The 57,671-nt window shown below is 35.9% G+C and carries 61 protein-coding genes and 1 pseudogene; 13 read left to right on the forward strand and 49 right to left on the reverse strand.

What is annotated here, in order from left to right:
* The first annotated feature begins 60 nt into the window (after window positions 1-60).
* Window positions 61-699: a DUF6037 family protein gene (locus tag RBB45_RS18225; RefSeq protein WP_306010072.1), complete on the forward strand. Its 639-nt coding sequence runs from the start codon at window positions 61-63 to the stop codon at window positions 697-699.
* A gap of 78 nt (window positions 700-777) precedes the next feature.
* On the opposite strand, the gene xerS is transcribed toward RBB45_RS18225, so the two are convergent.
* The 5 genes from xerS to RBB45_RS18250 all read right to left on the reverse strand — a co-directional run bounded on the left by xerS (window position 778) and on the right by RBB45_RS18250 (window position 4,750).
* Window positions 778-1,890: a tyrosine recombinase XerS gene (gene xerS, locus RBB45_RS18230; protein ID WP_306010073.1), complete on the reverse strand. Its 1,113-nt coding sequence runs from the start codon at window positions 1,888-1,890 to the stop codon at window positions 778-780.
* Window positions 1,891-2,001: 111 nt separating this feature from the next.
* A complete protein-coding gene (locus tag RBB45_RS18235; RefSeq protein WP_306010074.1) occupies window positions 2,002-2,760 on the reverse strand; it encodes a class I SAM-dependent methyltransferase in 759 nt (252 codons plus the stop codon).
* On the reverse strand, window positions 2,720-3,367 hold the full coding sequence (locus RBB45_RS18240; protein WP_306010075.1) for a hypothetical protein: 648 nt from the start codon (window positions 3,365-3,367) through the stop codon (window positions 2,720-2,722). Before RBB45_RS18240 ends, RBB45_RS18235 begins: the two co-directional genes overlap by 41 nt.
* Before the next feature lie 413 nt (window positions 3,368-3,780).
* The gene (locus tag RBB45_RS18245) at window positions 3,781-4,461 is read right to left on the reverse strand and encodes a JAB domain-containing protein (protein WP_306010076.1); all 681 of its coding nucleotides are present in this window, start codon (window positions 4,459-4,461) and stop codon (window positions 3,781-3,783) included.
* 139 nt (window positions 4,462-4,600) lie between these two features.
* Entirely contained in the window at window positions 4,601-4,750 is a 150-nt protein-coding gene (locus RBB45_RS18250; RefSeq protein WP_306010077.1) for a hypothetical protein, read from the reverse strand.
* A gap of 371 nt (window positions 4,751-5,121) precedes the next feature.
* Between RBB45_RS18250 and RBB45_RS18255 the strand changes: the two genes are divergently transcribed.
* On the forward strand, window positions 5,122-5,430 hold the full coding sequence (locus tag RBB45_RS18255) for a YolD-like family protein (protein WP_306010078.1): 309 nt from the start codon (window positions 5,122-5,124) through the stop codon (window positions 5,428-5,430).
* Between the two features lie 43 nt (window positions 5,431-5,473).
* Here the strand turns inward: RBB45_RS18255 and RBB45_RS18260 are convergent, their stop codons facing one another.
* Window positions 5,474-5,929, reverse strand: a complete 456-nt coding sequence (locus RBB45_RS18260) for an RsfA family transcriptional regulator (RefSeq protein WP_306010079.1) — start codon at window positions 5,927-5,929, stop codon at window positions 5,474-5,476.
* Between the two features lie 253 nt (window positions 5,930-6,182).
* Entirely contained in the window at window positions 6,183-6,887 is a 705-nt protein-coding gene (locus RBB45_RS18265; protein ID WP_306010080.1) for an exonuclease/endonuclease/phosphatase family protein, read from the reverse strand.
* A 484-nt stretch (window positions 6,888-7,371) separates the two neighbouring features.
* On the opposite strand from RBB45_RS18265, the gene RBB45_RS18270 reads away from it, so the two are divergent.
* Window positions 7,372-7,551, forward strand: a complete 180-nt coding sequence (locus RBB45_RS18270) for a hypothetical protein (RefSeq protein WP_306010081.1) — start codon at window positions 7,372-7,374, stop codon at window positions 7,549-7,551.
* A gap of 41 nt (window positions 7,552-7,592) precedes the next feature.
* On the opposite strand, the gene RBB45_RS18275 is transcribed toward RBB45_RS18270, so the two are convergent.
* From RBB45_RS18275 to RBB45_RS18285, 3 genes are all read right to left on the reverse strand, one after another.
* Window positions 7,593-8,153, reverse strand: a complete 561-nt coding sequence (locus tag RBB45_RS18275) for a recombinase family protein (protein WP_098796766.1) — start codon at window positions 8,151-8,153, stop codon at window positions 7,593-7,595.
* A 391-nt stretch (window positions 8,154-8,544) separates the two neighbouring features.
* Window positions 8,545-9,924 (reverse strand): phenylacetate--CoA ligase family protein, encoded by a 1,380-nt coding sequence (locus RBB45_RS18280; protein WP_053215731.1) that lies wholly within the window; start codon window positions 9,922-9,924, stop codon window positions 8,545-8,547.
* Between the two features lie 111 nt (window positions 9,925-10,035).
* On the reverse strand, window positions 10,036-10,698 hold the full coding sequence (locus RBB45_RS18285) for a class I SAM-dependent methyltransferase (RefSeq protein ID WP_047943222.1): 663 nt from the start codon (window positions 10,696-10,698) through the stop codon (window positions 10,036-10,038).
* Window positions 10,699-10,909: 211 nt separating this feature from the next.
* Here RBB45_RS18285 and RBB45_RS18290 point away from each other — a divergent pair, with 211 nt between their 5' ends.
* Window positions 10,910-11,290 carry an ArsR/SmtB family transcription factor gene (locus tag RBB45_RS18290; protein WP_082138369.1) on the forward strand — a complete coding sequence of 127 codons (381 nt, stop codon included), beginning with the start codon at window positions 10,910-10,912 and terminating at the stop codon, window positions 11,288-11,290.
* A gap of 164 nt (window positions 11,291-11,454) precedes the next feature.
* Here RBB45_RS18290 and ccsB read toward each other — a convergent pair whose 3' ends face one another.
* The 4 genes from ccsB to resA form a co-directional block, all read right to left on the reverse strand.
* On the reverse strand, window positions 11,455-12,630 hold the full coding sequence (ccsB, locus tag RBB45_RS18295) for a c-type cytochrome biogenesis protein CcsB (RefSeq protein ID WP_047943221.1): 1,176 nt from the start codon (window positions 12,628-12,630) through the stop codon (window positions 11,455-11,457).
* 22 nt (window positions 12,631-12,652) lie between these two features.
* On the reverse strand, window positions 12,653-14,287 hold the full coding sequence (resB, locus tag RBB45_RS18300) for a cytochrome c biogenesis protein ResB (RefSeq protein WP_306010082.1): 1,635 nt from the start codon (window positions 14,285-14,287) through the stop codon (window positions 12,653-12,655).
* A gap of 104 nt (window positions 14,288-14,391) precedes the next feature.
* Window positions 14,392-15,099 (reverse strand): cytochrome c biogenesis CcdA family protein, encoded by a 708-nt coding sequence (locus RBB45_RS18305; protein ID WP_047943219.1) that lies wholly within the window; start codon window positions 15,097-15,099, stop codon window positions 14,392-14,394.
* A 28-nt stretch (window positions 15,100-15,127) separates the two neighbouring features.
* A complete protein-coding gene (gene resA, locus RBB45_RS18310; protein ID WP_306010083.1) occupies window positions 15,128-15,643 on the reverse strand; it encodes a thiol-disulfide oxidoreductase ResA in 516 nt (171 codons plus the stop codon).
* Between the two features lie 263 nt (window positions 15,644-15,906).
* On the opposite strand from resA, the gene RBB45_RS18315 reads away from it, so the two are divergent.
* The 3 genes from RBB45_RS18315 to cysK all read left to right on the forward strand — a co-directional run bounded on the left by RBB45_RS18315 (window position 15,907) and on the right by cysK (window position 18,605).
* A complete protein-coding gene (locus RBB45_RS18315; RefSeq protein WP_047943217.1) occupies window positions 15,907-16,584 on the forward strand; it encodes a CadD family cadmium resistance transporter in 678 nt (225 codons plus the stop codon).
* A 100-nt stretch (window positions 16,585-16,684) separates the two neighbouring features.
* Entirely contained in the window at window positions 16,685-17,140 is a 456-nt protein-coding gene (gene lspA, locus RBB45_RS18320; protein ID WP_371931619.1) for a signal peptidase II, read from the forward strand.
* Window positions 17,141-17,669: 529 nt separating this feature from the next.
* Window positions 17,670-18,605 carry a cysteine synthase A gene (gene cysK / locus RBB45_RS18325; protein WP_173427269.1) on the forward strand — a complete coding sequence of 312 codons (936 nt, stop codon included), beginning with the start codon at window positions 17,670-17,672 and terminating at the stop codon, window positions 18,603-18,605.
* Window positions 18,606-18,684: 79 nt separating this feature from the next.
* Here the strand turns inward: cysK and RBB45_RS18330 are convergent, their stop codons facing one another.
* Window positions 18,685-18,909 carry a hypothetical protein gene (locus tag RBB45_RS18330; protein WP_047943215.1) on the reverse strand — a complete coding sequence of 75 codons (225 nt, stop codon included), beginning with the start codon at window positions 18,907-18,909 and terminating at the stop codon, window positions 18,685-18,687.
* A gap of 181 nt (window positions 18,910-19,090) precedes the next feature.
* On the opposite strand from RBB45_RS18330, the gene RBB45_RS18335 reads away from it, so the two are divergent.
* Window positions 19,091-19,393, forward strand: a complete 303-nt coding sequence (locus RBB45_RS18335) for a hypothetical protein (RefSeq protein WP_226752556.1) — start codon at window positions 19,091-19,093, stop codon at window positions 19,391-19,393.
* A 223-nt stretch (window positions 19,394-19,616) separates the two neighbouring features.
* On the opposite strand, the pseudogene RBB45_RS18340 reads toward RBB45_RS18335, so the two are convergent.
* From RBB45_RS18340 to RBB45_RS18405, 14 genes and pseudogenes are all read right to left on the reverse strand, one after another.
* A pseudogene (locus RBB45_RS18340) lies at window positions 19,617-19,832 on the reverse strand (putative iron-sulfur cluster-binding metallochaperone); the annotation flags it as partial.
* A gap of 232 nt (window positions 19,833-20,064) precedes the next feature.
* Complete coding sequence (merA, locus tag RBB45_RS18345; protein ID WP_047943213.1) at window positions 20,065-21,705, reverse strand: mercury(II) reductase; 1,641 nt, start codon at window positions 21,703-21,705, stop codon at window positions 20,065-20,067.
* 15 nt (window positions 21,706-21,720) lie between these two features.
* Entirely contained in the window at window positions 21,721-22,017 is a 297-nt protein-coding gene (gene merP, locus RBB45_RS18350; RefSeq protein ID WP_220040973.1) for a mercury resistance system substrate-binding protein MerP, read from the reverse strand.
* A gap of 50 nt (window positions 22,018-22,067) precedes the next feature.
* On the reverse strand, window positions 22,068-22,370 hold the full coding sequence (gene merT, locus RBB45_RS18355) for a mercuric transport protein MerT (protein WP_047943212.1): 303 nt from the start codon (window positions 22,368-22,370) through the stop codon (window positions 22,068-22,070).
* Window positions 22,367-22,627 carry a hypothetical protein gene (locus RBB45_RS18360; protein ID WP_047943211.1) on the reverse strand — a complete coding sequence of 87 codons (261 nt, stop codon included), beginning with the start codon at window positions 22,625-22,627 and terminating at the stop codon, window positions 22,367-22,369. Before RBB45_RS18360 ends, merT begins: the two co-directional genes overlap by 4 nt.
* 13 nt (window positions 22,628-22,640) lie before the next feature.
* Entirely contained in the window at window positions 22,641-23,039 is a 399-nt protein-coding gene (gene merR1, locus RBB45_RS18365; RefSeq protein ID WP_047943210.1) for a mercury resistance transcriptional regulator MerR1, read from the reverse strand.
* 508 nt (window positions 23,040-23,547) lie between these two features.
* Window positions 23,548-24,537, reverse strand: a complete 990-nt coding sequence (locus RBB45_RS18370; RefSeq protein ID WP_082138368.1) for an arsenic resistance protein — start codon at window positions 24,535-24,537, stop codon at window positions 23,548-23,550.
* A 289-nt stretch (window positions 24,538-24,826) separates the two neighbouring features.
* Window positions 24,827-26,245, reverse strand: coding sequence for a dihydrolipoyl dehydrogenase (gene lpdA / locus RBB45_RS18375; protein ID WP_306010085.1), 1,419 nt, complete (start codon window positions 26,243-26,245; stop codon window positions 24,827-24,829).
* A gap of 235 nt (window positions 26,246-26,480) precedes the next feature.
* The gene (locus tag RBB45_RS18380) at window positions 26,481-28,880 is read right to left on the reverse strand and encodes a heavy metal translocating P-type ATPase (RefSeq protein WP_047943207.1); all 2,400 of its coding nucleotides are present in this window, start codon (window positions 28,878-28,880) and stop codon (window positions 26,481-26,483) included.
* Entirely contained in the window at window positions 28,873-29,238 is a 366-nt protein-coding gene (locus RBB45_RS18385; protein ID WP_047943206.1) for an ArsR/SmtB family transcription factor, read from the reverse strand. Before RBB45_RS18385 ends, RBB45_RS18380 begins: the two co-directional genes overlap by 8 nt.
* Before the next feature lie 402 nt (window positions 29,239-29,640).
* Window positions 29,641-30,900 carry a CYP152 family fatty-acid peroxygenase CypC gene (gene cypC / locus RBB45_RS18390; protein WP_047943205.1) on the reverse strand — a complete coding sequence of 420 codons (1,260 nt, stop codon included), beginning with the start codon at window positions 30,898-30,900 and terminating at the stop codon, window positions 29,641-29,643.
* 257 nt (window positions 30,901-31,157) lie between these two features.
* Window positions 31,158-31,388, reverse strand: coding sequence for a hypothetical protein (locus RBB45_RS18395; RefSeq protein ID WP_047943204.1), 231 nt, complete (start codon window positions 31,386-31,388; stop codon window positions 31,158-31,160).
* 138 nt (window positions 31,389-31,526) lie between these two features.
* Complete coding sequence (locus RBB45_RS18400) at window positions 31,527-31,730, reverse strand: hypothetical protein (RefSeq protein WP_047943203.1); 204 nt, start codon at window positions 31,728-31,730, stop codon at window positions 31,527-31,529.
* A gap of 273 nt (window positions 31,731-32,003) precedes the next feature.
* Complete coding sequence (locus tag RBB45_RS18405; RefSeq protein ID WP_285844056.1) at window positions 32,004-34,970, reverse strand: Tn3 family transposase; 2,967 nt, start codon at window positions 34,968-34,970, stop codon at window positions 32,004-32,006.
* An 81-nt stretch (window positions 34,971-35,051) separates the two neighbouring features.
* Here RBB45_RS18405 and RBB45_RS18410 point away from each other — a divergent pair, with 81 nt between their 5' ends.
* Window positions 35,052-35,927: a Tle-like phospholipase domain-containing protein gene (locus tag RBB45_RS18410; protein ID WP_306010086.1), complete on the forward strand. Its 876-nt coding sequence runs from the start codon at window positions 35,052-35,054 to the stop codon at window positions 35,925-35,927.
* A gap of 144 nt (window positions 35,928-36,071) precedes the next feature.
* Here the strand turns inward: RBB45_RS18410 and RBB45_RS18415 are convergent, their stop codons facing one another.
* The 8 genes from RBB45_RS18415 to RBB45_RS18450 all read right to left on the reverse strand — a co-directional run bounded on the left by RBB45_RS18415 (window position 36,072) and on the right by RBB45_RS18450 (window position 41,053).
* Complete coding sequence (locus tag RBB45_RS18415) at window positions 36,072-36,443, reverse strand: hypothetical protein (protein WP_306010087.1); 372 nt, start codon at window positions 36,441-36,443, stop codon at window positions 36,072-36,074.
* A gap of 10 nt (window positions 36,444-36,453) precedes the next feature.
* Window positions 36,454-36,627 carry an aspartyl-phosphate phosphatase Spo0E family protein gene (locus tag RBB45_RS18420; protein ID WP_306010088.1) on the reverse strand — a complete coding sequence of 58 codons (174 nt, stop codon included), beginning with the start codon at window positions 36,625-36,627 and terminating at the stop codon, window positions 36,454-36,456.
* A 66-nt stretch (window positions 36,628-36,693) separates the two neighbouring features.
* The gene (locus RBB45_RS18425; RefSeq protein WP_306010089.1) at window positions 36,694-36,975 is read right to left on the reverse strand and encodes a hypothetical protein; all 282 of its coding nucleotides are present in this window, start codon (window positions 36,973-36,975) and stop codon (window positions 36,694-36,696) included.
* A complete protein-coding gene (locus RBB45_RS18430; RefSeq protein WP_306010090.1) occupies window positions 36,968-39,022 on the reverse strand; it encodes an ATP-dependent helicase in 2,055 nt (684 codons plus the stop codon). The genes RBB45_RS18425 and RBB45_RS18430 overlap by 8 nt, the downstream gene beginning before the upstream one ends.
* 2 nt (window positions 39,023-39,024) lie before the next feature.
* Window positions 39,025-39,192: a hypothetical protein gene (locus RBB45_RS18435; protein WP_306010091.1), complete on the reverse strand. Its 168-nt coding sequence runs from the start codon at window positions 39,190-39,192 to the stop codon at window positions 39,025-39,027.
* Between the two features lie 19 nt (window positions 39,193-39,211).
* A complete protein-coding gene (locus RBB45_RS18440) occupies window positions 39,212-39,952 on the reverse strand; it encodes a hypothetical protein (RefSeq protein WP_306010092.1) in 741 nt (246 codons plus the stop codon).
* Window positions 39,953-40,045: 93 nt separating this feature from the next.
* A complete protein-coding gene (locus RBB45_RS18445; protein ID WP_306010093.1) occupies window positions 40,046-40,483 on the reverse strand; it encodes a hypothetical protein in 438 nt (145 codons plus the stop codon).
* Window positions 40,484-40,708: 225 nt separating this feature from the next.
* Window positions 40,709-41,053, reverse strand: a complete 345-nt coding sequence (locus tag RBB45_RS18450; RefSeq protein WP_306010094.1) for a hypothetical protein — start codon at window positions 41,051-41,053, stop codon at window positions 40,709-40,711.
* A gap of 345 nt (window positions 41,054-41,398) precedes the next feature.
* Between RBB45_RS18450 and RBB45_RS18455 the strand changes: the two genes are divergently transcribed.
* On the forward strand, window positions 41,399-42,061 hold the full coding sequence (locus tag RBB45_RS18455; protein WP_306010095.1) for a hypothetical protein: 663 nt from the start codon (window positions 41,399-41,401) through the stop codon (window positions 42,059-42,061).
* Window positions 42,058-42,759, forward strand: coding sequence for a hypothetical protein (locus RBB45_RS18460; protein ID WP_306010096.1), 702 nt, complete (start codon window positions 42,058-42,060; stop codon window positions 42,757-42,759). The genes RBB45_RS18455 and RBB45_RS18460 overlap by 4 nt, the downstream gene beginning before the upstream one ends.
* Window positions 42,760-43,148: 389 nt before the next feature.
* Here RBB45_RS18460 and RBB45_RS18465 read toward each other — a convergent pair whose 3' ends face one another.
* Together RBB45_RS18465 and RBB45_RS18470 are read right to left on the reverse strand one after the other, a co-directional pair.
* Window positions 43,149-44,291 (reverse strand): hypothetical protein, encoded by a 1,143-nt coding sequence (locus RBB45_RS18465; protein ID WP_306010097.1) that lies wholly within the window; start codon window positions 44,289-44,291, stop codon window positions 43,149-43,151.
* 210 nt (window positions 44,292-44,501) lie between these two features.
* A complete protein-coding gene (locus tag RBB45_RS18470; RefSeq protein ID WP_306010098.1) occupies window positions 44,502-44,792 on the reverse strand; it encodes a hypothetical protein in 291 nt (96 codons plus the stop codon).
* 340 nt (window positions 44,793-45,132) lie between these two features.
* Here RBB45_RS18470 and RBB45_RS18475 point away from each other — a divergent pair, with 340 nt between their 5' ends.
* A complete protein-coding gene (locus RBB45_RS18475) occupies window positions 45,133-45,282 on the forward strand; it encodes a hypothetical protein (RefSeq protein ID WP_009790745.1) in 150 nt (49 codons plus the stop codon).
* A 26-nt stretch (window positions 45,283-45,308) separates the two neighbouring features.
* Here RBB45_RS18475 and RBB45_RS18480 read toward each other — a convergent pair whose 3' ends face one another.
* The 5 genes from RBB45_RS18480 to RBB45_RS18500 form a co-directional block, all read right to left on the reverse strand.
* Window positions 45,309-45,470, reverse strand: a complete 162-nt coding sequence (locus RBB45_RS18480; protein ID WP_306010099.1) for a hypothetical protein — start codon at window positions 45,468-45,470, stop codon at window positions 45,309-45,311.
* Window positions 45,467-46,624 carry a hypothetical protein gene (locus RBB45_RS18485; protein WP_306010100.1) on the reverse strand — a complete coding sequence of 386 codons (1,158 nt, stop codon included), beginning with the start codon at window positions 46,622-46,624 and terminating at the stop codon, window positions 45,467-45,469. Before RBB45_RS18485 ends, RBB45_RS18480 begins: the two co-directional genes overlap by 4 nt.
* Before the next feature lie 18 nt (window positions 46,625-46,642).
* Window positions 46,643-47,017 (reverse strand): DUF6573 family protein, encoded by a 375-nt coding sequence (locus tag RBB45_RS18490; protein ID WP_035400794.1) that lies wholly within the window; start codon window positions 47,015-47,017, stop codon window positions 46,643-46,645.
* A 539-nt stretch (window positions 47,018-47,556) separates the two neighbouring features.
* Window positions 47,557-48,615 carry a DnaA N-terminal domain-containing protein gene (locus RBB45_RS18495; RefSeq protein ID WP_306010101.1) on the reverse strand — a complete coding sequence of 353 codons (1,059 nt, stop codon included), beginning with the start codon at window positions 48,613-48,615 and terminating at the stop codon, window positions 47,557-47,559.
* Between the two features lie 582 nt (window positions 48,616-49,197).
* Entirely contained in the window at window positions 49,198-50,175 is a 978-nt protein-coding gene (locus tag RBB45_RS18500; protein WP_306010102.1) for a helix-turn-helix domain-containing protein, read from the reverse strand.
* A gap of 375 nt (window positions 50,176-50,550) precedes the next feature.
* Between RBB45_RS18500 and RBB45_RS18505 the strand changes: the two genes are divergently transcribed.
* Window positions 50,551-51,699, forward strand: coding sequence for a tyrosine-type recombinase/integrase (locus tag RBB45_RS18505; RefSeq protein WP_306010103.1), 1,149 nt, complete (start codon window positions 50,551-50,553; stop codon window positions 51,697-51,699).
* Window positions 51,700-52,256: 557 nt separating this feature from the next.
* On the opposite strand, the gene RBB45_RS18510 is transcribed toward RBB45_RS18505, so the two are convergent.
* From RBB45_RS18510 to RBB45_RS18530, 5 genes are all read right to left on the reverse strand, one after another.
* Window positions 52,257-53,009, reverse strand: a complete 753-nt coding sequence (locus tag RBB45_RS18510; protein ID WP_306010104.1) for a geobacillin-26 family protein — start codon at window positions 53,007-53,009, stop codon at window positions 52,257-52,259.
* A gap of 348 nt (window positions 53,010-53,357) precedes the next feature.
* On the reverse strand, window positions 53,358-54,212 hold the full coding sequence (locus tag RBB45_RS18515) for a hypothetical protein (protein ID WP_306010105.1): 855 nt from the start codon (window positions 54,210-54,212) through the stop codon (window positions 53,358-53,360).
* Window positions 54,213-54,308: 96 nt separating this feature from the next.
* A complete protein-coding gene (locus RBB45_RS18520; RefSeq protein ID WP_306010106.1) occupies window positions 54,309-55,730 on the reverse strand; it encodes an S-layer homology domain-containing protein in 1,422 nt (473 codons plus the stop codon).
* A gap of 223 nt (window positions 55,731-55,953) precedes the next feature.
* Window positions 55,954-56,781 carry a hypothetical protein gene (locus tag RBB45_RS18525; protein WP_306010107.1) on the reverse strand — a complete coding sequence of 276 codons (828 nt, stop codon included), beginning with the start codon at window positions 56,779-56,781 and terminating at the stop codon, window positions 55,954-55,956.
* A gap of 462 nt (window positions 56,782-57,243) precedes the next feature.
* Window positions 57,244-57,618 (reverse strand): DUF2325 domain-containing protein, encoded by a 375-nt coding sequence (locus RBB45_RS18530; protein WP_306010108.1) that lies wholly within the window; start codon window positions 57,616-57,618, stop codon window positions 57,244-57,246.
* Window positions 57,619-57,671 lie beyond the last annotated feature (53 nt).

Below are 57,671 nucleotides of genomic sequence, written 5' to 3' on the forward strand. Positions count from 1 at the left end.
ATAAATCAATTGAATAGTAGAAACTCTTAGTTAAAATGTTTTCCTTAGAAGGAGTGAATTATGTATAAAACAAAAGAAGCTTTATTAGGAAATCTAAAAGTCATTAGGGATGAATTGAAGAACAGAAATTGGGCTGTAGATGCATTCCATTTTCATTTTAAAAAGAAGGTTTATGTTGTTTTAGTTAAATTATATATGCCAGGAGAAGAAAAAGATAATAACTTCGCAATAGTTAAGCTTGAATTTATTAAAATCGGACAAAATTTAAGTTTTTCTACATACGCAGATTTGTATAAAATAAATATCCCAAACATAAAAAAGTTTAGAGAGTTTTTCGAAATCGAATACGCTGAAAATTTAGGGGATATTATTAAACAGTTTACAATTCATTTTTCTACATTCATACCTAATCGTGTTAAGGGAGTTAAAGATACATCTTTAACAAATTCTATTAAGGAATACTTGAAGAAGTCTGATGCAGGAACTTACTGTTATGCTGTAAAAAGAAACGGACTCAAAAAGGATGGTAAGCTTGCACAAAGATCGCCTGAAAACAATCAGAAAGCAGCATTACTGAGACCAACCTTATATGAACATTTCAAAACCGAAACTAATATAAGCTTTTATTTTTCTGAGGATCCCGCAAAAGTGAGAACAGATGATGAGATACTATTAAGTTACAGTAATAAGGATAATTAGTTCTTTAAAAATCCATATTTAGAAACCTATTTTGAAGAGAGCTTGTAGAAGCTCTCTTTTTTTACACATATAAAATTACTACTTTGTTCTTCGTTTGCCTAGCTGTTTGGCAGCTTGCTTCGCTTTTTCTTGGTCCGGGTTAGAATAAAGTGCTGCAGTGGAGGTAGAAGAATGGCCTAGCTGCCTCATCAGGAGGTGAATGTCTCCCGTTTCTTCCCAAAGATTTGTCCCATAAGTGTGTCTTAATTTATGCGGAGACATTGACTTATTAGATTTAAAAGCTTTTGTGTACTTTTTGACCAGATCACCAATAGCTCTATTGGAAAGGGGAACAGCAACATTTTTCTTTTTGTTTACAAAGACATAATCATAGTCCTCATTAGAAGCGTTGTAGCGCTCTGCACGGATCTTCAAAAGGTTCTTAACATCTTCCATTGACTCTGGCACAACGGGGATGGTATCCTGCTTTCCGCCTTTCCTAATGATATTAATTGTATTCTCCTGGAAGTCTAAGTCCCTTAACCTAAGGTTTGATAACTCATTAACACGAATTCCACTTCCGAGAAAGAGGGAGAGGATAGCGATATCCCTTTCTTTGTCTCGCTTAAAGTACGCTTTCTTTCGCGAATCTTCCGGCAGCTCTGTCTCATAAATATTTTGAACAAAATTTAAGAAACTTACATCTTCATCATTCTGGAATATTTTTGATGAAATTTTAGATGCTCGGGCACCCAATGTTTCTTTTACCTTGTTAACCTCTATCTTCAACATGACATTTCTATAGAAATAAGGCTCTCCTTCTTCATTTTCAGTTTGAGTAGTAAGATACTTAAACAGGGAACGAAGAGCTGAGATTTTACGGTTTATAGAGACTTTTTCAGGCTTTTTGGTTTCGGTTTTGTTGATGGGAATCTCCCGACGCTGCAAATACTTGAAGAAATTTTTAGCATCATCTAACTTTAAGTTTTCAAGGACTGATAAGGGAATATCCTTGATATGAACACAATCTGTGATTCCTTCCCTAATAAGCCACTCGAAAAAAAGTTTATAATCGTGCAAATAATTTAAAAGGGTAGAGGAAGATCGATTATCCAATTTATCATCTACATATTCACCAACATAATGAGGCATCAATTTGACCATTTCTTCGAGTTTTTTCTCGTGAATCATATGTTGTCTGGATATAGCCATGTAAATCACCTCAGTTAATATAAAAAAGGGAAGGGACCCATTTTTAAGATCCCACTAACGATTGTCGAAGTTTGTCGAAAACTACGCGTAAAATTCAATTTTTCCGATTATTTATTTTTTCTTTGCCGTAATTGCAAGGAAGCGAGGATATGTAATTTTACTAGGAAACTTATTCATAAATTCCTTTTCCGGTAATAGTTCATCAAAGTCCTCAATGTTAAAGCCGAATTTAATTAAGGCCTTCATGTAGCTTTCCAGAGGTCTATGAATATGAGTAGTTAGGTTTTGATTCTTTTCCAGTGCGATATTAAAATTACCTTCAATAAATATTTCCTCTTTATAATTGTACCAAGCTTCATTTTCATAACCTTTGTATTTTGGCCAAAAGCAGGGATGAATAATTGTGAAAAATAATTTACCACCACTATCTAATAAATTTGATATAGATGCCAGCACCTCTTCAAGATGGCTAACATCCATTAAAGTCATGTTAGATATTGCAAGAGTAAAAGGGGCTCCCTTATACTTTTTATGGAAATCCTCAATATTACTATGATAAAACTGTATATTAGTAATTCCTTGGGATAGTTTCTTAGCTAATTCGACGCTCTTTTTGCTAAAGTCAATACCAATAAGATCATCTACGGAATCTTTTAACAGATAGGATAGGTTACCGGTTCCACATCCAATGTCAATAACCTTGGATGTATCAAATTTTTTTAATTCGCGCAATATAAAAGGTTTTATTATATATTCAAAACTAAGGTCTTTATGATTTGATAATTGTTCAAACCTTGTACTAGATATAGTGTCCCACTCTTTAGATAGACTATTTTCTTTCTTGTAATGTGTTCGTTGAAGTTTGTCCATTTTTCAAACTCCTCATAAGGTTATTGTATTGGATTAAAATCTCTGCCAGATCATTTGCTATGGGTAACTGATAGCCATCATTGCCACTAAACTCTTCAATATAGTGCTTACCATCTTTTTCTGTTCCAATTGCAACTTTACTATCTATTCTTCCTTTCCTTACAATCGTAAATCGTGAAGTAGGAGTATAATTAAGGTCACCATAAGTATAAATTTCTGCTCCATTATCCTCCAATTCTTGGATAAATTCATTTTTTTCTGCTAATATAATATTTAATTCTTTATTTTTAGACTTCCTTAATAACATATCTTTTACTTCAACATCATGTTGAGCCCAACTCATATCACGTGTAAAAACAATTACTCTGCCACCCTTTTGGATCCAATTTATCATGTAATCATTAATCTCTTTTTCATTATCACAATATAATCCTTTCTTTTTTGTAGTTTTAAATTCGTATACTACAGAGAGTGTAAATAAAACTATAGAAAGGCAAATCAAGAAGCCCATTAAAATAAAAGGGGGTTCTTTCATTGAATTTAAAACAAATATTATTCCAATTAATGATGCGAGCGTTCCCAAATGTCCAAACCATTTAATAATCATTTGTATCTCCTTTTTTAGTGATATTACTAATTTAATATGAAACTTATCCAACCAACTAATAAATCAATAAAGTGACCAGGTGAATTGTTTTATCTAATCAAGTCTTTATGTTGGTAATATCTTACCACAAACCATAATAATCGTAAAATTGATATTTTACGCGTAATTAATTAAACCGAATAGATTTTCCCCTTTCTTCCTTTAAAAGTGAGTTGTTAAATTTAAAAGTGAGTTGCTAAATTTAACAAGTTACTTTTTAAAAACTTATTTCAAGATAAACAATCCATGGGCTCTCAATGTTTTGTCAAATAGAGAAACATATTTTATGTGAAGAAAGTTCGCGATGGCAGATTACCCACTGGACCAAGTTAAACAAAAAAGCATGATCCTGAATAGGATTCATGCTTTTTCTATTACAAATGCCCTTGTTTTTTCATACTAAAATATTTATTTTTCCCCACAATAATATGATCTATTAAGGGAATACCAATTTCCTCTCCAACTTTACTTAGCCGTTTGGTAACATCGAAGTCGTCTCTTGAGGGAGAACAATTTCCGCTCGGGTGCTGATGGGCCACAATAATGTGTGCTGCCGACTTATTGAGGGCAAATCTAAAGACCTCCCGGGGATGGACGATGGCAGCATCTATAGTCCCTTTATAAATTTCCTTGCGCGAAATTAATTGATGTTTTGTATCAAGAGCAAGAACCACAAACGTTTCCTGGTCTTCATTAGTTAAATACTTAACCGCATGATACGCATCTTCAGGAGACCTTAGACAATCTACCTCTGGCATAAACATTGAATTTATCTTCTTAGCAAAAAGGATTGTAGCCAAGAATCGTTCAGCAACTTGTTTAGTTAGTCCAAGTCCCATTAGTTCATCTAAAGATAAATTGTACAATTCTTTGATAGACATAGAAGATAAAAGGTTACATATTTCTGGTTCCGCCTTGTTTCCGATAATCAGACAGATCAGATCCGATAGATCTGCATACTGTTCTCCATAATAATTAACTCTCTCGCGTGCGACTTGATAAAATGACTTTGGCTCATGGTACAATGAAAGCTGCATAATATTATCCTTTCCCACACTCAACCATCCGAGATGGCGGTTGAAATGCGCCACCTCGTTTATAGCCGAAGGGGAAGGCTTATTTTTTTTACTCAGGAGTTTTGCTTTTTTTCCTTTTCGCTTTCTTTGCTTATCCTGCCTTTTACAATAGGATTATTTAGCCAACCCTTTTATAGACAGCTTGTAAGATTTCCTCCTCATATTCTCCCGTTTGAATACATCTTGCTTCTATAACCCCCTGTAAATCACTAGTGGTTAATTCATCAAAATTCTCTAATAAATAGTCAATAAATTGTTCTTTGCTCATTAGTCATTCCTCCAAAATACTTTAGTTTAGCAGTTCCATTAAAGGTTCGCTGCAAATATTAATACCCTTTCTCAAAGTTCAAAGAATCTTTTCTAGACGCAAAAAAGCCTTTGAGTTGTTTGTTCTCACAGCAAAACTTGCTATGATTCTCAAACAGCCCAAAGGCTTTAATTAGTCTATAACCGCAAATTCCAAATTGGAATGGCCAAATAAAAAAGAAAAGAATCTATGTGATTATTATATCATAATTAATAAGGATGTAAGTATCTTCCTGGGGTAATTGCAGCCAAATTAAGCGAATTTATGTTGATTTTTATAATTAAACCATCTAACATATAAAGAACATATGTTCTTTATAGGAGTGGATCAGTATGGTGCTGGATAAAAGTACTTGGGATAGAAATAAAGCAGAAAAGCTTAATCAACTTAGGCTTAGTGATAAGGGGACTGAACGGGCTAACCAGGAAAAATCCATAAGAATGATTTGTCATAGCATGGAGTTTAACACGCCCGTCAACATAGTATATGCTGACAAAGAAACCGCACTGTTAATAATCGGCCATATACATTACTTTAATGAGATGGATAATTACATAAAAGTAGTTGATAAATTTGAACAAACAGAAGCAATACTATTAGAAAGCATCATAGACATTTATCCACGAGATAATCCTATTTAATGAAGATTTCAATGTTTATCTAAAAAATGAACCCAATATAGATTCATGTAAGAGTTTTCTTTTTTGGGACTGACTCCAATAAGGAAAATAGTTCAAAGTATTTTTGTTCAAGGATACTTTTTCGAGCCGACAGCAATTTGTTTTCTTCTGTTAATTGTTCAATTTTAACTTTAAGATTACTCTCTATCTCACTTGTTTTATTGATCCGTTCATATAGGGCCCTTACAATATCGAAAATTTCTAAATTTCCAATAAATTCTTCATTATTTCCTTTGCCACTTCTCTTTATCTGCTTAGCTACCTCAACCTCCTCTTTATACTGCTTCCTTACTGTTGCATTCCACCTGAATCCACAGGCTGCAGCAGTTCGTCTTAACTGGACACCTACTTTCTCGAACGCTTGCAGCTGTGTCCCCCCTGTCTCTATGTGGTTTAACACTTGGCAAGCTAAAATTTTATCCTCCTCTTCAGACCAACTATCTTTTCTGAAATTATTCATTTATACTCCCTCCGTTCTACATTAATAAAAAGATATGCGGAGGCGGCACATTATAAAACTAAGGGAACTTCTTTGATTGTTTGATTATCTAAAAGAAAAAGCACCATTTGAAGCATATAATATGCTCAAAATGGTGCTTCGTCCTAACGGTTATGTACATAGATGTTCGTAGATACAGTATTCAGTATAAAGCAATTCCATAAGTCCAACAACCTGGGGTCGGCAATCTTCTTTTAAATATTATTTCGCTAATCTAATCAATTTCAATAATTAGAGGGAGATGATCACTATAGGTTATCCATTCTTCCCTGGTCCCAACTTCGATTTTTGTCAGTCGGTCGAGATATTCCTTACTCATGAATACATAATCAATATGAAATGGCCGCTCTAACTCTTTTCTAAAGTAATGAGTTGGGTGAGTCTCTTTTCCCTGTTCTTCAGCAAAGTAGTGGTGATACGCGCTATATATATTGAACGTATCTAACAGGGCTACAGTTTCAGAATGGGTTCCAATTTTTTTAAAGTGATCGAAATTCTTACTACTGTTCCAGTCCCCTGCAATTATGCTAGGGGCATTCAAAACTTTAGCATAATGCTGCATAGCCATAAACACCTGTCCAATATAACTAAAATACATCTTTTTGTGGTTTTGGGCCCATATTGCATATAAGATGAAATTTTCTTCTCCAGAGACAATAAGAGGAATTACATAACGGTATTGCTGATCATAGTCAGGGTGCAGTTCAATGTGCAGCTTATTATTTAGTGTGATAATACCTAAACCTTTGTTGAGATTATCACCAAACCATAAGAATTGATTAATAGGTTTAACTTGATTTTCCTTCCATTTCTCGGAAGATTCGCATTCAGGGATAATTAAAATGTCGGCTTTGAGTGGCAAAATTTCATCTATTTTCTCTCTAAAGCGCATTGCTGCATTCCAAGTAATTATTTTCATCTGACATTCCCATCCTCTCTCTAGAAGTTCAGTCTGAATGAATTAATAGTATGTTATTACTGTTCTGTAGACAATATGGGCCCATCCTGTGAATATTTACAAAGAGAGTTCACTGGCAGTTCCATCCCCCGGGGAGCTATAAACAATAACGTGGCCAGTCACGCTGCTCTTAGGATCTTGAATCTGCCTACATCTCCTTACGTAATTTGCATCCTGTAGCCGAGGTGTTTCCCCCTGGCTATGCTGATAAATTACAGAACCCAGGAGCAAAAGATAACCCTAGAAGCATTGGCAGTGCCAGCCCTGTTATTGATTGGTGAGCCGGCTGGAAGCATCCTTTAGCCCCCGCGGCCCTACCGTACTTTCACTCCTATACAGATTAGTACGGTAAAAATTAACAATCAAAACTTTTAGTTAACCAATTGAATTACTTAGCAAACTAGTAGATAATCTCTCTTGTGTTAAAAAAAGGGGGAAAAGACAAATGTTTAAAAAAGGTATCGCAGCTTTGTTTTCCATGATTTTGTTATTATCAGTCACTTTAGTGGATACAAACAATGTACAAGCGGGTTATACTGATAATCCTAGTAGATTATACTTTGATTTATCTCAAGAAGCCTATAGAGGGGCAGTACCAGCGTTCGTGCAACCAGGGGCAAAGTAAATCTGAGAAATGATCGACAGAATTCCTTTGTCCGATGGTTGCTACTCGATTTTATTGTTATTTTGCATCTTACGATACAAAGTCATGCGAGAAATACCAGCCTTCTCGGCAGCATCAGTACGACTCAACCCTTGGTCCATAAGATACAAGGCATACTTAACCTTTTCCTCATCGGTTTTCGGTCTTCCAGGATATTTTCCTCGTTTCCTTGCAGCCAGAATCCCTTCTTTTGTCCGTTCAGAAGTTAAATCTCTCTCAAATTGAGCAATACCCGCAAAGATAGTAAACAACATTTTCCCATGTGCTGTTGTTGTATCAAGCCAGGATTCCTTTAAACTTTTTAAATGCGCTCCCTTTTGTGAGATGAGTTCTGTAATTTCAATAAGGTCTTTCGTAGAACGGGATAGACGAGTCAGATCCGTCACAACAACCGTATCGTTCATTCGCAAAAATTCCAACATACGATTCAACTCCGGTCGCTCTCGTTTCGTACCAGTTACTTTTTCAAAGAAAATGCGATCACACCCAAATTCTTCAAGTTGTTTCTTTTGGCGATCCAAATTTTGATCAAATGTAGAAACACGCATATAGCCAAACTTCATGTTCATCCTCTCCTCTATCAAATATTGTACCAAAATCCATTCGTGATAAATATTGTTACGAATAATATTGTGACATATTTTTGTTACGCTCATTATACGAGTTAGCTAGACTAAAAGTTGATCATCACTACACGTAACAAAAATGTTCGTTTTTGTTACGTGTAGTACAAAAAAAGCTTATTATTAAAAGTAATAATGTTTATGATATTTATTTTATGTACTATTTGGGATCTAATATAATAAATAGAAAAGATAAGACTGATTTCTCCAACACTAAGGTGAATTAGCCTTGTCTTTATATGTCCAGAGCAAAAACGTGAATTTAATACTTTAAGCAAATTTGAAATCTCTTAGCGTACAGAATATACGTCAATGTTATTTAATATTTGTTTTATTTAAGATAATCAATCAAAACATGCTGGTACTTTCCACTTTTAAGGTGCCTTTGTGGCAATTCTTCCGATTTTTCTATTGAAAGGTTAGTTAGTCCCTGGGTAGCAAAGTAATCTAATAGGGCTTCTCTAACATTTTCCCAAACTTGATCTCTAAGATTACCCTCGTCTACTTCTAAACGTACTGTTAATTTATCTGGTGCCGTTTGAATTAGTTGAAAACGCCTTACGCCTAGTATTTCCTCCACAATGGTTTTTAGAGCCAAGGGCAGAATATGAACGATTTGACCGTTGGAGGTAGAGAATTTTAAAATGTCATCCGTTCTCCCTTCGACTTGAACGACCGGGAATGGTCTCCCGCATTTGCATGGTTCCGAAAACATGGTGACACGGTCAGTTAGTTCATAACGAATTAGGGGCTGAATTCTGTTGGCCAGATTTGTAATTAAAACCGAATGGGATTGTTTTCCTGATGGCACAGGTTGGTAAAATTCATCTACCGGTTCAAATATAATCCAATCGGTATTTACATGAAACTGACCTTCTTCACATTCGAAAGTCATGGCTGTTGCTTCTGTACCGCCGTAAAGATCTAGAACGCGAGCTTGGAAAACAGATTCTAGTTTCGCACGAACATTTGGATATAACTTTTCTCCCCCCAAAAGGATTGCAACAGGCTGAATATGTAACCGACCTGCTTTTTGTTCCTCTGCTAGAATTTCCATCGCTGTTGCATACCCCCCAATTAAGGCTGGTTGATATTCATTCAATTCTTTTACAAGCGTGGAAAGGGGGAATTGGATAGAAAAAGCTCTAATTTTTCCGTTCGAAGGATTTCTTAAACGCAGACGTTCAGCTGTGCTGAATGCCGTAAAATGACCAGCCGTAGAACATACCGCCGCATTTCGTCCGCCCTTGGCTGCTACTTTCAATATGTCACTCCATTTTAATTTTGTTGTTCCGCGAATAGCCATTAATGTTTTCATGATAGTATCTGAAGCTTTATCCTGAATAAAGATTCCAGGTACTCCGGTTGACCCTGAAGTCGTCGAAACCATATAGCGCCCTAAATAAAGATGTCCAACTAATGACATATTTGACACGAATTCCTTTACACCTTCTATGGTGATTTCTGGATCAGTTACCCAATCATTAAAATGGTCCATGAGTTCTGATTTGGTGACTGGAGGGATTTGCTGTATGCTTGAAATCCGTTCAGGCAACTCGCTATATTTTTGTGCGTAATATTGAGAGTTTGATCTTGCAAAACTAATAAGGTCAGTTAAACGAGATAGTTGCCGAGAGAGAATGTCTTCTGGTTTGCCTCGTTTAACCTTCCAGATATCCGTAACTGCTTTTAAAGGTGAAATATTCTCCATGTATGTCATTCCCATCTCTCTGTTTTAATTTTTTATGGTCAATACTATTTACAGTAAAATGGACATTTAAAAATTACATAATGCAAGAAGTCTGATAAAAAATCAAACAGCTTATGGCTTAAAAGCTTTATATGCCCTTAGTGTGCCCGTGATAGTTGAAAATTGTCCAGTTTCTTCTATTAAAACAAATCCTGTTTCTTTTAATAGGCTAGGGATAACCCCTTTAACATGATTTGAAGTTGTTTCAAACCCATCTAAAAATTGAATAGGAAAAAATGCAACACGCATCAACCAATTTTGTGGCTTTTCAAAATCAATAATATGGAATTGGCCACCAGATTTGAGTGTCCGATAAACTTCTTCAAATGTTTTCTTTTTCATTTCCAGAGTTAAATGATGAATAAATAAACTTGTAAATATGTGATGAAATAGATTATTGGAAAAGGGAAGTTTATAAGAAAACCCTTCCTCAAAGGTGATATTATTAACTTGAGTTTCTTTAATTTTCTCCATAGCAATTGATAATATTTCAGGATCAGCATCAACCCCAATTACTTGCACACCAGGTTGTGATTGCTGTATTAAAAGTGCCAGCGTACCTGTACCGCAAGCTAAATCCATTATCGTTTCCTTTTGTTGGAGGTTTGCTTGCTTAACTAAATGCGTTTTAAACTTTTTTTCTTGCATTCCCCATTGAATTAACGGATCATAAAATCGAGTCATCCAATGGTATTTTAGTGCAGGGATATAATCACCTTTCTTGTTTTTATCCATTAAACATGCATCCCTTCATTTATAATAACTTATGATGATTTTTGGATTACTTATAAACTAAGAGCGAAAATAAAGTAACATGTTGATCTTACGATTTGTGACATAAAAGAATATGAAACACTTCGCTTCTTTATTCAAGTAAATATTTGAATATTGACATTAAAGCTTGCTCATTATAAGCTAATCACATATTTTTAATGAGGTGGGAAAATTGTCATTAGTTGATAAAAATATAAAAGATACTCTAAAAGATGAATGTGAGATCTATTGTTATGACCCTATAAAAGTATCAAGGTTACAAGATTTGTTAAGTTCTAAAAGTACACTTCATCTATCAAAAAAATTTAAACTTCTTGCTGATGAGACACGATTAAAGATTATTCTTTCATTAGCTATAGAAGGGGAACTTTGTGTATGTGATGTGGCTAATATTATTCAGTCCTCTATAGCTACAGCTTCGTATCATTTGAGGTTTTTAAAACGCTCAGGTGTAGCTAACTATAGAAAGGAAGGTAAATTAGCATTTTACTATATCGATGATGAAATTTTTAAATCGATGGTTCTACTTTCTTTTCATCATAAGGAGAGTTGAATAAGAATAGAAATTCGGATATGTTTAAAATACATTTTCAAAAATACTGTCAATTTACATAAGTGGAGGGGATCTACAAGATTATTCCCCTCCAATAACATAGATAAAAATGAATTTAGATTTATCACATAAACTTTTAGTTAGCTTTAAAAGAATTTATTTCTTTATGCATAAGAGTGTAGACCAGCAATAATTAGATTAACGAAAATTAGGTTGAAAATAATAATTCCAAAACCTATTACTCCGAGCCATGCTGATTTTTCACCATGCCAACCTTTCGATAGGCGGAGGTGTAAATAGGCAGCATAAAATAACCATGTAATTAAGGCCCATACCTCCTTAGGATCCCATCCCCAGAAACGCGTCCACGCAATTTGAGCCCAGATCATCGCAAAAATAAGAGCACCCAAAGTGAATATTGGAAAACCTATTGCAACGGATCTGTATCCGATTTCATCGACCAAATCAAGTTTGATATTTTTCGTTAATGGCTGAAGCGCTGCAGCAATTCTTTTTCTTAAAATCAGTCTTAGCACCCCGTATAAAAATAAACCTGTAACAGATGACCAGATAACTGTGTTTAGTTTGCCTGCTGCAATGATAGCTGGTACTTCAACAAAGGCTTCCATTTTACCTTTTGTAAGTAATTCACCTTGATTTGGACCTACAATGGAAGGTAGATTATATGTCATTTCAACCTCTTGATCATTTTTATCAACCCATTTGTAGACGGCTTCATACTCCATCCCTCTGAAAACACTTGTAACCACTACAAAAGCAAGTGTCGCCACAATCGTGTACATGACAACTTCTAGCCAAAAGGTCCCTTTTGAGCGTTTCGTCTGATCAACAGAACGAAGTAAATAAATGACCCCTGAAATGAAACTACTGGCCAAAATAGCTGAACCTAGTGCAGTTGTTGTTACGTGAATAGCAAGCCAATCGCTTTGAAGTGCTGGTATTAATGGAGAAATGTCTGTCGGAAACATACTCCCATAAGCAATAATCAATAATGTTATTGGTAAAGTAAACAAACCTAATACTGCTACCTTATAGATAAAATAAAGAATTATGAAAGCCAGGACCATCATCATGCTAAAGGCTGTAATGAATTCAAACATATTACTAACAGGCGCTTGTCCAGAAGCGACCCATCGAGTAATAAAATATCCCAAATGGGAAGCAAAAGCTAGAATAGTGATAGTTATTGCGACTTTTGCCCATTTACTTGGTTTTTCATATTGTTTTCTCTTATCTCGAATAGCTCCTCCAAATAAAAATGTTGCAACTAGATATAGTAAGAATGCTGCATATAATAAGTTACTGCTAAGGGCTACCACATCATTTCCTCCTTTACGAATTTTAGCTTTTCTCGTTTGTTTGATCGGTTAGTTCTTGAATGCTGGTTTCTTTTAAAATACCGTTCACTTCATTTTGTATACCATACCAATTTTTATTTGTATGTCCTGCAATTAATACGTTGTCACCATCCCGTCTAATCCATATACGTCTATGATTCCAATACATTCCTTGAATAACTCCAATCATGAAAATAGCACCGCCAACTCCTAGAAACCATAACGTATTATCTTTCCGAACTGTAAGGGCTGACAGGTTTTTTGTTTCAACGCCTTCAAATTTCATTTTTAATTGATTATCTTCGTCTGGGTCAAATGTTTGTTTAATGGCAATAAAGCTTCTTTCACCTTCTGGTTTTTCAGGAGATATCATGTTAAATACAAATGCTGGATTGTCGGGAACACGGTTTTTTGTATCAGGTACACCTTCACTATTGAAATAGAAGTTTGGCAAATAAGTCACAATTTCAACTTTATACCCATTGCCTAAATCATACTCCTTGTTTGGCTCTAACAAATCAACTTTAATCTTGCCAAAACTTTCTTCTGTCTCTTTGTCTACTAAATTAAAATTAAACTTATTTAGTTCATTTAATTTATAAGAGGTTTGATAAAGAGCATATGAATCGTGTTTTAAGGGGTAATTAACTCTAATTTGTTCATCTTTTATCTTTTCAAGTTCAGGTTCTGCCCCGTGAACAATTTCACCCTTTCGTTCATACAAAGTCACGTTTGTTTGAAAGTTTTTAACGACATTTCCATCTCCGACTCGTGAAAGAGTATTAGAAAAAACTTCATCCTCTTGATCTTTTTGATAGGTATCCATAATGAACTTATCGCTGGTTAAATAGTATTTTCCATCGGTTCCTGGGATAACACTTGTTTCACCGTCACGAATCCAAAGCATTTCGTCTACATACATCCCCGGCACAAATCGCAGCATTCCTCCAATGAGGAAAATAATTAGTCCAACATGGTTCACATAAGGTCCCCATCTTGAAAATCGACTTTTTTCAGCTAGAAAATGACCATTTTCTTCACGTACTTGATAACGCTTCCTCTTCAAGTTGGATATTATCGAATCCAGTTGTTCATCAAGGTTCTCTTCGACATTTGTTTCACTGAAAAGACGTTGTCTACGCAAGAAACTTTCATGACGTGTAATCCCTTGCTTTTTCAAAGCGCGATACAATGGAATAAACCGGTCCAAACTCGCGACAACAAGTGATATCCCAAGAGCTGCTATTAATAAAAAATACCACCATGAACTATATAGATTGTGAAAACCTAATTCATAATACATTTGTCCAAGAAATCCATATTCATCTTTATAAAACTCTTGTGGGACAACGGTTGGAGGAATATACATCTCTTGAGGAAAAATGGTTCCAATCGCAGAAGCAATTAAAAGAAGAACAATTATCCAAATTCCTACTTTAACGGATGAGAAAAAGTTCCAAATCTTATCGATAAGTGACTTTTTATATGTTTGTGAGCGTCTTGCGCCTCCATCGTATCTCATATCCAATAGTTTTTCAGAAACTTCATCCTTCTTATTCCCGATAGTTCGTCCACAAGATTCACAAAGAACCGTTCCATGTGGAATGGAGTGACCACATTCGCATTTGACATGTTCCATTCTAATAACTCCTTACGATTTAATCATTTAAATATACTTAACTACACTTTTAATTTTTCAGATTTGCTTTTTAATCCATTAAAAAGAATGATTCTAAAAACCCCTTAAAATCCAGTAAATCCTCCGAACAAACTTGTTAAGACTGCAATAATTTTTGTCATCATATTAAAGTACAATAATCCCCCCATCACAATCATCAAAATGCCTCCTATTGACATAAAGATTGCACTGTGTTTCTTTAGAAAAGTCATCTTATCGATAAATAAAGACATTAATAGAAATGGAATAGAAAAACCTAAGACATAGAACAGCATGTATAGTAATCCTTTTCCTGGGTCTGATACACCTAATGCAATGACACCTGCAAGAATTGGACCTGTACAAGGAGTCCATCCAGCAGCAAAACCAAGCCCAATTAAAATTGATCCAATATAACCTGAAGGCCTCTTTTGAAAATGAATTTTCTTATCAGAAAGTAGGAAATCAAATTTAAGAACCCCTGTTAGAACTAAACCAAAAAACACCATCACAATAGCTCCAAGTTGCCTTAACAAATCTTGATAATCCATAAAAAATGTACCGATAAAAGAAGTAGAAAGTCCCAAAGCTAAAAATATGATGGAAAATCCTACCAAAAACAAGATGGTGTGTATAAAAGCTTTCCTTCTTAAAATACCTTTTCCTTCTTTTAGGTCATTTATAGACACTCCTGTAATATAGGAAAGAAAAGCTGGATACAAAGGAAGTGAACAAGGCGAAATAAATGATAAAAGACCTGCACCAAATGCAAGAAATAAGCTTAGTTGTTCCAAAAAGATACCACCTAACTGTTTATTAATTCTATGGCTTAATGAGTTCCATGTAATTTGCTATATCCCTTTCGGTCATACTTCCTGTGATCACTTTTAACACTTTTCCTTTCTTATCGATCAAAAATGTTGTAGGAATCGGGGTTATGTCATATGCTTCCGTCACAGCTCGATCTTTATCTTTAAGTATAGGAAATGTAAGCCCATGCCTATTTACAAACGATTCAATAGCAATATCACTTTCTGCAATATTAACCGCCAATATCTCTACACCAAGATTCTTAAAATGGTTATACTGTCTTTCCATATATGGCATTTCCTTTTCACAAGGCTTGCACCAAGTACCCCAAAAGTTTAGAAAAACTCCTTTTCCTTTTAAATCAGAAAGTTGAACGTTGTTACCGTTCATATCTTCAAGAACAAAATCAGGTGCTTGATCCCGTATTCTTTCAGTGAAAAAGTTTTGATAAAGAGTATAGGCTACTGCTAAAGCCATAAGAAGTAGAAGGCTAATACGTACAATAGATCTGGTTCTTTTGTTTTTCATTTTACTCTCCCTTTTTATTTTCATTCAAACCAACATTTTAATGTTCACATTTTACATTAATAATTTTAATCTAAAAGCACAATATACTCAAATGATTATTTGAATAATAACTTCCAATATTTTCACCTAAAATACTATCTATTAATTTTAGGATCGTGCAAAGTGAAATTCTAAATCATTACATGAAGGGTAAATAATAGAATGTGTAACAAACTAACACAACAAAATATATTCTATTCCGTATTTTAAAAAGGAGTTTTTTTATGAATTTAATTTTAACTATTCTCTCTGCTTTAGGGTCTTTTATAGTAACCAATATCGATGATATTTTTGTCTTGATGTTGCTGTTCTCTCAGGCAAGTTCACAAGCTAAAGCAAGTAATGGCCGAACGGTTAACATGCAGCCGAAGGGAAGTCGTATTTACCCTAAAGATATAGTCATTGGCCAATATCTTGGTTTTGCACTTTTAGTTTTAATTAGCCTTTTAGCTACATTTGGAGTAACACTCATTCCTGATCAGTGGGTAGGATTATTAGGACTAATCCCGATCTACCTAGGAGTTAAACTGTTTATAAAGGGTGAAGATGAAAATGAAGGTGCTATTCTTTCCAGTTTAAATAAATTTAATAAGTTCTATTTAAGTGTAGCCTTTATCACCTTTGCTAATGGTGGAGATAATATTGGAATTTATGTTCCGTTCTTTTCTACTTTAAATAACAACCAACTGGTCATTACAGTTGTTACTTTCTTTATAATGGTTGCGGTCTGGTGTTTAATCGGATATCGTCTAGCAAGATTCAGATATGTTTCTGAAACACTTGAGAAATACGGCCGATGGGTTATTCCAATTGTGTTTATAGGATTAGGCCTTTATATCATGGCAGAAAATAATATATTTTCTAACCTGTGGTCTCACTTCGTAAATTTTGAAAATAATTAAATTCTCAATTAACCGTAATGACTTACGATCATTTTACTGATAAATCCCCTTTACTTTTAAAGTATTAAGTACAATTCTTTATAGAAAATAGAACTCCGAGGTGACGACTTTGTATTGGATCATTATTCTCACAGTAAGTATTGATCAATTATGTAAATATTTAGTTCGAAATTTTATGGACTACGGACAATCCATTCCACTTATCAATGGTGTTTTTCAATTAACATCTCATCGTAATGCGGGTGCTGCCTGGGGAATTTTTTCGGGACAAAAAAATTTCTTGATTAGTATTGCAATTATTGTTATTGTCTTTGGCCTTATTTATTCTCGTAAAGTCTCCGATAAGCTAACACGTATAGCCTTTGGATTTTTTATAGGAGGTGCAATGGGAAACGTTGTAGATCGTTTAATTTTTGGGGAAGTAACAGATATGTTCGAAGTTACATTTATTAATTATCCAATTTTTAATACTGCGGATGTATTTTTAGTTAGTGGAGCTATTTTATTAATGATAAGTACTTATAGAGAATCTAAAACACAAAAAAATCTATCCTAGATTATAGACACAAATCCATTTCTCATTCGATTTTTAAAGAAATTGACAAAATAACTTTATTAATTAAACGATTATTTTATTATTGAAATGAAGTGTGTTTTTCTTTATATGAATATTCCGTAAAACTCTTCAGGAAAGAGCTTTTAAGTTTTTTTATCATCCTTTCGAAAGGAGGTGATAAATTGTATTATTGATTGAAATCGGAACTACTGCGTTAGCACACAACAGTAATAACAATAGCAATAATCACTCAATGTTCGATCGTACACACTACCATTTATGAAGGAAATGCAGCCAAATCTAACGAACCACTGCCCTTCACAGTGATAGGGCTTATCTTTCCTGAAATGGCGATAGCTATTTATTACCACCCTATATCACAGTCGTTATCACGTATTGTCTATGACTTAGTTCAACTTTCATTGCATTTTGCTCATTATTTTTCGTACTGAGCATAGCGTTTAAGGCTTGTCCCTGGTCGCTGAGACACAAATCATACATATTTTTGATTTCTTGTTCGGAGGAGATTTTGATGAAAGTGGCTAATTCAATTGTAGAACTTATCGGGAATACTCCACTTGTTAAACTAAATCGCGTTGTAAATCCTGATCATGCAGATGTCTATTTAAAGCTTGAATATTTTAACCCAGGAAGTAGTGTAAAGGATCGTATTGCTATAGCCATGATTGAAGCAGCTGAAAAAGATGGAATCCTAAAGCCGGGAAGTACGATTGTTGAGCCAACTAGTGGAAATACAGGAATTGGGTTAGCAATGGTAGCTGCCGCAAAGGGATACAAAACGATTATCGTCATGCCAGAAACCATGAGTATGGAACGTCGAAATTTACTCCGTGCCTATGGTGCCGAGCTCGTTTTAACTCCTGGACCGGAAGGTATGGGGGGAGCAATTCGCAAAGCTCAAGAGTTATTGGAGGAAAATCCACAGTATTTTGTTCCTCAGCAGTTTAATAATCCAGCCAATCCAAAAATCCATCAAGAAACAACTGGACAAGAGCTTGTTGGTCAAGCTGAAGAAATTGGTGGAATTGATGCTTTTGTTTCTGGAATTGGTACAGGAGGTACGGTTACAGGTGCTGGTCAGGTCCTTAAGGAAAAGTTTCCAGCAATACATATTGTTGCCGTTGAGCCAGTAGCATCCCCAGTCCTTTCTGGCGGTAAGCCAGGACCTCATAAAATTCAAGGAATTGGAGCTGGATTCATACCGGAAATTTTAGATACTGAAATTTATGATGAGGTCATTACAGTAGAGAATGAGCAAGCTTTTGAAACTTCACGTCTGGTAGCAAAACAAGAAGGGATTCTTGGTGGGATTTCTTCAGGAGCTGCCATATATGCTGCCTTGAAAGTAGCTGAGAAGCTTGGTAAAGGAAAAAAAGTTGTTGCGATTATTCCAAGTAATGGAGAAAGATATTTAAGCACACCTCTTTATCAATTCGAAGGTTAAAAATTCTATGGGTGTAACTTGTTAAGAGCTACACCCATAGAATTTTTTTAGTGAAAAAAAGGAGTAACCTGTTTATATATTATGAAAGGCCTTTATACTTTCTTTCTAAATTACATAATCTCCTTTCAATATGATGGATCTTTTCTAATATTTCCTTTTGCATCAACAATTGCTGATACATCATTTTCCTCATATCATCCATAAATTTTTTCTCAATTTCCCATTCCTTTTCCTCTTGTCCATTATTTTCTTCTAATCGATAAACATATGGATATTGATACCATTGATTAGGATAATAATACATTTTTACCCTCCTTTTCATACGAGCGATCAATCTAAAATATGTATATAGGTAAAACTCAGTGTTTGTTTAAAAAAGTTTATTTTACTTATAAAGAAAGCTTTATCATTTTTGAATTTTTGTAAATTTCAATCTTCCCTGTTTTCGTATTTTATATATATGGGTATAATGAAGACAAAGGAGGGTGGAAGTATTGAAAAAATTACTTACGTCTTTTGTAGCTATTGCTTTATTTCTAGGTATTGGCACTGCTGCTCTTGCACATTCAAACAACACTCCTAGTCAAGGGAATGGGAATGGAAATTTGCAACAAATGATGGATTATTGTTCTGAAATGATGGATTCTTTCATGAATAATCATCAAAACAATATACCTAATGAAACCTCAACATCAAAGAATTTAAATACAGGACAGACAAATTCAAATAATAGTACCACGAATAACCACCAGAACCAAAACCATTCTATGTATGACGATTGTTGGTAGAAAATAACAACAGAAAGAGCATGGGCTACAATAAATGTCCAAGCTCTTTCTTTTTTTTATAAATAAAAAAACAGTTTCCTATATCCTTACACAATATTTACGTCTTTCATGCTAATTGTAGCTTTGAAATGTTAAAAGTTTGATAAAAATGGATTCTCATATCAATACTTAGTTCAATTTTTTATAAAAAAGTTTGATCATTTCGTTGAAGGTGAATTTTTATTTAGGTTAGTTCTTTGATATAGCCAATAACATTCCCTAAACAACAACTACCTTGAGGGTTGTTCACCTCACAACCACATCGGTTTCCTTTTATGTTTTCACGAATATGTTTTACTGGATTAGGAGTAAGTCCTTTTTCAATATATTGTTTAATTTTTTCTTTTGTCCAACCGAAACAATAGCAGACTGGAACAACGGAAGAATCATCTTTTTGATGGGGTAGCGTCAGGAAAATGCGGATTTACAACGATAAGGAAATTACAATAATAAAAAGCCCAATTTCTCAGTATTAAAATTGAGAATTTGGACTTTTTTCGTTACTCTAGAAAAGCGTCTGAGTGTGGAAGATCTTAGTATAAAAGAATCAATATTGAAGTAATGTTTCTTACTATACTAAAGCGACCCGTTAGTAGCAAAAGGTAAGGTAAAAAAGCTCCAAAAAAGAAGATTTAACCAGCACAACAAGATAATTTTGAAACATCTTTATCAAACGTAAGGGCAGCTAATTTTAACCCTTCTGCCATTGTTAAATATGGGGCAAGGGTTTCGCGAATATCATCTATGGTTAAACCGAATTTGACAGCTAATGTAGCTGCATAAATTACGTCTCCTGCATTTTCTGCCACCACATGAGCTCCCAAAACTTTCATTGTTTTCGAGTCTGCCACTAATTTAAACACGCCTGTTGTTTCCCGATTAACCAAGGCCCTCGGAACGGCATCTAACGGTAAAACGGATGTTTTAACCTCATAGCCTTTATCTTTTGCCTGTTGCTCCGTTAAACCAACGGTTGCAATTGCCGGGCCCGTAAACGTAACCCCTGGAACCACTTCTAAATTTAGCTTTTTGTTCAGTCCTCCGATAGCATTTCCTGCTGCCACTCCACCCTGATAGGCTGCCACATACACGAATTGGGGACCTAGCGTGACATCTCCTGCGGCATAAATACGAGTATTTGTTGTTCTTGAATAATCATCTATTATGATTTCACCACGAGAACCTATTTCCACGCCTGCTGCCTGTAAGTTTAAAGTAGCCGTGTTTGGTGTTCTGCCTGTCGCAACTAGCAATTGATCTGCTTCAATGATACGCTTCTTGCCATTAACTTCTACAAGAACCTTTTTTATGTCTCCATTTTTTTCGATTCGTTCATAGGTTGCTCCTTTTACAAGATTTATTCCTTGTTCGACTAGAGATTTTTCAACTGATTCTGAAATCTCTGGATCATATTCTTTTAAGAGGCGTTCACTTCGTTGCATTAACGTAACTTCTGAGCCGAGATTATGAAATAGTTGTCCTAATTCCATGCCAATATAACCAGAACCAATAACCACAAGACGTTTTGGTACCTTCTTTAATTCAAGTAAAGACGTGCTAGTTAAATAATCTACCTCATTAAGCCCAGGAATGTTTGGTTTAGCTGGTGAAGCACCTGTCGCGATTAAGAATCGTTTAGCCGATATAAGTGCTCCGTTCACTTCAACAGTTTTTTCATCTACGAATTTTGCTTCACCTTCTATTAATTCGAAACCATAGTCATCAATTAAATCAACATATTTAGAGTTTCTAAGCTCTGTTACCAACTCATTTTTTTGTTTAATCAATGGCGCCAAATCAACTTCACCGGCTGATGTATGCAATCCTACAAACGGATTGTTTTTTGCTAAATGATTAATTTCGCCAGCACGTAACAAGGTCTTTGAAGGAACACAACCAATATTTACACATGTTCCACCAATTGTTCCACGCTCAATCATCGCCACTTTTGCTCCATATTTCACGGCTTCAATGGCTGATGAAAAGGCAGCTCCGCCGGAACCAATGATGATGTAATCATAGTCACCTTCATCACCTAACTGTACCATTTCTTGCAATTGTATTTCTTCAACTTCTCCTGGTTGATATTTAGCTTCAGCAATCACTTTCTTCGCTGTTTCAACTTCTACGTCATTTGGAAGTTCAAATACAGCTTCCCCACGGCGAAAATCCACTTCAATCCCGTTTGCTCCCATGTTTTCAAGAGCAACAGCAACATGCTCTTCGCAACCCGTACAGGTCATTCCTTGAACGTTTACTCGATATTTTTTCATGTTAAAGCCCTCCTTTTACTCGACTCCAAGCCCTAAATCCGACACTGCCAACTTAATTGATTTTAAATCCGTTTTCTTATCATCATAAGATACTGTTACTTTCCCCTTACTTCCACTGACTTTAATGGCTGTTTTGCCAACACCATTCACTTGTTTCAAAACATCTTTGACAACTGAAGGCGGACAACAATCCATCCCCAAAACCGTAAATGTCCCTGTTTTAGTTTTTTCAATGGTAGCTTTTACATGCTCCTTAGCATCTATAGTATTTTGTGCTTCTTTTTCGTTACTACACGCACTAACCACTAACAGAAGGGATAATTAATCCTAATTAAGTGTACTCTCATATAAACACCTCATTTTTATAATCCACCTTCAACTAGAAATAAAAAAAGAAACATACAAAAAACGAAAAATGTCGTGATCCATAAGCCGATGATAGAACTTTTTCTTTTTCCCTTTCTTCCATAAACCATGTAAAAGGAGTAAGCAAGAAGGATAATCGTTACGATGCTAAACAATAATCGATATTTCAATGAGTAGAAGGCTAATGCTCCGGCAAAACCGGTTAATCCCAGGGGGATAAAAATCAACGGGCCCAGGCAGCATCCAGCCATAACAAAAGCCGAAAAGATGGTAGCTAATTGCGACACTCTTTCCTTCATGCTTTAAACCTCTCCATGCTACAACAATCATGTGTCGTTGTGCTTTCTTTCTTTGTTTCTGGATTAAGTTTCCTCCAACCCATAAAAAGAGCAAAAACGAACAACAGACCCATCATGATGAAAATAATATCTTTATATTCCGTGAAGTATGATGCCAATGCTGTTCCTGCAAACAACGGAAGCAGTAAAACCAGATGGCATGGGCATGTGATTAGAGCGACAAGAAACCAACCTGTGCTTTTTATTGTATTTTTCATCCTGTTTCACCTCTTATTTCTTCATCAGTGTTTCAATAATAGGGCATTCGTAAATATCTTTGTTTTCGGGACATCTTTCTTTAAGATCCACCAGTATTCGTTCAATTCTCTTAAGATCTTCAATTTTACGCTGGATGTCCTCTATCTTAAGAACAGTGAAATCATACATATCACGGCATTTGGTTTCGTCGCGATCGACGACCCCTAGCAATTTATCAATTTCGTTTAAGGTAAATCCCAGTTCCTGCATCCGTTTGATAAAATTCAACCGATCGACGGTTGGTTCTGAATACATTCGGTACCCTTTTTCGGTACGATCAGGCTCTGGAACTAATCCTAAACGTTCATAATATCGTATGGTCTCCTTGTTAACGCTACACTTTTCAGCCAGTTCTCCAATACGAAATTGCATTTATCTCACCTCATATAAAGTATAAACCCTGTACCATGGTATAGGGTCAAGAATAGTATTATTTATATTTTATCGATTAACTGTGACTTTAAGAGATAAATTGCACGTTTTTTAAACGCGATTTTGCACTATAAGTAAATATAAAAAGCCCAATGTCCCAATAAATTGAGAAATTAGGCTTTTTTCGTTGCTTCATTAAAGCGTCCGTTTGTGGAAGTATCTTGTTTAAGTGTTGCTTTGAAATAAAGTTTGATCAAAAATACCTCGCAAACCCATATTTTACGATAAATAAAAAGAATCCATTTTTGAAAAAAGTTTGATCAAAATGGATTCTTATCCAGCAGATTTAAGTTTGGTTTTTATAAAAAAGTTTGATCATTTTCTACCTATGTTGCTCTACAATCGCGCATGATTGTTGTAGATCACTAAAGCTTCTATTAACTGGTTTAGTAAAAGAAGAAACTATTGATATATTCATTTCCCTCTCTCAATCAAACATTAATATTACTTAAAGTCCCTCTTTGTAATCAGTATGATCTTTCAGTATCAATTTAGGTATAGCCTTGATATAGAATAATTCTCCGATCAACTCCACAATGGTCTGTGTAACAATCACAGCTGCAGCTAACGTTGCCCAAGAATCGGGTAAAGCTAATGCTAAAGGAAGAACTACAAGGGAGTTCCTTGTTCCAGTACTAAAGATTAATGCTCTTCCTGCACCTATATCTAATTTGAACACAAATGCGATAAAACGCGATATAAATGGTGTAATGATTAAAAACAAAATATATATCGGAATCACACGCACAATAATTTCGAAATCACTGTATACCTTACCAATTTGGGAAGTCACTACCACAATTAATACTAAAGCCATAAATGGTACGGGGAACCACGTTGTAATATCTAATACCTTCTCACCTAGTGCTGTCTTTTTAGCCCACAATTGAGTAATGATCGCTAATATTAAAGGCGTAACTATTAGTAATAAAAAAGCTTCTAGGAATGGCTCTATATGAACAACTCCTCCCATTTCTTCACCTATAAATAGCCATAAATACAATGGAAGTAATATCATTTGTACTACAAACAAAATAGGCGTGGAAGCTAACATTAATTTCTCATTTCCCTTTCCAAGTTGAGTAAAGACTATTACGTAGTCAATACATGGCGTAAGTAAAACCAAACAAACGCCTAATAAAATTGGTGGAGATTGTGGAAATATCATTGTTAATATCCAAACAATTATAGGCACAGCTATAAAATTTCCAATTAGTAATGCCGCCATGAATCTGAGATTTGAAATTGCCTCACGTAGTTTTAAGAATGGAATTTGTGCAAACATTCCATACATGAGAATGGCTATGAGTGGCGAAATAGCCCAATCTAAGCCTTTTCCTAAATCCTCGTTTGAGATACCTAGAATCCCTCCAAACAGAAGCGATATACCATAGATCCAAATTTGTTGATTTTCTAACTTTTCTCTAGTAATATTCACTTTTAAAATCATCCTTTATTAATACTATCTTTTCGAATTGTTTCTCAGTTAAGTAAGCTTTTATCTTTTTCAAAATACCTTCATTCTTCTATCACGTTTTAACAACAAGTGCCATTTGAATGAACCTTTGTGAAACATTCCGACCAAGTAAGACATTCACACTTCAATCCATTCTTTAATACATCCAACATTAATGATTTCCATTAATCGTCACTCCAAAATAAATAATTCGACCTGCACGTATGATTGTGCAGGCCTAGTTAAATTAAATATGCTCTAACTGTTCGAATTATTTTTTATTCAGCATATGAATAGCATGTCCCATAACGCCTTCAGCTGCTTCCATGAGTGGTTCAGGTAAAGTTGGGTGTGCATGAATTGTAAGGCTGAGATCTTCTGCCGTTGCCCCTGACTCAATTGCAAAAACTGCTTCAGCAATAAGAGATGATACTTCTGGCCCTACCATTTGTACACCTAAAACCCGATTAGATTCTTTATCCGCCACAACTTGTACAAAACCCTCGGCATCCGAAACAGATAAAGCTCTGCCGTTAGCTTGGAATGGAAAACGGCTAGAGACCGTTTCATATCCTTCTTCCTTTGCTTCCTTCTCCGTTAAACCTGTATAGGCTACTTCAGGATCGCTAAAAATAACAAAAGGCATTGCCTGAAAATCAATTACACTTTTTAGCCCACTTATTACCTCTGCAGCTATCTTACCTTCATAACTAGCTTTATGAGCAAGGAGGTAACCACCAGCACAGTCCCCGATCGCATATACATGTTCAACATTTGTTTGACATGTATTATTTATCTTAATAAAACCGCGTTGATCTAATTCAACCCCGATATTTTCCAATCCAACTTTTCCTGTGTTCGGTTTTCTTCCAATGGAAACTAAGCAATAATCCCCTTTAATTATCTCTTCCTTCCCATTAACCTGAACTTGAACATTTACTTCATCGCCTGTATTTTCTCCACCTTGGACTAAAGCATTCGTTATAACTGTGATTCCAAGTTCCTTTAAATGACGTTTTACTACATTTGTAAGCATAGGGTCCGTACCTGGAAGAATTGTATCTGATCCTTCAAGGATGGTCACTTTAGCTCCGAATTTAGCATAAGCAGTACCCAATTCCAAACCGATATAACCACCACCTACTACAACTAAATGTTTTGGTACTTCTTGAAGCATCAATGCCTCAGTTGAAGAGATAATTCTTTTTCTATCAAATGGCATACTTTTTAACTCAGTAGGTAATGATCCTATCGCAAGGATTAAGTCTTTGTATGAAAAGAATTTTTCTTCGTTACCAATTTTGATTTTGGCAACATAGGGTTCAGTAAGATAAGCTTCCCCACTAATGACTTCCACTCCATTGCCTTTCAGTAAAGTCCGAACTCCATTCGTTAGTTTATTTACTATACCGTCCTTCCACTTCACTACTTCTGGCATCTCTACTTCAACTTCACCAGAAACCTTTATTCCCATTGAGTTGGCATGTTTTATGTGTTTTACTCGTTCAGAAGCACTAATAAGAGCCTTTGAAGGTATACAACCACGGTTAAGGCAAACCCCTCCTAGTTCTGCTTTATCCACCAAAACCACTTTTTTCCCTAACTGAGCAGCACGTATGGCAGCTACATAACCTCCTGATCCTGCGCCTATAACTAACAGATCTACATCATTTTTTCCTTCAACAGTCATTTCAGTTTCCTCCTTCGATTTTATAAAGAATGAAAAGAATTATTTTAAATTAAGGATGAAAGCGTTTTTGTCCCATGTGGATACCAATATGTAATATAAAAGCTGCTGTTTTACTTATACCCAATCTTTCCATTTTTAATTAGGCTGGATATTTAGAAGTTATACTATTAATGAGATCATTTTTAGAAAAGGGCTTTCCAATCTGTCTGGAAAGCCCTTTTTAGCCCTTTTCCCTTTATTCTTTCACTCTCATTAGTCGCAAACCATTTAGTGCTACCAGAAGGGTTGCACCCATATCAGAAAGGATAGCAATCCAGAGCGTTAACCAACCTGGGATAACCAATAGTAAGGCAATAAATTTAATAGCAATTGCAAAAGTAATGTTAGCTTTGATTATATTTAGAGTTTTTCGGCTAAGTTTTACAGTGAATGGAAGTTTTCTTAAATCGTCTCCCATAAGAGCCACGTCTGCCGTTTCCAGGGCTGTGTCTGTACCAGCTCCACCCATTGCAATACCAACTGTTGAGGCCGCCAATGCAGGTGCATCATTGACACCATCTCCTACCATAGCTACATTGCCATACTCGGATCTTAACTGTTTAATAAAGTCTAATTTGTCCTGTGGCATTAATTCTGCCTCAATATCAGATACTCCAACCTGCCCTCCGATAGCATTAGCAGTACCTTTGTTATCACCTGTAAGCATAATTGTTTTTTTGATTCCAAGTTGATGTAACTTTTGAATAATTTCCTTACTTGATTCACGAACTTCATCAGCAACTGCAATAACTGCAAGTATTTCTTTTTCGGTTCCAATAATCATGGCTGTCTTACCTTGATTTTGAAGTGTAGTAACATTTTGTTCTAAGTCTTTATCGAAATTAGAAATTGCTAATTCTTTAAAGAGTTTCGGACTTCCAATGTAATAAGTAGTCCCGTTTACAATACCTTTGATACCCTTACCTGTAATAGAAGAGAAGTCCTCTACCTGTACGTCAGAATAAGAAATGTTCTCCTCTTCTGCTTTTTTCATAATCGCAGATGCAAGTGGATGCTGAGAACGATACTCTAATGCAGTAATGATGGATAGTAATTCTTTTTCATTTATCTGTTTGTTCAACACATTAAAATCAGTTACAGCTGGGACACCTTTTGTTAATGTACCTGTTTTATCAAATGCAATAGCCTTTAAGGCACCCATTTCTTCTAAATACACTCCGCCTTTTACAAGGACACCTTTTTTTGCGGCATTCCCAATCGCTGAAACGATAGAAATCGGAGTCGATATGACCAACGCACAAGGACAACCAACAACAAGAACAGCTAATCCTTGATAAACCCATGTTTCCCAACTACCATCAAAGAATATAGGAGGGACGATAGCAACTAATGCTGCAATGATCATAATGATCGGTGTGTAATATTTTGCAAATTTATCGACAAATGCTTGCGAAGGAGCCCGTTCTCCTTGTGCTTCCTCTACAAGATGAATAATTTTAGAAATCGTTGTATCTTCTACAAGTTTCGTTATTTTTACTTCAAGTAATCCTTCTTCATTTAATGTACCTGCAAATACTTCATCATCAACTGTTTTCTCAACAGGGACTGATTCACCGGTAATAGCTGCTTGGTTGACTGCAGAGTAGCCACTTACGACTACACCATCCATCGCAATCTTTTGACCAGGTTTGACAATCATAATATCCCCAACAGCAATATCATCGACATGAATCATTATTTCTTGCCCATTACGTCTAACGAGTGCCTCTTTAGGAGCGATATCCATTAATGAACGAATCGATTGTCTTGCTCTGTCCATAGAGAATCGCTCAAGTGCTTCACTGATTGCAAAGAGAATAACAACAATGGCAACTTCTGCCCATTCTCCAATAATAGCACCACCTATAACAGCTACTGTCATAAGGGTTTTCATGTCAAATTCAAAGCGTAGTAAATTTTTCAAACCGACTTTAAAAAGTGACAACCCTCCAATAATCATGGATGCTAAAAACAATAAGGTAGTAACAATGTTCTCTTCTCCGTTCACAGACGAGGAAAGGTAACCAAAAGCAATCAATAAGGAAGCATAAAGTAGAGTACTATGCTTTTTATAAAACGGCACTTTTTCTTCTTTCGTATCTTCTTTTACCTCTTGTGAAACTTGGCGAGCCGATTTTTCAGGAGTCACTTTAAGATTTTCGAATGCACCGGCTTTTTCTAGTTCTTCAATTGTTGCATCACCGTAAACAGATATCTTAGATGCACCAAAATTTACTTTTGCATCCTGAACTCCTGGAAGCTGTTTTACGTTATTCTCAAATTTCCCAGCACAGTTTGCACATGTAAATCCTTCAACACGGTAAACATTTTTATCCTCTTTAACCTCTTGTTTAGCTTCCCGCCTTGGTTTTTCAGGAGCCACTTTAAGGTTCTCAAATGCACCAGCTTTTTCTAGTTCTTCAATCGTTGTATCACCGTAAACGGATATCTTAGATGCACCAAAATTCACTTTTGCATCTTGAACTCCTGGAAGTTTTTTAACATTTTTTTCAAACTTCCCTGCACAATTTGCGCATGTAAACCCCTGAACGCGATAAACATTTTTTTCAGCCTCTAATGCTTTTGCTTCAGACAATTTTTACAACCTCCTTCTGATGTGCAAATGCAACCTGTATTAGTTGCTTTACATGATCATCATCTAATGAATAGTAAACTAACTTACCTTCTTTTCGATATTTAGCTAATCCAAGATTTTTAAGTAACCTCAAATGATGAGATGTTGTGGCAGTTGTAGCACCAACAATATTTGCTACATCACATACACACAATTCATCTTCCAAAGAAAGAGTATACGCAATCTTAATCCTAGTATCATCCGATAAAGCTTTAAAAACTTTGGCTACATCCATAGGATTTTGTTGGAGTAGTTCATTTTTACCTCTTTTGACTTTTTCTTCATCTATACACGTAACTTCACATGCATCATATTGCAAATTTTTCACCTCATATCAATCAAATATTCATTTGAATATTATTATATGTGAACAAAAACAAATAGTCAAATATACGTTTGAATATAATTTGCATAAAAAGCAGGTTTTCTTTAGTTTGCAGTAATTAATTATTCTTATAACTAAATTTAATTTCCTTTTTATGTTGGATACACTAGAAATATTGTCAGGGTGCCAGTTTTAAAACTTGAAGAGTTTTTCAATATAAAAAGCCCAATTTATCTCTTTATTAGAGAAAAATAGGCTTTGCGGCTGACTCTCCATTAATTAAGGTGTCTTCCTTATAAAACAGACTTCTGTGATTAAGAAATCAACTTTTGTCATTTATCTTGTTCGGCAAAAGGCGTACTTAATAAGCTAATTATCTACGAAAATTTAGTGTAATTATAACTTTCGTTTAACATTCTTTATCACTACTTTGCTATGGGGAATACTTGGCATGCTCACCATGCTGTAACTTAAATCCTGGTTAGGAATTTCATATTCCATACGCTTGGCCAGATAATCAAGACTTACTTTCATGACTTCAATGGTGACCCACTCTCCAGCACAGCGATGACCCATAAAGTAATCACCACCACCCTGCGGAATGAAGCCAAATGGGCTTCCTTCCCATTTAGCAAACCGATCAGGACTGAACAAATCTGGGTTTTCCCAAATTTCAGGGTCATGATTTGTGCCATAAAGATCCAGTAAAGTTAATGTGCCTTCTTCAAATTTATAGCCGTTCCAGGTGAAATCTTTTTTTACCAATGCTACGACAAACGGAAAAAACGGATAAAAACGGCGAACTTCCTGTACAAACATCTGAGCATATTTTTCATCACGGGATTCAAGTTTCTCCCTTTCTTCCGGATAATGATACAATGCCAGCGCAGTGAAATTGATGAATATAGCGATCGCCACAATAGGTCTCAAGATATTGATCACTTCCACAGCAGCAGTCTCGGTATCCAAAAGATTCCCTTCTAAATCGCGATGCCAGGCAAATATATGTAAAGCTGTATCTTCTGGAGGATTTATTTCCTCATTACGCACCTTATCAACTAACTCACCAATCCAATTTTCTACTTTATTTCTTGCATTTCTCGCTAGCCAATGATTTGGACCAACGGCAGCCGGAGACTCGAACATCGCCGCCAAGTCTTTTGTCAATTCCTTAACATCGTCTTCTTCCAACGGGACACCTGCCCACTGGCAGGCTGTTCTGCATAGGATTTCTTTTACTTCTTCATAAAGAATAACTTCATCCATCTGTCCCCATTTATTTAGTGCTGTCTTCCACTGTATTTTTGTAATGTTTGTTAAGTTTTGAAGTCCTTTAGGAGACATGATGGACATAAACATTTCTTTCCGATGTTTGTGATCTTGTCCATCCAATGCCTGCACACCATTCTTCCCAAACAATGTTTGAACCGCCCGGTTCGGTGCTGCATCTTTCCTTTTGAATTTTTCAGTGTCATAAAAAACTTTCGCAGCTTCCTTTCCTACCATGCAAATCGCTTTCTTTCCTAGCAATCGTGTCTCAAATATATCAGAATTAAAACTTTTACGTCTGTTCAAAATGTACATGTATCCTTCTCTCATAAGGCTTAAGCTATGATCTATGCCCTCTTCCCGAGGCATTTGATTTGTATCTGCCATATCATTCATCTCCATTTTCATTAGTGATGTTTTTATTCTTTGTAACTTTTCCCTATTTACTCATAAAAAAACTTGAATCACATACCACATATTGAACATTATCAAGATAAAGAAAATGGCTGCCGACTTTGTCGACAGCCTGAGACCCTAATCCAAATTAGGGTCTTTTTATTTTTTTTGTTTATTCTGAGTGTGCCCTGTTTAAAATGTAGTAAAATCAATGGGTTGTTTCGACTGGAAGATCCTTTTATACTAAATTAACAGCAATCTATATTTGATTTTTTCATCATTTTCTTACAATCTTTCATTTTCATTTTTCCATTTTTTGTCATTTCACAACAATCCATTTGACAGTTCATTTCCTCACACATTTCCATACATTCTTTTTTTGATTGACAACAATCCATCTCTTCCGATTGTGCTGCATAAACAGAACCACTAAATGCCATCACTACTAAAAATGCTAAAGAAAATATTATTTTTCTCAACCCTTTTCCCCCTTATGTAAAAATGATTGATGTGTCCAATGGTATTATACTATACCGCTAATTAACACTCACTAGATTTCTAACACTACAAACATAAGAAACGAGAGCTTAGGATAACAAGCTCCCGTTTTAATAGAATTAGTAAGCTTTATATTGGTTGAACACCTGATCCACCACAACAACCACATCTTTTGCCACCATGACAACACGGACAACATCCACTTCCCTGACAATGAGGACATCCTCTCCCACTACAACAACAGCACATACCAGCACCACCACAATAACGACAACATCCTGCGCCTTGGCAGCAATGACATTTATGCATACATACACCTCCATAAGATAACCACGCATAGTATATATATTTACTTGGTGTCAAGTTTAAACATGCCTATCTAAATTAATAATTTAGTTATAATAAATACTCTATACATTTCTAGTTATCACCCCCTTAATCGCTAAGGGGGTTCAAATTGTCACAATTTATGGTCATTTAACATCTAATTTTTGATTTTTGGTGATGTTTTTCATAGTGACCCCTTATTCTTTAAATCGTTTCCGGACCCCATGACGGTAAGTTTCTCTTTAAAAAGAAAAGATATATCGTAATTCTTAGGAAGATCTTTCAATTGGCAGACGTTCTTGCATGTTTAGCTTAAATGTCCCATACGGGTTTACATGGGCATAGATTAATGGTGTTAAGGCTCTAAAATCCTCAGGAGTTAACTTTTGAAGAAGAGATTTATTTTGTTCCAAAAGTACCTCTTGAATCATCAGTGTATTAATTAACACCAAACAGTTTTGAAGAAGATGGAGAGCAAGTACAGCGACTTCTTGATCTTCCATTCGGTTTGTTTGAATTTCTCCTCCTTTTCCGTAAAAAATAAAGCTATTGGCTGAGTTCCAGTTTTCAACGACATTTAACCCTTCATGGATTTCTCTTCGGACTTCTTCTGATGATAAATACTCACAAAGGAAGATCGTTTTTAACACTTTTCCTAATTCGCTGAGTGCCCGATACGTTGGATGCCCACTATTACGAGTGAAACGCTTGAGAATCGCCTCTGTTTCAGCTGTACCCAATCGTAAAGCAGTTGCATATTTAATCATTTGATCATACTGTTGTTCAATTAAACTCCATTTAATCGCTCTTGTTAAAACAGGCTGTAAGTTTGGATATGAGTCTTGCATGCCTACATCTGGACGATACAGTTTTTGAGCATGAATGGCTTTAAATCTCGGCATTAGTTGGAATCCAAGCAAATGACAAAAAGCGAAGGCAACTTCACTTTGACCGTGTGTATCCACGTAGTTTTTTTCTACTTCCATATTTGTGCAATGACGAAGTAACCCTTCGATCATAGAAGCTACTTCTGATGAAGAACAGGATTTTAGTTGCGAATAAATACATGTAGAGTTCTTTTCCACGTGCCAATAAATCATTACTCCACGTCCCCTATATCGAATATGCCATTCAGTCAACAAGTTCTGATCCCAAGCCCCAAACTTTTTACTATCAGACGCACATGCAGTTGTTCCTTCACCCCATACTTCTGTTACACGAGCATCTAGAATGGCATTGGTTACCTTTGAAATGGCTTGCCGTAGGTTCTCTTTATGGATGAATTTCCGCCGTACATAGAGTAAGTCCTTGTAACTTCCCCCATGTTCACCAGCCGCAATTCGCTTTAATCCTGTGTTTGTTCCCAATCCATATAAGCAAAGAATAAGTCTTCGTTGCAGTGTTTCCTTATCAAGGATCTCACGATTACCTAGCGTTTGGAACACATCTGTCAGATGTACACGTAAATCTACCTCTTTTAAAATATCCAAAAGATTGGTCATGGGCCAACGCTTCATGACCTCTGCCTTTACGAGATTTAGGTTAACCGGTTCAGCCTGTGCCTGTAAAGGTGACACAGAAATCCAGCCATTTCCCTTACTCAATATACGTACCTTGGAGTTATTTTTAACACTTCTATTTAATTTCTCGAGAGCCGTATTCATACTCTGTTTCAGTTCGTGAATAAGTGTTTGTACTTCAAGGGGCTTACAAAGCGCTTCATAATGTTTTTCTCTATTTTGTTCAAAATCTTTTGGTAAATCTTCCTCTGGGTTTCTATACCGATCAGCTCCGACTACCCATACTTCTTTACAACGTAATCGATCTCGCAGAGCTTGGAGTACACAGATTTCATAATTCATTCGGTTTACACGGTTTGTTTCTTTATCAATGACCGTATCAATCCAACCTGGCTTAACGATTCCTTCAATTGGGATATAATCTGTTTCATTATATGTATACTGATTGGTAAGCTTATATTGTGTAAGTAAATCAATTGCATCTATCACAGGTCGATGCACATCATTATTGGATTGAAATTCTAGAATATCAAGTAAAGCTGGAACCATTCTTCTGTAATGAGTACCGTAGGAGGATCTCATAACAGTATGTACTTTTTGTTTATAGGAGGGACCTGTATGTTTCATTTCCTTCACAATATCTTTTAATTTATCTTCGCCTACGACAGGAAATAAAACATCTCGCACAATACCGTCTGGTTGTTCCACTGCCTTTTCAGCCATGCGGAACAATACGTTTGTCTTCCCACTTACTTTACGAAAATCCCGTAAAAATTCTTTTTCTACTTTTCGTTCCGCCCGAGCACCGATTCGATGAACAATTTGGATAATGAGCTCAACTAAGTTATCCGTAATTTCTCTACCTCTACACCAAAAGAAAGCTGCCAACAAAGTATAACGGATCGGATCAGGATGCCTGCGCAACTCTCTAATATCTTCAGAAACAGCTCGCTGTCTGTACGTTCGGATCATCTTGGGTGAAACACCGTAGAATAAATTTGGTGGAAGCTGTATATCTCGTACTGTTCGTAGTTTTTCTATCTCTTGAAATAAACTGTCTAACCCGATTCTTCCAGGATCAGATACAAGCTCTCGGAAACTAAGAATGGTTTGATCTTTTTCTATCTGTTCTGTATGGGACCAAGTACGTATAAACGTATCTAACTTAGATTGAGAGTGATCAGAAAGTTTAGAGTAAATGGATTGAGAAATCCGGTCCTCATACTGATAAATGGCTGACTTGATGTTTCGCTCTAAATGGTCATGAGCTGGGGGAACAATTTGTTGTTTTCTTAGGTGATGTAGTACATGTTTTCTTACTCTGTCTATTTGTAGCTCCTGCGGTAAGATGTTAGCCTGAAGCCAGGATTTTACTTGTTCCATATCAGTAAGGGTGCTGTCCCTAAATCCCATGTAATCGCGAATTTGAGCACGATGATATTTAATTGACCTTCCGTCCCAATCGTACGCTTGAAATAAATCCGCAGGTACATCTACTTGCTTGGCAATGTATTGAATAACATCTTTACTTATTTCCTGTTTCCCTTTTGGAAAACGTCCCTGATATTGAAAGAACTTTAGTAGAACGGCAAACCCCAGTCGTGTTCCTCCATATCTGTTTCCGAGTAAACGCATTTCTTCTGGAATAACGGTAAAATGTTCAATAAGTTCTTCTAAGTCCCAATTTTGCTTCACTTTGTTTTTCCTCCTTATCATACGTATCAGCAAAATCTTATAGGAATTCAGAATATAAAAAAAGTCCCTAGAGTCAGGACTGAATCAATAAAAAGATTTACTTTGCCCCTGGTTGCACGAACGCTGGTACTGGGCCATAGAGTTGGTAAAGATACCGATGCGGAAATCGCAGCATATATCAACAAGTATCATGGTGGGGGTAGAGATGATAAATATGAGGTCATCGCTTCTGTAGATGTTAATTCTAATCCTAAGCATCCAATGGGTAAGCCTGTTAATAATCTTGAGCCAAGCGGATTTAAGGCCTTAGCTGTTGTTAAAAAACCTGCCGTAGGTTCACCTGAAGGAAAGGTTTATATTGCATTTGCAGGAACTCAAAATGAAGAAGACGATCATTCAGATGTGAAGAACGCATTGGTATCCTTAAATGAAAATCCGCCTGCACAGAGTTATCATGCTCATCTATTCCTTAACTGGCTCTATCTACAAAATCCAACATATCAAGGCTACAAGTGGTATTTTACAGGCCACTCTTTAGGCGGGTGGTTAGCATCCAAAACTTATCTAGATGTCCGTTCTGCCAGATCGCTAGTTAATATCGAACCTTTTACAAATCGTGGTCCCATCAAAAAGGATAAGATTAGTGGTGTTTACACATTTAATGCATTACCGGTGTCTAAAGCTCAGATGGGATCTACTCAGTGGAATGCAAATATTAATGGCACTTATAATACAGACGTAAAAAATTTGTTTATAGATAATGAATGGTTAAATAGTATTTATGATATGCATGATGACAAGATAAATTATGTGGGTGTGACTGGAGCAGTAAACAAAGGAATCCCTTACTATACAGCTAATTTATATTTTCCAACCAGTTTAGCATTTAATCTAATGGATTACTGGGCCTTTAATAAAAATAACATGATTGTGGAGTATCACAGTTTGAAATACCTTAAATATTCTACTTATCATTAAATTTTTCTTCAAAAAGCGTATTGTACCTAATACGCTTTTTTATTAAATCTTTAATCTTCACAGTAGCGCATACTGGATAAAAGCTATACTTCAGGGTGTGATTACTTAAAAATAAACCAGATTAATCTTGGTTTAGAAAGCGTATTAAATTAATGAATCAGCAGCTCTTCTCCATTCCCTTTGATAAATTTCATATTCTTCCTCTATCCATGACAATAATGTTTGTTCGATTTGCTTCACATAACTGGAATTTCTTGTATCAAACAACAAACGCTTTGTAAATGGAATTCTTAGTATATCATTAATCACCAAACGAACACTTATCGATTCATAATCCTCATATGGTTCAATTTGATACTGGCAGCGAAAGTAGAATTGGGTACAATTCAAATTAAGATATATAGGGAATAGCTTAATCTTTCTATTTAGATATTCTGCAAAACTTTCCCCAATCACCTTTAATTCAAATTCTCCTATATTTTCTTGTTTGTTATAGTTTGAAGTTAGGTACCACATTTGTTCACCTCTAACTGGATCGTCTATCTTTTGTATAGATATCTTTATTCATCATCTGGCACATAGCAATAATTTCGTCGAGTTCTTGGGATGCTTTGATGACTAACGGATCCGTTAGCATTTTATCTTTGCTGAGTAGAAAAAGCTCTTTTCTTTTAATCTCAACTTCTTGAAATAAGTTCATCAAATACCTCCAAAAAAACACCCCAGTTAAACCACTGAATACAGTGGCTTAACCAGGGTGCTCCTGTTAATTATTTATATACTCTCGAAAAGATACTAGCATATTTTTGAATATATGACAAATGCTTGTTCGCCTTTTAGTAGCGGTTGCTTGGTCATCTTTGATTTCCTCCTGATACTGCCCTTTCATAAAAGAACAACTTTTTGTCCCTTCTGTACCAAGAAAATGGTATACATCAACCCGCGAACGTCCAAATTTAGATAGGGTTCTAGCAACATATAATATATCTTCTTCCAGTTCTCCAGGACATGGCTTCCAGTCAGTGGAATTGATAAGGAGCTTATACATATATCTCTCCTCCTTTTTCAATTCCTAGTCCTTCAAGCAGAAATCGTGACACTTTTGCTTTTTCCCCTCTATACGTCTTAGGTGCAGATAGATACAAACACTTCTTTACACGTGTTATACAGACATATGCAAGGCGGCGCTCCTCTTCTAAACTTTCCTCAGGAGACAAATTAGTGTCTTCTTTTCTATTCGTGTCCAATGCGATCGAGTGAGGTAAGATTTTTTCAATCATGCCAATGGCATACACGACCTCGAACTCCAGTCCCTTAGAAGAATGAATAGTCATTAAGCGAACGGCTTCAATGTCAGGTTGACTACGTAATTCTTCCATCTCCTCATTCTTTTCTTCAACACGCTCGACAAAGGATAGGAAAGCTTTAATGGATTGAAATCCACGAGAAGCCTGCTCACATTCCTCCAGGAGCTCGATCAGCATTTCCTTATGCAAAGTCAAAGTTTTCCTTTCGTCTAGCTCTAATTGTCTTTCGTAGTTGATGGTCCCTTTCCGGATATCTCTAATAGCTTGGGGAGCGGTCATTTTTGATAGCCCTTTGATGCATTCTAATTTCGTTAATAAATGCCTTTGCTGGAAACCGGTCTTTTTATTAGCGATCTTATTAATCACCTGGATAAAAAGGTCCTTTGGGGTTTCCCCGTTATTAGCTGAAACAACCTGTTCAACGATCTCTTCCATCTCGCGGCGGCTGATATAAAGAATAGGGGCAGCATCCACCATAGCTTCTGAATCCATTAGGTTAGTAGCCACTCTTAGTAAAGAAAGCAACGGCCGGATTACCGAATGACTATAGATGGTTTCACTCGATCCACCAAAAGTGACAAATGGAACGTCACTTAGCAATAATCGCTCAAACACTGCCCGTCCTACTGCATGCGTACGATACAAGACAGCCATTTCACGCAGAGCCATGCCGGCAGCTTGCTTTTCTTTAATATCTTCCACTATCCAATCTGCTTCCTGTTCACTGTTAATCGGCTTGGAAAACTGTACATCGAAATTATTCTCTACCTTAACAACCCGCATTTTTTTCTTAATTTGCTTTTCGTTATGGCTAATGATCGAATCAGCAAGACCAATAACGCCTTGACCGGAACGATAATTTATATCCATTAAAATCTTCCTACAATTAGGGTAGTAGATATCAAAGAAAATAAGAAACGATGGAGTTCCGCCCCTAAAGCCATAAATGGACTGTGAGTCGTCTCCGACTAAACACAGGTTGTTATTTGGCTCGGCCAACATGCGAATGATTTCATATTGGATTTTTGAACTGTCTTGAAATTCATCACAAAGAATATATTGAAATTGCTTTTGGTATTTCTTTAAAATATCGAGATTAAAACGGAACAACCAATAGCATTCTACAATCAGGTCATCATAGTCATATAGATTCTCATTTTCCTTAATGGCTTCATATTGTGTATATATTTCCTTTAACTCGCTTTGAACTTGAGTCTCATCGAAAATATCTTGAGGGCGGACCATTTCATTCTTCCAGGATGAAATGATATTAAGTATAACCTCAGGAGAATATGAATCCTGCAGCTCCATCTTTTTTAGGATGGACTTAATGATATAGTGCTGCTTTTTGGTTGAGCCCAAGACCCTAAAATTGTATCCTTCCGCTCTTAGTATTCTTAGGCATACAGAATGGTAGGTGCCTGAAACTACTGAACGACTTGCAGACCGATTCAATCCAGGGATCCTTGCTAGCCGTTCAATCATCTCCACACTGGCCTTTTTGGTGTATGTAACCAATAGGATGTTAGAAGGTGATATCTCCCTGCTATGGATCATGTAGCCAATCCGGCAAGTAAGAACGGTTGTTTTTCCGCTACCCGCTCCAGATATAATGGCTACGGGGCCATCCACTGCCTTAACAGCTTCTTTTTGTGGTTCATTTAAATGAATCCCATAATCGGATAACAGCTGGAAATAATAATCGTCCTCTTTTTTTGGCAGCGTAGGTGGATAGACTTCTGCAAGCGGAGCAGGTGTATTAAAGGCGGTAGCTAATTTTTGATACATGATCATGCCACCCCTCTTTCTACATTATTTCTAAACCGCTCAGTAAGCTCTTCCCAGGTGCTATCATCCACTCGGTTTACCGTACAAATCAACCCTACACTAACCATTTTCTCAATAAATGTTTCGGCCTCTTCTTTGCAGGACCAAAGGTTCCATTCAATAATGATCATTTAAATACACTCCTCTTAGTTAGTTCCATTTAAGACTCCAATAATAATCGTTCAGCTCCGGATCCAATTCGCCGTACATCTGAAAAAAATGCTCAAGACGAAATAAAAAATCCTGGTATCCATAATTTTTTAGTTTTCTCAACTCCAGTACTTCCCTGTTGAGCTGCTTAAGACGGCCCGCTATATCTTCAAGGATGCTGTACCATTCGCTATCTTCTGTAAGGAAAGCTCCCTCCAATATTTCTAATGAATAAGTAATTTCTTCGACTAGAATATCAGTGGACTTAGCTCTCTCAAACCTCTCCTGGGTAATCCGGTATACGAATAAACCTTTTGTTGATCGACGACTTAGCTTTTTAAAGCCGGCTCTCTGAAAGGAGTAGCCTGGATTTTCACTTTTCACCTTTGTGGGAGAGACATATGTGATCATTCCGTCAGATGGCAAAGGCCCCCAAAATTCAATCGTCTTATGAATGGCCTCTTTGATTAAAAGGCTGCTTGTTAAGCCAGATTCATTCCGAAAGATCGTACACTCCCAAGCCCAGCCGTATCCATCCTTGCGTTCAAACCGGCTCCTCCAGGTAACCCAAAGAGCTGTACCATCTGCTGTTCGAAAAACAAGGTTCTCTCCAGGACGGGTAAATTGACTGGCCCCTACTGTTAACCGACTATAATGGCGATCGGCCAGTGCTACACAAGCAGCGTCCGTTTTCTTAGTTGTTTGCCAAAGACCAGACTCCAGGTTAAGAATAAATTGCATCCAAGTTCCTCCTAAAAATAAAAAGAGCAACGAATTAAATTCGTCGCTCCTACCTCTGGTATTACTTGTATAAGTTTCATTTAGTACATAAACTTACAAGCAATCCCACCATTGTTCTCCTGTCTCTTCTCCCCATTGTTCGCGTGGTACAAGGATTTCTCCATTGAAGTTAAAATCTCTTCCACACCTGCAGGTATTAGTAAATTGAAGACATTCTACCACATCCCCGCATTCACATTTAACCAGGGTCTTTGCTTTGTGGTAATGTTCCCATTCCTTATGGTCTAGAGTATAATTCCCCTTACCACAACTGCAGGGTGTTCCTATTAATATCCCATGTGTTGCTCGGAGCTTAGCTTTAGCCTGTTTCTTCTCAGGCGCCCATGTACGCTCCAATGCTTGGTCTCGCGAATCGTAAAGAACAAAGCCGCTGCTGCAGCCGGAACAATGAACCATTTTAAGTTCAATTGCTTCTGTATATCCCTCAACTGTTATTTTTTCTCCTGTTTTTAATGCTGATTTTTTCAACATAAACACCCTTTCCCAAAGTCTTATAGCTTTTCTCTCTCAAAACATAAAAAAGCCTTTGGGGATTTGTTCGTCCATAGCAAAAAACTATGGTACACCAAATGCCCCAAAGGCTTAAAGTTTTATTTCACCGCGAACCAAAAGTGGTTGCAAATAATCAAGAGAATTTAAAGCTATCTCAAGTATATGAAAAATTCATTTCTTTTTCAATTAAAGCTTTATATAAACTTATTTACCAAGCGGGCGAGGTACCTTGCTAAGTGCAAATGTCTGCATTGTTTGTCTTTCTTGAAATAACTCATGTCGCTGCTCTTCGAGATCCGCTCTACTCGTAATATCTTCTTTAAGCATCAATGAATGATAGCTGCTGCTAGCTTCTAAAGCAAATTCATAGTTTCTTTTAGCAAATTGGTATTTAGGATCCTGGGTACTCTCTCTATTAAAGCTTGTCAGGAATTCTTGGTTCAGCTCGTATAGCTTTAAGTATCCTTCAGCGCGATTTAAACGCTCGGTATTAAGCGCTATATTGTTCAGAACCTTGTTATAAATTATTGTTTGCAATTGGCCTTCCACATCTTAGCACTCCTTACTAAATCATATTTCTGCTGAATTTTGATTTTATAATATATTTATAACTAATTTTCTAGCTTGTTATAACTTTTGCCTCTTTCTTTCATGCTTTATTATTTACCTTTAACAGCTGCTAGTAAAGGCCATTCACCAGCAATTCTTGAAATTTTGCATTGAGCAATGCGCGGTTTAATAGAAATATATGGAGTAGTATTATTTATAAATTTTTTCAGCAAAGGGAGTTACTTTTTGATGGAAACGCTATATATAAGAGTGGTATTGTAAAAATAAGGGTTAATACATTGCTGCATTTTACAAAAAAAGAATTAATATATAAGGAGGATGTATATGCCAGGTATTAAGTTAGAACCAAATGAGCAGAAATTGTATGATGATATGACGAAAAATTTAGATAAAATAAAAAAGGATATCCACGAAAACAAGTTATCTTCAAAAGAATTGGAAGACTGTTATAAAGAAATGGCAAGTTCCGCTCACCAACTTCACTTATCATTGGCCGAAAGAGGTCATGAGCCAAAGCATCATGGTTATATGATTAAAAATAGAAGAATGGAATCAAATGATCCACGTTTTTACGATCACGTTCACCCAACTGAAGATCTGGTAGATTTTATTCGTGATACTGAAGCAAATAATGATCCTGAAGACCAAACTTTGGGTACAAAGTTCAAAATAAGAATTTTTACACGAAGATGGGGTCATGAAGATGTTTATCAACTTACAAGAACAGAGAGTGGCTGGTATCTGGAACAACTTACGTATAAAGGAGATTGTGAAAGAAACGGTTATCCTTTACTATTTAGGGCCTTGGATCATGATTCAGTTAATTATCCAAAAGATCTGGGCGAGTATCTAGAGTGGTTATGGGAAAGGGCTAAAGAGGATGGTTTAAATTTCAATGAAGTTCAAGATGCTTTGAATCAACTAGCTAGCTGGATATCCATTTGTGAGAAAAATTCTCCACTAGGTATTTTTCAGGGGTACAAATGATGACTAATACAATCATTGAAAAAGGTGCCGTAACTTTCCTAGATGTACTAGGTTGGAAGGGGAAATGGAAAGACAGTTACGAATCTATTTACACATTGAAAAACCTAATTAACATGACTGAAACAACTGCCAAAAAAGTGCATGAAGAAGTAATTCAACTTTTTAAAAGAGAAGCCAGCTATTTTAAGGAATTACGTGGGGCGACGACTGAAATATTGAGCATTTCAGATACCATTGTTATCTTTACTAAAGGGCCCGCTATTCCTACACTTCTAATACACGCACGCATTTGTAGAGAAATACTTCCTGAATCGATTAAACAGAATGTACCGCTCAGAGGAGCTACCTCTTATGGCGACTATTCAAGAGATGGAAATATAATGATTGGCCCTGCAATCGATGAAGCTGCTAGCTGGCATGAGACAACAAATTGGATTGGAGTATCTTTAACCCCTTCCGGATTGTATGCTGCAAAAGAAGAGGATATAGAGGAGTGGACGGAATACTCAGTACCTTATAAAAAGAAGGTATCCCCAATGTTGAATAAATGCGTTAAATGGTATCTAGATCCTGCTGAAGCGTTTGTTCTTTTTGAGAAGATGGGTCCACATGTTCCAGAGATTGCTGAAAAGTATCTAAATACTTTTTTATTCTTAAAAGCACAAGAAAAATTAACAGAAGCTGTTATAAGCAAATAAGTTTTTTTAGCTTTTCCCCTCAAGAATGTGTTAACAGATTAAAATACGGAGCAATGATTGAACAAAAAACAGCGGCAATTAAATAATTGTCGCTGTTTTTATTGTATACCTTTTTTAGAATCTAGGATTGCCTGCAGCCCCTTTAAGTGTACCTGCTGGAAGGACCAACCTATCCATAATCAAGTCCTCTATATTCCTGTAGTTTTCCGCATTAAATAAGGATATACTAAGCCAATAATTAATGAAGCTAAAATAAATTGGAATATTGGCACTTCAATAAATCTGGCCATTACTTTGCCTGGATCTATAACAACTATCAAAGACATAAATAGTATCGAAAAAAATATAATTCCTGTACGTTTTATCAGTCTGTACAAGGTAATTCCTCCTCACAAACTTAACTTAAGTTGTTTATTCTGTTCAAGGTTCTCTAAACTAATTAAATATGAAAGATTTTGTTTAATGATTTCTAATGTGCTCATATGGGACGGCGCGCATATTCTAGTTCCATCTTCCAAGTAAATTTTCCGCTGCTTCTTCGATTTTCTGGCATTGATAAACGTAGTGCTGTCAGATGAAAAGCATGGGAACTCTAGTAAAAACTCGTTTGCCACCCCTAATAAGTGAAAGTTGACGGTGGGGAAACAATCGAATACTTTTCTAAGCATAATCTTTACCTGATCCAACCGGTTTCCTAAAAAAGGAACGATGCCCCCTACACCAATCATTTCAGGTTCTTCATCAATTAACCGCTGCAATTCATCTAAGCTGTCAGTGATTTGCCATACTGGGTATATTTTTGCATTGGTTAATTTAATCAATCTCTCATAGTTCATTTTTGTTTGTACCGGATCACCTATACAATCGAATGGAAAGAAGCCCAATATTCGTTTCTTATTTTTGTGCGCCTCAATGAAGGAGGCATATCCTTCAATGTATTGGTCAGTTAGTGTTTCTTCATTAAGTAGCTGCAGCTGCGGAAAAGCGCGTTTTTTCCTTTTCTGCTTTTCTTGAAAAATGGAATAGGATCCGCTATCGATAATGCAATATAAATCATTTTCATAAAGATGCTGCAGCCAGCTTGAAGAGGACTGTAAAAGCTGAAAATAGTTATATAATAAGAATTTGCCTCCGAGTTTTTGGTACTCCCCTAAGATGGTTTTGTCACGCTCTAGACCACCAGCAAAAAATCTCACACCAAGCAAGGACAATCGAAATAATCCATTTTTTAATTTATGCAGTTTGGATTTTCCGGCATAAACTTGAATTAAGATGCCAAATAAGGCTGAACTAAATGGTGATATTTTTTCCAGGTCTTTTCTTACAAGCGTCCTATGTATTTGCATTAGCCGGATCGCCCTGCGTATTTGTTTTCTTGTCACAAGGATTTTATCTTCATTTTTGGAAGTTGAAATTATTATCTTTCCAGGCATTAAAACTGCCATATTTAGACTTCCGTTAGCGGTTATTAGAAATCCTTTTTTTTGAATATGCCGGATTAGTTTTCTTTCCAGGCTTCTGGGTTCATTCACGTCTACTACTCCTCTCAAAAAATGAACAGATGCATTTAAGCCCTGTTCTGTTTCTCAAATCAGTTTTTTGTAATTGTTGATCGCCTGCTGCTGTGGTTTACTATTACACTTTGAATTGAAGGACACAAAATGTTGACCGGTCTTCAATAAAAACCTCTCTTTCTCTGCGATTGTTCAAACACAAAAACACCCTTTCTCAAGCCTTTTTCCTTATTTAGTCTCATCTTCTTCATTGAATATGATGGGGTTAATACTAAATGTCTCCCCAACATCATAATCCTCTAAATCTCCCTTGGACCCAGTTGGAATGCATACATAATACCATCCTACTTCAGGATCACCTTCCCAAATGGTATACGTGTCTAAATCCTTTGTATTCAAGTTGTACAAACGAATTTTACCAACTGCTCCATCCGATCCGCCTTCGACTAGAACATCAAAGACTTGATAGATAAACTCATCATTTAATTCAATTTGTACTGGTTCAATAATTGAGTTCATTTTGTTCCCTCCACTAGGCTTATTTGATTTTCTTTGCAAATACAAAAAAGCCTTTAGGCGTGTTTAATCTCATCATAGCAGCAAATATGCTATGAATCTTAAACAGCCCAAAGGCTTACTGTTGTATTAGTCACCGCGAATTCATTCTGAATGAATTGCAAAATATAAAAACTAAGAAAATCTACTTTCATTATACCTATCTTCACGAATCAAAAACAATCCTTTTTGGTCTCTTTAATAACATATTTCTCCTGTGTTTCATATACTGTGAGAATAAAATTGTAGGCAATTGTATAGAATCAGTTCAACAGGCAATTATGTATGAAAAGGGGCTGATTTAATGAAGAAAGTAATACCTATGAACAGCATTCCTAGACCTATTATATTTAGTGATCGTGAACAAAGAATTAAAAGGGAAACAGATGCCATTAAACAAAAACAGAAAGATCTCTATGCTGCAGCCAAAAAAAGCATGAAAAAAGAGGACTGAGTTTATACTCACTCCTCTTTTATTGTTCAATTGGTCTTTGCTTCGTGTGAATTTACTATCTTATAATTCTCACTCATCAATTTTTTGATTTGCCGGCGAAGGGACTCATATTCATGGTCTGTCTTTTCACGGCGGGATCTGTTAATATCTTGTTGGCTTTTAAATTCTACATAACCTGATAATTTCACTTGTTCACCGCCTCCTTCTTTGTTAAATAGTCTTTATCAATAGATAGGAGACATAATGCGTGTACAAGACGGTATATCTCCCTCGAATCTATTTTACCATTATCCACGAGTAATTTCATTATCTTATCATCTGATGTTTCACCATGGAAATTATATATCCATACTACTTTATTATCCATATTTATTCGGAATGAAACGATAATCCTCCCTGGGTATGGAGTATTGTAATAGGGCTTACCTTCCTTATCTAAGGCTACTTTAACAGCTCCATAATTTGCATATTTCTTATCTTTTAGGGAGATTTTTTCCGGTGAAGCAGCTGAGGTTTGAACATCCTCTATTCGAACCAAGGTATCTCCCCTCATCTCATATAAAGTGAAACCGGTTAAGATATTTAAATCTCTCGTAGAGAATTGGCCATTAAACTTACGGAAGAGCAGCATATTTATATCCTTTAATAATTGGATTAAATATTCTAATTCACGAAGAAGCTCATCCCTCTCTTCAATAAGTTCTCCAGTAAATTGATCATACTTTTCAGTGATCAATTCTGTGTTCTCATTTACCTTTTCAAGTTGGTCCTGCAGGCTTTTGATTTCGCTTTTATATTCAGTACGTTCATTTTGTAAAAAGTCCCCTAATCGCTTATCTATTAGATGATAAACTTCTCCGGAGCTTGTTACATAATCGTAAAGGCCTTTGAAATAAAAATCGTTTTCAGAGTCTAAAAAGGCTGATGTAAACAGGTTATATTCTTGATTCCGGAATACTCTGTATGCTCCAATATGAAAATGGTCACTGTTGAAATTAATCAGCATAGGAAAATAAAATATAATGCTGAATAGATAACCAGTCGCACCAGCTAGTAAGCTTTTAATATACAGAGGAGCCTCAAAGCCGGGAAATAACATAGGGCCTATCCCCAATGAAAGAAAAGGGATTATGGATAAGCCAACACTCGAGTTGAAAAATTTCAATAAGCCATTCTGCAAATCTTTAACTTTTGCTATGTCCCTTACTGGAGAGAGCAATAGCCAAGCTGCCCAATGCATTCTGTACTTTTGATCTACATAACTGCTTTTTAATTTTTCTATGACATGATCAAATTTTTTACTCACATCTAATAAGCGACTATGGTAATTTTTTTCAGACACCCGTTTCCCCTCCACTCATTAATCTTCATTAGGATACATGATTGTAATTACTGGTGAAGGATCGTCACCAGGCCCTATCATAGCTTTTAACCAAAACATCTCTGATTGACCGCTTTTGGTGGCAGCTACTGAGAAGTAAAAACAACTCCCACCGTTTTTTTTGGCGTTGAGGACAAAAAGGAACAGTACATCCATTAGTCGGCCTTTAATGCTTTCTCCTCGTACAATTGCAGCATCATCCGGTACTATTACATCCTCCCACACTAACCTGGTAACGGCAATTGGAAATTTCACTCCATTCCTTTTGCCTTGCTCACTGATATCAATCAAATCGCCTGATTTGATTGCATCCTCTCTTGAAAATACATGAATGTAGTCAAAGTCTAAAACCACATTAAACACCCTTTCTCAAAGTTTTTTGACCCTTTCCTATTCTGGAAGACAAAAAAAGCCTTTGAGAACAATTTGGTCGCATAGCAAATAGCCATGAATCAAATAGTCTCAAAGACTTTTTATAGTCATCACCGTAAATTCCTAAGGAATTACAAATAAAAGAAAAGGAAAAGTTCTAATAGCTATTATAACTATTTTCAGGCTACTTAACAAATTAGCATCCATCTAACTTTCTATATATTATGTTTATAAAGATTTATTCCCTTTGTATTTATTATGCTTAAAAAATTTTAAAGGGGGGCTTAAAAATTTTTTAACCCCTACCCCCCTTAAAAAATTTTAATAGGGTATTTTTGTGGACAACCCCCCTTAAAAATTTTTAATGGGGGTGAAAATGAAGGGGTTAAAGAATTTTTAATGGGGGTTAAAAAATTCTTATAGGGGGTTAAAAATTTTTTAACCCCCCTTAAAGAATCTTGAAGGGGCCATTTTTTTATAAAAAAAGAGGCAAAAATTCCTAGAATTTAGCCTCAAGAAACTCATATGGTTTTAATTTCAACATCTTGAATTGCTTCATCATAAGTATTTAAAGCTTCTTGTAGAAGATTTTTATACTTTTCTTCTAACCAATCTCTAGCAAACTCATTAGGCGAATACAAAATAATGGAGTCAGTCTCCTTCTTTAATAATAAATCTCTAAACCAGGTATCAAAGGATGGTTTTGAGATTTTACCGGAAACATAGGATTTCAACAGATTTAATAGTCTGATTTCAGTATCGTCCATTTCTCTTTCATGCTTAACGTGGCCGGCAGGTTTACTGGCACCTTTCTTGGAGAGTTTTATTAATTCCCCAAATTGCTGCCACTGTCTATATATATTCTCAAAATCAATATCTTTTTCAATTGAGATTTTCTCATTATTGTTAATCATAGTTGTAACATATTTTTCGTGTGCAATTTTAAGTCTTTCAGGAAGTCCTTTCTGCTCCTTTTTTAAAGCTCTTTTTATGTGTGGAGCAGCGTCTTCAGGTATTTCGATATTGGGGTTTCCGTTGATTAAAGTTTCCGTTAGAAGGGGTACCTTCTTTCGGAGCTTGAAAATGGGCGATTCCTCCGCACCATCTTTAGAATAGTTCACTACATTAAACTTGTATGCAAATCCGTATCTTTCAAGTAGATCCATGAAATTTAGGATTGTTGGCCGGCTTTTATCCATTTTAAGCCCGATCAACTCAAAGTTGGGAAAGCACCAATCTTTATTGCCATAAGCAAATCTTTTTAAGTGCCCGTATAAGGCTAATCCCTCAGCATTTAGGTAGTAACCCCAAAAATCAAATAGGTAGTTATTGAAAATGGTTAGTTCTCCATCTATGTAAGGAATGTTCTCGCCATAGGAATCCAATGAAAATTTACGTACCTCGTCTTCAGAAAACTTTATAAGATCATGTTCTGGATAATAATAGACTTCAGATTCAAGATGCTCAGTAGAGTCTTTCTTAACCATTCTCATGCGAGGAGTGAACGCCCCAGTTTTAACTTCTCTGAAATACTCCAACTTCTCACTGTTCCCTTTTAAATTGACTTTCCCCTCTTCCAAAATAAAAACCTCCGCTTCATCCCACTTAAGCGAACGAGGCAAAGATTTTCATACTACTTGAACAACGAAAAAATCCCTGTTAAAATAGGATTAATTATAGTATGAAAGATCCCGCCTATATCAGGTTCATTTAATTCTTCAGCGGCCAAACTGTACAGAATAAATGAATTGCTGGGTGGGTTTTTTTATGTTTCTTTACAAGTGAAAACAAATCCATTTTAATTAATTCTAGCAAAAACCGACAATTTTTACTATCTAATTTCTAGGTTGGCCATTTAACAGAAAGCAAAAAACCCCAAATCAAAATACCTTAGAAAGGCTGTTTGATTTGGGGTATTCCCATCTGTTTTAATTAAGCTGTTACTATAATTAAAGCAAAAAAATAGCCTATTATCAAGGCTATTTCTCCAGGTCCTCCGGGGTAATCAATTCCATGTAAAGGTCAAAACAAGGTTCGCAATATATTGAGTCTTCCCAAATGGTATAAGGCTCTTGAACTTTAACCGGCTTGTGGCAAGAATGACAGATAATTAATGGAATTACTTTTGCTTTTGTTTCTTGCATTTAAGATCACTCATTTCTTTATAATGTTTCTTTTTTATCCTGTAGGGATTCCTCAATAGCTCGTTCAATCCATTGGCTAATCGTTATATTCTCATCTTCGGCCAGCTGCTTAACGCTATCCAGCATCTTAATCGGTAATTCTAAATTTGTTTTCCGATAGGCGCTATGAAAATAAATAACTTCTTCTAATACAGTAAGCGTGCCTTCGGTCAGGAAAGGATTTAATTGCTCTGCTTCAAAGGGAATGTGTTTGAAAGGCTTCTCCCCTGCTTTTATGGATATAATAACTTCCTCATCAAATTTCCTAAACCCAACGTTTTCTATCCCCCATACCATTAATAAATAATCAATAAATGGATACAAGATATCTTCATTCAATGGAATATTAAAATAAACATATCCCTTGTTTTCCAACAAACGTTGATGAATGTCGTAGGCCGGTTTAAGCGAATATTTACTTATTCCTTCATTATATGGTACCCATTTTTGATATTGATGTAGATGAAATCCCCAATCATTATTCTCGTTTTTTACCACTCTGGCAGTTTGTTCATTTGGGCTCTTGAAGAGCTGAAATAAGCTAATGTCATATTGGGAATGATAATATTCACTTTTACGAATGCGCTCATTTCTTGTAGGCGATAAGATCCTTTTAGCTGCTTCAAAGGCATCTTGAGAGATTACGTATATTGTCCTTTCATCACCAAAGGGAACTTCATCTGCTTTAATTGTTCCGTCATGAATGTACTTATATACCATTTGAACAGACAAACCCAGTTGTTTTGCGACCTGGGGGGGACTCATCCCTTTAGGATGGGATTCTTGTTCTAGAGCTAATTGATCCACTTCTTCTCTATGATAGCGAGCAAACCGATGAATGCGATGTGGATCAGGTATCTTCTTAATTTTACCCTGTTTACTATAATGATATACTGTGGCTTTAGATAGACCAAGTTTCTCCGCAACTTCCTTCTGTGTATACCAATCTTTTTGCACTAATATATACCTCCCTTTACATCTTTCACAGTAATTATAAAGGTGTAATTTTTATGTACGTTTGTTATCACAATTTTAAGTGTTTAAATATGTATATATAAATACATGTTTAAACATGTACTTATTATAAGGAATCCTTGTACACCCAATATAATGCATTTGATATCTAATATCAAGTTTAATATATATTAAAATAAAAGATATAAAAAAATTAACTATACTCTAAATAAACAAATGTATATTTTTTTATGTAGGTATAGATATAGAGATAAATTAAAGTTTCATATACAATTAATTAAAGAGAGCGTTAAAATAGTAAATTTGTAAATAAAATAAAGGGTTTTATATTGAAAGGTCATTTGGAGGTGTTTATATTTGAGAGATGTTGCTTTCAGAAACGTTGACTTGCAGATAAAAAAATGGAAGAAGGAAATAGATAATCAATCAGTTGTACCTATTTTACAAGATAAGCTCGATCTAGCTGAAAAGAACAATGAAGGCCTTTATTCAAATTTCAATGATGTTGAGATGATTCAATGGTTTTTATATCGGAAGCAGCATTTAAATCACAAACATGATAAATCATCCCGGACCATTAAAGAGTATAAGCTGGAAATTAATCAATTTGTTGAGCAGCTGCTCAAATATTCATTAGAAATAAATATAGATATTGAAACGATTCGTTCGGGCTCATTATTTAAATCCCTTGCTCCTAGACACATTCGACGGTATCAAGAATGGTTAGCGACAAAAAGTCCATATGTACAGAAGAAAGGTAGCTATGCGCCGGCCACCTTAGCAAGGAAGACAACGATCCTCAATAATTTCCTTAAGTTTCTTTATGAGTCTAAATATGTAGAGAATCCCCTGCATCAAGGGTTATTGATGGCATCTATTAAGAATGAAGATCGGCCGAATCGCGATCTAGGACCTGCTGAGGTTGTTCAGCTGCTAAATCATTTTCGAAAAGAGAACCACCCCATCGCCTTTGCAATCATTCACGTGCTGACCACTACAGGATTGAGGAATGAAGAATTTTGTAATTTGAAGGTGAAAGATATTCAATATGACTCTATAAACGAGGGACACTTTCTTCGGGTATTGGGAAAGGGAAATAAGAGTAGAGAGGTTCCATTAAGAGAGAAAACTATAAATAGTATACATATGTTTCGGTATGCGAGGGGCTTGGAGGAAATTTCAGCAGCCGTTAAAGATAGTCCCTTATTTACCACGAATAGCGGGAACGCTTTTAGTCCCTCTTATTTATCTCAATATCTTACAAAGACAATTATGCAATCACAGCTACCGTTACTAGCTGGAAGATCTTCGTTAATTGGTCCTCATACTTTAAGGCATGCATTTGCCATTATCTCTTATTTGAGCAAGGTGGACATATACGCAATTATGAGAAGTCTCGGGCACGAGAAGATTGAGACAACTGTAATTTACCTACAAAAGGTTATGGAGAGGGAGCAACACGCTATTTATTCTTGGGATGAGAAAATATTTGGGGATTATATATAATAGAAAGAATTAGTTTAGATAACTTATTTTCAGATCGTGTTGCTGGATTCAACCATAAGTTTTTGAGATGATTTTCAACCATCACGAGAAGTATGTTATAAAAAAGTAAGACATGTCAAAATATTCATTTTTTTTATAATGCTCTATTCTAATTGATGACTAATATGTTAAATTTAAACAAACGAATCTTATTTATGGAGGTGTTTTTGACCTTGTTGACATTGAAAAGGAATTTTTTCCTTTACGGTTTTATTAATGTTTTGTTTTTTACTTTAATTTACTTTGTCTGTATTAAACCGATGATCTTCAATTTAACTAATCCAGGTTCATTTCCTCTTGGCTCTATTACAATTCAAATGTTCGGAATGATTTGTCTTTCTGCCCTCATTGCATTTGGAATTAGGTCCCTGATTAAATTTAATTCTTCTAGTGACACACGCAGAGAAACTCAAAGTTATGTATTAAGTGCTCTTTTAGTATTATTTTGCTTCATCTTGGTAATATACAGTAGATAAATAAAAAGAAGGCTGCCCTCGAAATGGCAAGCCTTCTTTTTATTATTTAATTGTAACTTCACCAAACCAAAATTCGGCATCGTTTACTGCTGCAGTAATTTTAGATCCTTGATATGCCTGATTAGCTGCTAACCCTAAGGCAGTTAGTGCTGCAATTACCCAACCAAGAGGGCCACTAGCAGTAGCCACTGCAATCGCTGTGCCTGTCATGGTACCGAGACCAGCTGCTGCGAGTGCATTTTGTGCATCTACTATTGAATTAACTGAAGTTCTGAAATTATATATTTCTGTTTTATTGTTAGGAGTTTTTGTCGGATTTTTTGAACTGCCTGGGATTTGAAGAACCCATACATCCCCAGAGTACTGATAATACTTGTATTTTCCAGTATAATCCGCTTTTGATGAAATTAAAGATGCAGCATTTACAGAAGCAAAAGAATTTAATTGACCTGCATTTTGAGTTAAGCTTACATTTACATTTTTGTCTTTCTTTTGTAGGGATTCTGTTACGTTCTCAGTTGAGATAATATTTCCATCGGCATCTAAAGTGTCTACAATTAATTCTGAAGTCTTTTTGTTAAATGTTGAACGGTAGGATCCTGATGAATCATTTGTTTCGACCACTCGTTGAGTTAAAGAATCTTCAACAACTTTTACATCGACTTCTTCTCCACTTACCCCTACTGTTTGTGTTTTTCCTACTTCTGCAGCTTGAGATACACCAGGTGCAACAGTTGCAAAAAGCATTGCTAGCATAACCGTGAAGATTAATCCTTTAGATAGTTTTTTTAACATTCTCTTTTCCCCTCTCTTTTTTAAGTCTTTTCCATTCTATCACTATTAATCCAGTTATTACCTAAATTATAACCTTAGGAATATGGTGAGAGTAATAGGGAGGAAAATGAAGCATTCTATCTAAAAAGTCCTCTTAATGAATATTTTTGTAGTGAGAAAGATAGCTCTCTCATATTGGGAAAAATCTCTGTACTTTTTTTATGAAACAGTTAAAATATCTATTTAACAAAATTAATTTCAAAAAAATTATGACTAAAATGACCGGTTATGTAAAAAAATGTTGGGAAACTTACAATTTACCTTTTATATAGTTTCTTTTTATGATAAGGATTCTAATAATAGCCCTGTCTACATTTTCCCTTTAACATTTGGAAAAGCACCCAACCTCCATTGGTTCCACTGATTCTTCTTTTCTGCTCTTCCAGGCGCTATGCAATAATCGTTTATTACTGTTTCCTCGCCAATATAGTTTATAGGCAAATCTTCTTTATATGTACGAACGTAATTAGCGATAAAAGAACGTGCTGCAGTTATCCCCCCGAGGTCCAATTTTAATAACTCCGCTTTTCCTTGATAATGTTTTCTCACTTGGTACGGCCTACTCGTCTTACTTCCTGTTATGGTGAAGTAAAGCTCATCTTCTTTATTTACATGACTGATGATTGCTTTTGGCATGCCTGAAGAACGTCGCTTTGATTGAAAATTGCTTTTTAGCTCAACGAAATTTTGAATAAGGTATTTGTTAATCTCATCATCAGTTTGTACAGCAGCAAGTGCATGGAAAACTTGATCCCAAGAAATACGAATGACTTCAACTTCTCCATTCGTAAGCAATTTCTTATGGGCAGAGATCTGCCCTTCATCCAGAGTCCCTCTAATTTTAAATTCAAAAAGAAGGTTGAAATTCTTGCCGCAAACCCATGCATCCGGAATCGATCCAGAATTATCTTCTAACTCCGAGTGTGCAAGAGCGCTTTTATAGGGAGCCACGCCGATAACATATTCGTATTGCTTAGAGGGTTCCGGGCAATGCTTTTTACGGATATGAATGGATGCATTCTCAAATTGAAAGCTTGTAGACTCGTGAGGGATAATTTTATTTATAAATTGCTGCAGGATTAGCTGCTCCTTATAATTCAAAATGTTCAACAGGATGTTAGTATAATGGTCCTCTTCTTGCCCTTGGTATTGAAATATGTTCATGTTTTCTCTCTACCCTCCACTGTTAGGTTTTCCATAAATAAAAGGCCACTTTCTAGTGACCTCAGTTACTCAAACTAACGATTTATGCTTACTACATTATTGCCAACGTCCATCCCGTCTTTCCAAAGGATAATTGGCTATTTCAAATCGTTTAAAGTTTACTACCTCTCTGGAATCCAACCCAATTTCTTTTACTATAGCTCGAACTGGTCCAAAGGCTGCACCGTTTTTAATGGTTACCTTTGAAGGCAATTTGACTGTATACTCTTCAACTTTAGCCTGATCACTTCCGTTTGTAAGTACAATCTTTTTCCCGCCATAAGAAAGTTCTAGGCCGCCTTTTGCTACATTAACCCCTGGTGCATCCCTAAAGACATTTGCAAGATTAACTATTACTTCATCCCCTTTTGGAAAAGGATAATCAATTCTTTCGGGTATTCCACCTAACTTATTTACTTTAACAGAATCATTTCTGTAAGTTACAAAATCCTCCATATATACATGTATATCAATTAAAAACTTCCCTTTTTCGGCCGGTTGAGAAGGCATTACTTCATAAGCAGAGCTAACTTTCAAACCTGGGCTATGTAGATCGGTATTTTTAAATGCTATTCCATTGTAAGAAATTATTTCTACGTGGGGGTAATCACGGTACCATCCGCTATATCTGGAAGTTGCAAACTCTTGCCAATCCTTAAAGTGTGTCAAAGGATCTTTTGTATATTTTCCCCAGCGTTCGTCATGTAGCTGGTCGTAATACAATTTCATTTCATCAATAACCTCTACGTGCGGAGTAGGTTTTAATTGGCGTTTTATAGCTGTTTTTTCTCCATACACCTGTTTTAATTCATCTAACGACATTTTGCGGTAGTCAGTTTCTAGAACATTTGGCTTTCCTGTTTCAAATACTTTCAAAGTCCGGTAGATGAACCTCGCTGTCTCAGCTCGTGTTCCCACCATTTTTCCAATAAACTTTTTGCTTTCCTTGTGATCTTCCATGATTCCGTAAGCAGCCATTTTTTTAACGGAGTCGATTGCATATGCACCGATGATTTTCGTGTCCTGGAAGCTCAATGCTGCCGTTTTAGGATAGTTCCCCTTGTATTTCATTGCTCTGTCTAACATAACGGCCATATCTTCCCTGGTGACGCCAAGGCCGCCTCTGAAGGTGCCATCAGCAAATCCTTTAATAATTCCTACCTTAGCTGCCCGGCTCACACCATCATATAAACTACTGTTTTTAGGAACATCTTTAAAATTTGAGCCCGCAGCCGGCAGGTTTAATGCCCTGGATACAAAAGTTGCAAATTCGGCTCTGGTTACAGATTTCTCAGGTCGAAAAGTACCATCAGCAAACCCTTTAATGACATCCTTTTCGACTAAACTGAGGATTTCATTTTTTGCATAATAGTTGTTTCCAACATCTTTAAAGGTGGCCGCGGCCGCTGCAGATAAGCCAAAACCTAACATAGCACTAATTACGAAAAACATTGTGAATATGGCAATTAATTTTTTCATATCTTATCCTTTCTAAAGCTATGTCTGGAAGTATGTATTTAACCACTCTTTACCTCTTTAATTCATTTGAAAGATAGCTGGATCCTAATCCTAAAATAACCAACAGGGATATGGTTATTACTCCACCAGCCTTCATAATGGGTTCCTTCCATTCTATTTTTCAGGTGTTCCTTATGCTAATTGTACTAAATTCCATTATTATCCGGAAGTAACTATGATGTTCCTATCTCGGGAGGAATTCTATGTATTTGTTAGATTTTATGTACATCTCAGTCGATTGTCTATCAGCAGAGTACTTATTTTTGCGTAAGCTCCCAAAAGCTAAGATTTCTCTCCCTACCAGGTCCTTATCTTTATAGGTGAAATGTTTAAAATACTTTTGGAAAATCACAAGTGAAAAATAGCTATCTTTGGTGGAGAAATTTATATAAATGACTTTATCTCTTCGTATAACTTTCTCTACTGTACCATGAACAAAATAAGGTAAGTTTTGATTGAGTTCACCTGTCCAGAGTGCTCTGTGAGCATTATTGTGATCACGGATAAGATAGGATATTGGAACCTTATTGCCTTTAATGGATATTTGAATACTGGCCAGTACATCAGGATCATGTCCCAAAAATAATTTCTTAACTGCTTTTAAAGTGGTAATGGATTGCGGTGTTTCGGTCTCATTCTTGACCTTTACTTTCTTTTCCTTTTTTTCTTCTTTTTCCTCCCTTTCAATTACTCTAGCTTCATAATCCGGATCTATAGAATTTAGATTTATGCGGATGACGATTTCTTCTATCCCGCTGCCTTTTAAGATTGATTGGTATTCGGTGACTTTTGCGACAGCATCTTCAAAGGATAGTTTTTGAAAAAATCCACAGGTGTTTTTATGAACTGAGTCTCCCTTCCCGCTTGTTTTAAAATGAGGCCGAGTTTGTTCAGTTGGAGCTACGAAAATAACAGGAGCACGGCAGTCTATACAAAAAATAGCTGCATGATTCTGAGGAGCAAACTCATTAGCAGTGACTACTTTCCCATCTGGAAGTAAAGCGGAATGCATAGTCGAATCTCTCCTTTCAAATTATATCCAGGTTTCAATAATTACTGGGTCATCAAATGGATTTCGCTCAAGTTTATTCATATATGAAGGAATCACTAATTTAATCTCTTGATAAGAATCTCTGGTTATAAAGTACTTTGTCGGTTGGGTGAGATCATATAAGCGGGCCACATACTTTCCTGGATAGTCTAAAGGATTTTTGTATATAACGATAAAAGGAAATTTGCAGCTCAAGAACATAAATGGCTCAAAACATAATAACTCCATACTTAGTACTCCCTTCGCAGTCTGACTACGATTGCTGCCCGGGTGCAGTTGTATCATTAAATATGGAATGACTGCTTTCGCAAACTTCATTACAATATAGTACTTCCACGTCAAAATCCTCTAAGCAAACAAACAAAGTCCCACACCCTATACATTGCTTTTTAACAAAGTCCATATTAAATCTCCTCCCTATTATTAGCTGGCTTTTGAATAAAGGTTCTTGCTGCATACACTTCTGGTAGAAGCGGTCTCTTCTTCTTTGGCTGGTGTGCTTAAGGCGTTGAGTCCAGCTTTGATAGCTCCGCTGGCGCCAAATCCTTCTTGAAAGGTAATAATGGTACCTGACGTTTTACAGAGTTCTTTGACTACATCCATAGTGACATGACCACAGGCGCCTAGATTAATCACGACACAATCTGCTTTCTTGATAATTGGCCGGAAGTCTTTCTTTGTGGCACCGTTTCTTGTTTTACCGCAATGGAACAGTATTTCACAGCCATATTTACTTCCAATTCTCTTAAAGGTATTCTCCTGGCTGCCTCCAATTATCGCGATTGTATATTTTCTCATGTTAAAAACCCCCAATGTATTTATTATCATTTATAATATAACATTATATTTAT

The organism is Bacillus sp. MMSF_3328 (genome assembly GCF_030733525.1).
Classification (GTDB): Bacteria; Bacillota; Bacilli; order Bacillales; family Cytobacillaceae; genus Bacillus_AB; species Bacillus_AB infantis.

Excerpts from the sequence above, each read along its gene's own strand:
- merR1 (WP_047943210.1), bottom strand. The coding sequence starts at position 23,039 with ATGCAATTTCGTATTGGAGAACTGGCTGAAAAGTGTAGCGTTAACAAG.
- RBB45_RS18275 (WP_098796766.1), bottom strand. The coding sequence starts at position 8,153 with ATGAAGTTTGGCTATATGCGTGTTTCTACATTTGATCAAAATTTGGAT.
- merT (WP_047943212.1), bottom strand. The coding sequence starts at position 22,370 with ATGAAGGAAAGAGTGTCGCAATTAGCTACCATCTTTTCGGCTTTTGTT.
- resA (WP_306010083.1), bottom strand. The coding sequence starts at position 15,643 with ATGAAAAACAAAAGAACCAGATCTATTGTACGTATTAGCCTTCTACTT.
- RBB45_RS18400 (WP_047943203.1), bottom strand. The coding sequence starts at position 31,730 with ATGGAGGTGTATGTATGCATAAATGTCATTGCTGCCAAGGCGCAGGAT.
- RBB45_RS18525 (WP_306010107.1), bottom strand. The coding sequence starts at position 56,781 with ATGCATTCCGCTTTACTTCCAGATGGGAAAGTAGTCACTGCTAATGAG.
- RBB45_RS18440 (WP_306010092.1), bottom strand. The coding sequence starts at position 39,952 with ATGCAATTTATTCTTAACCTGGAGTCTGGTCTTTGGCAAACAACTAAG.
- RBB45_RS18460 (WP_306010096.1), top strand. The coding sequence starts at position 42,058 with ATGATGACTAATACAATCATTGAAAAAGGTGCCGTAACTTTCCTAGAT.
- RBB45_RS18315 (WP_047943217.1), top strand. The coding sequence starts at position 15,907 with ATGAATTTAATTTTAACTATTCTCTCTGCTTTAGGGTCTTTTATAGTA.
- RBB45_RS18360 (WP_047943211.1), bottom strand. The coding sequence starts at position 22,627 with ATGAAAAATACAATAAAAAGCACAGGTTGGTTTCTTGTCGCTCTAATC.
- RBB45_RS18475 (WP_009790745.1), top strand. The coding sequence starts at position 45,133 with ATGAAGAAAGTAATACCTATGAACAGCATTCCTAGACCTATTATATTT.
- RBB45_RS18515 (WP_306010105.1), bottom strand. The coding sequence starts at position 54,212 with ATGAACATATTTCAATACCAAGGGCAAGAAGAGGACCATTATACTAAC.
- RBB45_RS18280 (WP_053215731.1), bottom strand. The coding sequence starts at position 9,924 with ATGGAGAATATTTCACCTTTAAAAGCAGTTACGGATATCTGGAAGGTT.
- RBB45_RS18430 (WP_306010090.1), bottom strand. The coding sequence starts at position 39,022 with ATGTATCAAAAATTAGCTACCGCCTTTAATACACCTGCTCCGCTTGCA.
- RBB45_RS18330 (WP_047943215.1), bottom strand. The coding sequence starts at position 18,909 with ATGTATTATTATCCTAATCAATGGTATCAATATCCATATGTTTATCGA.
- RBB45_RS18510 (WP_306010104.1), bottom strand. The coding sequence starts at position 53,009 with ATGTTAAAAAAACTATCTAAAGGATTAATCTTCACGGTTATGCTAGCA.
- RBB45_RS18285 (WP_047943222.1), bottom strand. The coding sequence starts at position 10,698 with ATGGATAAAAACAAGAAAGGTGATTATATCCCTGCACTAAAATACCAT.
- RBB45_RS18265 (WP_306010080.1), bottom strand. The coding sequence starts at position 6,887 with ATGAAAATAATTACTTGGAATGCAGCAATGCGCTTTAGAGAGAAAATA.
- resB (WP_306010082.1), bottom strand. The coding sequence starts at position 14,287 with ATGGAACATGTCAAATGCGAATGTGGTCACTCCATTCCACATGGAACG.
- RBB45_RS18520 (WP_306010106.1), bottom strand. The coding sequence starts at position 55,730 with ATGAAAAAATTAATTGCCATATTCACAATGTTTTTCGTAATTAGTGCT.
- RBB45_RS18235 (WP_306010074.1), bottom strand. The coding sequence starts at position 2,760 with ATGGACAAACTTCAACGAACACATTACAAGAAAGAAAATAGTCTATCT.
- RBB45_RS18425 (WP_306010089.1), bottom strand. The coding sequence starts at position 36,975 with ATGTATAAGCTCCTTATCAATTCCACTGACTGGAAGCCATGTCCTGGA.
- RBB45_RS18445 (WP_306010093.1), bottom strand. The coding sequence starts at position 40,483 with ATGTTGAAAAAATCAGCATTAAAAACAGGAGAAAAAATAACAGTTGAG.
- lpdA (WP_306010085.1), bottom strand. The coding sequence starts at position 26,245 with ATGACTGTTGAAGGAAAAAATGATGTAGATCTGTTAGTTATAGGCGCA.
- RBB45_RS18405 (WP_285844056.1), bottom strand. The coding sequence starts at position 34,970 with ATGATAAGGAGGAAAAACAAAGTGAAGCAAAATTGGGACTTAGAAGAA.
- cypC (WP_047943205.1), bottom strand. The coding sequence starts at position 30,900 with ATGGCAGATACAAATCAAATGCCTCGGGAAGAGGGCATAGATCATAGC.
- RBB45_RS18260 (WP_306010079.1), bottom strand. The coding sequence starts at position 5,929 with ATGAATAATTTCAGAAAAGATAGTTGGTCTGAAGAGGAGGATAAAATT.
- RBB45_RS18240 (WP_306010075.1), bottom strand. The coding sequence starts at position 3,367 with ATGATTATTAAATGGTTTGGACATTTGGGAACGCTCGCATCATTAATT.
- RBB45_RS18270 (WP_306010081.1), top strand. The coding sequence starts at position 7,372 with ATGTTTAAAAAAGGTATCGCAGCTTTGTTTTCCATGATTTTGTTATTA.
- RBB45_RS18455 (WP_306010095.1), top strand. The coding sequence starts at position 41,399 with ATGCCAGGTATTAAGTTAGAACCAAATGAGCAGAAATTGTATGATGAT.
- xerS (WP_306010073.1), bottom strand. The coding sequence starts at position 1,890 with ATGGCTATATCCAGACAACATATGATTCACGAGAAAAAACTCGAAGAA.
- RBB45_RS18420 (WP_306010088.1), bottom strand. The coding sequence starts at position 36,627 with ATGAACTTATTTCAAGAAGTTGAGATTAAAAGAAAAGAGCTTTTTCTA.
- RBB45_RS18255 (WP_306010078.1), top strand. The coding sequence starts at position 5,122 with ATGGTGCTGGATAAAAGTACTTGGGATAGAAATAAAGCAGAAAAGCTT.
- RBB45_RS18435 (WP_306010091.1), bottom strand. The coding sequence starts at position 39,192 with ATGATCATTATTGAATGGAACCTTTGGTCCTGCAAAGAAGAGGCCGAA.
- merA (WP_047943213.1), bottom strand. The coding sequence starts at position 21,705 with ATGAAAAAATATCGAGTAAACGTTCAAGGAATGACCTGTACGGGTTGC.
- RBB45_RS18415 (WP_306010087.1), bottom strand. The coding sequence starts at position 36,443 with ATGTGGTACCTAACTTCAAACTATAACAAACAAGAAAATATAGGAGAA.
- RBB45_RS18250 (WP_306010077.1), bottom strand. The coding sequence starts at position 4,750 with ATGAGCAAAGAACAATTTATTGACTATTTATTAGAGAATTTTGATGAA.
- RBB45_RS18530 (WP_306010108.1), bottom strand. The coding sequence starts at position 57,618 with ATGAGAAAATATACAATCGCGATAATTGGAGGCAGCCAGGAGAATACC.
- RBB45_RS18225 (WP_306010072.1), top strand. The coding sequence starts at position 61 with ATGTATAAAACAAAAGAAGCTTTATTAGGAAATCTAAAAGTCATTAGG.
- RBB45_RS18470 (WP_306010098.1), bottom strand. The coding sequence starts at position 44,792 with ATGAACTCAATTATTGAACCAGTACAAATTGAATTAAATGATGAGTTT.